This window comes from Streptomyces sp. NPDC004031 (genome assembly GCF_053604375.1).
Genome location: NZ_JBSGHL010000016.1, coordinates 1 through 57,671 on the forward strand (window position 1 = coordinate 1; position 57,671 = coordinate 57,671).

The 57,671-nt window shown below is 74.7% G+C and carries 44 protein-coding genes and 1 pseudogene (1 of these 45 running past the window's edge); 22 read left to right on the top strand and 23 right to left on the bottom strand.

Translation table 11 applies throughout. From position 1 onward, the window contains the following. From ACWERV_RS12840 to ACWERV_RS12850, 3 genes and pseudogenes are all read left to right on the top strand, one after another. Nucleotides 1-937 (top strand): annotated as a pseudogene (locus ACWERV_RS12840) (glycoside hydrolase family 92 protein); the annotation flags it as partial. Nucleotides 938-1,115: 178 nt separating this feature from the next. Beyond that, nucleotides 1,116-1,712 (top strand): thioredoxin family protein, encoded by a 597-nt coding sequence (locus ACWERV_RS12845; protein ID WP_452932122.1) that lies wholly within the window; start codon nt 1,116-1,118, stop codon nt 1,710-1,712. Then, entirely contained in the window at nt 1,709-2,248 is a 540-nt protein-coding gene (locus ACWERV_RS12850) for a hypothetical protein (protein ID WP_452932125.1), read from the top strand. Before ACWERV_RS12845 ends, ACWERV_RS12850 begins: the two co-directional genes overlap by 4 nt. Before the next feature lie 46 nt (nt 2,249-2,294). Here ACWERV_RS12850 and ACWERV_RS12855 read toward each other — a convergent pair whose 3' ends face one another. The 3 genes from ACWERV_RS12855 to ACWERV_RS12865 all read right to left on the bottom strand — a co-directional run bounded on the left by ACWERV_RS12855 (nt 2,295) and on the right by ACWERV_RS12865 (nt 4,066). After that, the gene (locus ACWERV_RS12855) at nt 2,295-2,705 is read right to left on the bottom strand and encodes a DUF6221 family protein (protein WP_452932127.1); all 411 of its coding nucleotides are present in this window, start codon (nt 2,703-2,705) and stop codon (nt 2,295-2,297) included. A gap of 135 nt (nt 2,706-2,840) precedes the next feature. Continuing rightward, a complete protein-coding gene (locus tag ACWERV_RS12860) occupies nt 2,841-3,557 on the bottom strand; it encodes a G1 family glutamic endopeptidase (protein ID WP_398191426.1) in 717 nt (238 codons plus the stop codon). 227 nt (nt 3,558-3,784) lie between these two features. Continuing rightward, nucleotides 3,785-4,066: a Smr/MutS family protein gene (locus ACWERV_RS12865; RefSeq protein WP_452932379.1), complete on the bottom strand. Its 282-nt coding sequence runs from the start codon at nt 4,064-4,066 to the stop codon at nt 3,785-3,787. A gap of 338 nt (nt 4,067-4,404) precedes the next feature. Between ACWERV_RS12865 and ACWERV_RS12870 the strand changes: the two genes are divergently transcribed. Then, nucleotides 4,405-6,942, top strand: a complete 2,538-nt coding sequence (locus tag ACWERV_RS12870; protein WP_452932130.1) for an MGH1-like glycoside hydrolase domain-containing protein — start codon at nt 4,405-4,407, stop codon at nt 6,940-6,942. Between the two features lie 360 nt (nt 6,943-7,302). Beyond that, a complete protein-coding gene (locus ACWERV_RS12875) occupies nt 7,303-9,927 on the top strand; it encodes a PA14 domain-containing protein (protein WP_452932133.1) in 2,625 nt (874 codons plus the stop codon). Between the two features lie 152 nt (nt 9,928-10,079). Here the strand turns inward: ACWERV_RS12875 and ACWERV_RS12880 are convergent, their stop codons facing one another. Further along, complete coding sequence (locus tag ACWERV_RS12880; protein ID WP_452932135.1) at nt 10,080-10,928, bottom strand: LysR family transcriptional regulator; 849 nt, start codon at nt 10,926-10,928, stop codon at nt 10,080-10,082. A gap of 103 nt (nt 10,929-11,031) precedes the next feature. Between ACWERV_RS12880 and ACWERV_RS12885 the strand changes: the two genes are divergently transcribed. Then, nucleotides 11,032-11,775, top strand: coding sequence for an SDR family oxidoreductase (locus ACWERV_RS12885; protein ID WP_452932137.1), 744 nt, complete (start codon nt 11,032-11,034; stop codon nt 11,773-11,775). A 95-nt stretch (nt 11,776-11,870) separates the two neighbouring features. After that, the gene (locus ACWERV_RS12890) at nt 11,871-13,727 is read left to right on the top strand and encodes a WD40 repeat domain-containing serine/threonine protein kinase (protein WP_452932140.1); all 1,857 of its coding nucleotides are present in this window, start codon (nt 11,871-11,873) and stop codon (nt 13,725-13,727) included. 22 nt (nt 13,728-13,749) lie between these two features. On the opposite strand, the gene ACWERV_RS12895 is transcribed toward ACWERV_RS12890, so the two are convergent. From ACWERV_RS12895 to ACWERV_RS12905, 3 genes are all read right to left on the bottom strand, one after another. Beyond that, complete coding sequence (locus ACWERV_RS12895; protein WP_452932142.1) at nt 13,750-14,316, bottom strand: TetR family transcriptional regulator; 567 nt, start codon at nt 14,314-14,316, stop codon at nt 13,750-13,752. Beyond that, the gene (locus ACWERV_RS12900; RefSeq protein ID WP_452932145.1) at nt 14,313-15,830 is read right to left on the bottom strand and encodes an MFS transporter; all 1,518 of its coding nucleotides are present in this window, start codon (nt 15,828-15,830) and stop codon (nt 14,313-14,315) included. The genes ACWERV_RS12895 and ACWERV_RS12900 overlap by 4 nt, the downstream gene beginning before the upstream one ends. Before the next feature lie 236 nt (nt 15,831-16,066). Next, nucleotides 16,067-17,698, bottom strand: coding sequence for a hypothetical protein (locus ACWERV_RS12905; protein ID WP_452932148.1), 1,632 nt, complete (start codon nt 17,696-17,698; stop codon nt 16,067-16,069). Between the two features lie 311 nt (nt 17,699-18,009). Between ACWERV_RS12905 and ACWERV_RS12910 the strand changes: the two genes are divergently transcribed. After that, nucleotides 18,010-18,471 (top strand): lamin tail domain-containing protein, encoded by a 462-nt coding sequence (locus ACWERV_RS12910; protein ID WP_452932151.1) that lies wholly within the window; start codon nt 18,010-18,012, stop codon nt 18,469-18,471. 72 nt (nt 18,472-18,543) lie between these two features. Here ACWERV_RS12910 and ACWERV_RS12915 read toward each other — a convergent pair whose 3' ends face one another. Further along, complete coding sequence (locus ACWERV_RS12915; RefSeq protein WP_452932154.1) at nt 18,544-19,425, bottom strand: PhzF family phenazine biosynthesis isomerase; 882 nt, start codon at nt 19,423-19,425, stop codon at nt 18,544-18,546. Nucleotides 19,426-19,520: 95 nt separating this feature from the next. On the opposite strand from ACWERV_RS12915, the gene ACWERV_RS12920 reads away from it, so the two are divergent. Then, a complete protein-coding gene (locus ACWERV_RS12920) occupies nt 19,521-20,456 on the top strand; it encodes a LysR family transcriptional regulator (protein WP_452932157.1) in 936 nt (311 codons plus the stop codon). A 52-nt stretch (nt 20,457-20,508) separates the two neighbouring features. Here the strand turns inward: ACWERV_RS12920 and ACWERV_RS12925 are convergent, their stop codons facing one another. From ACWERV_RS12925 to ACWERV_RS12945, 5 genes are all read right to left on the bottom strand, one after another. Then, nucleotides 20,509-21,357, bottom strand: coding sequence for a class II fructose-bisphosphate aldolase (locus ACWERV_RS12925; RefSeq protein WP_452932160.1), 849 nt, complete (start codon nt 21,355-21,357; stop codon nt 20,509-20,511). A gap of 154 nt (nt 21,358-21,511) precedes the next feature. Continuing rightward, on the bottom strand, nt 21,512-22,471 hold the full coding sequence (locus ACWERV_RS12930) for a DMT family transporter (RefSeq protein WP_452932163.1): 960 nt from the start codon (nt 22,469-22,471) through the stop codon (nt 21,512-21,514). Then, the gene (locus tag ACWERV_RS12935) at nt 22,468-23,460 is read right to left on the bottom strand and encodes an N-acetylglucosamine kinase (RefSeq protein ID WP_452932166.1); all 993 of its coding nucleotides are present in this window, start codon (nt 23,458-23,460) and stop codon (nt 22,468-22,470) included. Before ACWERV_RS12935 ends, ACWERV_RS12930 begins: the two co-directional genes overlap by 4 nt. Nucleotides 23,461-23,510: 50 nt before the next feature. Further along, nucleotides 23,511-24,674: an SIS domain-containing protein gene (locus ACWERV_RS12940; RefSeq protein ID WP_452932168.1), complete on the bottom strand. Its 1,164-nt coding sequence runs from the start codon at nt 24,672-24,674 to the stop codon at nt 23,511-23,513. Beyond that, nucleotides 24,671-25,966: a D-tagatose-bisphosphate aldolase, class II, non-catalytic subunit gene (locus ACWERV_RS12945; RefSeq protein ID WP_452932171.1), complete on the bottom strand. Its 1,296-nt coding sequence runs from the start codon at nt 25,964-25,966 to the stop codon at nt 24,671-24,673. Before ACWERV_RS12945 ends, ACWERV_RS12940 begins: the two co-directional genes overlap by 4 nt. A 119-nt stretch (nt 25,967-26,085) precedes the next feature. Here ACWERV_RS12945 and ACWERV_RS12950 point away from each other — a divergent pair, with 119 nt between their 5' ends. Continuing rightward, the gene (locus ACWERV_RS12950; RefSeq protein ID WP_452932174.1) at nt 26,086-26,898 is read left to right on the top strand and encodes a GntR family transcriptional regulator; all 813 of its coding nucleotides are present in this window, start codon (nt 26,086-26,088) and stop codon (nt 26,896-26,898) included. Between the two features lie 93 nt (nt 26,899-26,991). Here the strand turns inward: ACWERV_RS12950 and ACWERV_RS12955 are convergent, their stop codons facing one another. The 5 genes from ACWERV_RS12955 to ACWERV_RS12975 all read right to left on the bottom strand — a co-directional run bounded on the left by ACWERV_RS12955 (nt 26,992) and on the right by ACWERV_RS12975 (nt 32,538). Then, nucleotides 26,992-27,894: a hypothetical protein gene (locus tag ACWERV_RS12955; RefSeq protein WP_452932176.1), complete on the bottom strand. Its 903-nt coding sequence runs from the start codon at nt 27,892-27,894 to the stop codon at nt 26,992-26,994. 257 nt (nt 27,895-28,151) lie between these two features. After that, nucleotides 28,152-29,744, bottom strand: a complete 1,593-nt coding sequence (locus tag ACWERV_RS12960) for a hydroxysqualene dehydroxylase (protein WP_452932178.1) — start codon at nt 29,742-29,744, stop codon at nt 28,152-28,154. Further along, nucleotides 29,741-30,499 (bottom strand): class I SAM-dependent methyltransferase, encoded by a 759-nt coding sequence (locus ACWERV_RS12965; protein WP_452932181.1) that lies wholly within the window; start codon nt 30,497-30,499, stop codon nt 29,741-29,743. The genes ACWERV_RS12960 and ACWERV_RS12965 overlap by 4 nt, the downstream gene beginning before the upstream one ends. Continuing rightward, nucleotides 30,499-31,761, bottom strand: a complete 1,263-nt coding sequence (locus ACWERV_RS12970; RefSeq protein WP_452932184.1) for a lycopene cyclase family protein — start codon at nt 31,759-31,761, stop codon at nt 30,499-30,501. The genes ACWERV_RS12965 and ACWERV_RS12970 overlap by 1 nt, the downstream gene beginning before the upstream one ends. 156 nt (nt 31,762-31,917) lie before the next feature. Further along, nucleotides 31,918-32,538 (bottom strand): RNA polymerase sigma factor, encoded by a 621-nt coding sequence (locus ACWERV_RS12975; protein ID WP_452932186.1) that lies wholly within the window; start codon nt 32,536-32,538, stop codon nt 31,918-31,920. A 127-nt stretch (nt 32,539-32,665) separates the two neighbouring features. On the opposite strand from ACWERV_RS12975, the gene ACWERV_RS12980 reads away from it, so the two are divergent. From ACWERV_RS12980 to ACWERV_RS13000, 5 genes are all read left to right on the top strand, one after another. Further along, nucleotides 32,666-33,709 (top strand): MerR family transcriptional regulator, encoded by a 1,044-nt coding sequence (locus ACWERV_RS12980; RefSeq protein ID WP_452932189.1) that lies wholly within the window; start codon nt 32,666-32,668, stop codon nt 33,707-33,709. Between the two features lie 1,326 nt (nt 33,710-35,035). Next, a complete protein-coding gene (locus ACWERV_RS12985; RefSeq protein ID WP_452932192.1) occupies nt 35,036-36,232 on the top strand; it encodes a polyprenyl synthetase family protein in 1,197 nt (398 codons plus the stop codon). Further along, nucleotides 36,232-37,773, top strand: coding sequence for a phytoene desaturase family protein (crtI, locus tag ACWERV_RS12990; RefSeq protein WP_452932382.1), 1,542 nt, complete (start codon nt 36,232-36,234; stop codon nt 37,771-37,773). The genes ACWERV_RS12985 and crtI overlap by 1 nt, the downstream gene beginning before the upstream one ends. Next, nucleotides 37,770-38,792, top strand: a complete 1,023-nt coding sequence (locus tag ACWERV_RS12995; protein ID WP_452932195.1) for a phytoene/squalene synthase family protein — start codon at nt 37,770-37,772, stop codon at nt 38,790-38,792. Before crtI ends, ACWERV_RS12995 begins: the two co-directional genes overlap by 4 nt. Then, nucleotides 38,789-39,778, top strand: coding sequence for a DUF5914 domain-containing protein (locus tag ACWERV_RS13000; protein WP_452932198.1), 990 nt, complete (start codon nt 38,789-38,791; stop codon nt 39,776-39,778). The genes ACWERV_RS12995 and ACWERV_RS13000 overlap by 4 nt, the downstream gene beginning before the upstream one ends. 109 nt (nt 39,779-39,887) lie before the next feature. Here the strand turns inward: ACWERV_RS13000 and ACWERV_RS13005 are convergent, their stop codons facing one another. Next, nucleotides 39,888-40,217: a hypothetical protein gene (locus ACWERV_RS13005; protein WP_452932201.1), complete on the bottom strand. Its 330-nt coding sequence runs from the start codon at nt 40,215-40,217 to the stop codon at nt 39,888-39,890. A gap of 168 nt (nt 40,218-40,385) precedes the next feature. Here ACWERV_RS13005 and ACWERV_RS13010 point away from each other — a divergent pair, with 168 nt between their 5' ends. The 3 genes from ACWERV_RS13010 (at nt 40,386) to ACWERV_RS13020 (ending at nt 48,763) form a co-directional block, all read left to right on the top strand. After that, a complete protein-coding gene (locus ACWERV_RS13010; protein WP_452932202.1) occupies nt 40,386-42,356 on the top strand; it encodes a LamG-like jellyroll fold domain-containing protein in 1,971 nt (656 codons plus the stop codon). Between the two features lie 201 nt (nt 42,357-42,557). After that, nucleotides 42,558-45,905: an FtsX-like permease family protein gene (locus ACWERV_RS13015; protein ID WP_452932205.1), complete on the top strand. Its 3,348-nt coding sequence runs from the start codon at nt 42,558-42,560 to the stop codon at nt 45,903-45,905. A gap of 56 nt (nt 45,906-45,961) precedes the next feature. Further along, a complete protein-coding gene (locus tag ACWERV_RS13020; protein ID WP_452932208.1) occupies nt 45,962-48,763 on the top strand; it encodes a hypothetical protein in 2,802 nt (933 codons plus the stop codon). A 13-nt stretch (nt 48,764-48,776) separates the two neighbouring features. On the opposite strand, the gene ACWERV_RS13025 is transcribed toward ACWERV_RS13020, so the two are convergent. Then, nucleotides 48,777-49,817 carry an ABC transporter ATP-binding protein gene (locus ACWERV_RS13025; RefSeq protein WP_452932210.1) on the bottom strand — a complete coding sequence of 347 codons (1,041 nt, stop codon included), beginning with the start codon at nt 49,815-49,817 and terminating at the stop codon, nt 48,777-48,779. Between the two features lie 287 nt (nt 49,818-50,104). Here ACWERV_RS13025 and ACWERV_RS13030 point away from each other — a divergent pair, with 287 nt between their 5' ends. Continuing rightward, nucleotides 50,105-51,613 carry an FAD-binding protein gene (locus ACWERV_RS13030; RefSeq protein ID WP_452932213.1) on the top strand — a complete coding sequence of 503 codons (1,509 nt, stop codon included), beginning with the start codon at nt 50,105-50,107 and terminating at the stop codon, nt 51,611-51,613. 75 nt (nt 51,614-51,688) lie between these two features. Here ACWERV_RS13030 and ACWERV_RS13035 read toward each other — a convergent pair whose 3' ends face one another. From ACWERV_RS13035 to ACWERV_RS13045, 3 genes are all read right to left on the bottom strand, one after another. Continuing rightward, nucleotides 51,689-52,777 (bottom strand): 3-deoxy-7-phosphoheptulonate synthase, encoded by a 1,089-nt coding sequence (locus ACWERV_RS13035; protein ID WP_452932216.1) that lies wholly within the window; start codon nt 52,775-52,777, stop codon nt 51,689-51,691. 303 nt (nt 52,778-53,080) lie between these two features. Continuing rightward, entirely contained in the window at nt 53,081-53,365 is a 285-nt protein-coding gene (locus ACWERV_RS13040; RefSeq protein WP_452932219.1) for a hypothetical protein, read from the bottom strand. Nucleotides 53,366-53,428: 63 nt separating this feature from the next. Next, nucleotides 53,429-53,746, bottom strand: a complete 318-nt coding sequence (locus ACWERV_RS13045) for a hypothetical protein (protein WP_398191527.1) — start codon at nt 53,744-53,746, stop codon at nt 53,429-53,431. A gap of 311 nt (nt 53,747-54,057) precedes the next feature. Here ACWERV_RS13045 and ACWERV_RS13050 point away from each other — a divergent pair, with 311 nt between their 5' ends. The 3 genes from ACWERV_RS13050 to ACWERV_RS13060 all read left to right on the top strand — a co-directional run. Beyond that, nucleotides 54,058-54,210, top strand: coding sequence for an SflA family class IV lanthipeptide (locus ACWERV_RS13050; RefSeq protein WP_452932222.1), 153 nt, complete (start codon nt 54,058-54,060; stop codon nt 54,208-54,210). A 7-nt stretch (nt 54,211-54,217) separates the two neighbouring features. After that, on the top strand, nt 54,218-56,932 hold the full coding sequence (lanL, locus tag ACWERV_RS13055) for a class IV lanthionine synthetase LanL (protein ID WP_452932225.1): 2,715 nt from the start codon (nt 54,218-54,220) through the stop codon (nt 56,930-56,932). Nucleotides 56,933-57,272: 340 nt separating this feature from the next. Further along, nucleotides 57,273-57,671, top strand: the start of a protein-coding gene (locus tag ACWERV_RS13060) for a CHAT domain-containing protein (protein WP_452932227.1). It continues 3,894 nt past the right edge of the window; only the first 399 of its 4,293 coding nucleotides appear in the window; its start codon is at nt 57,273-57,275; its stop codon lies off the right edge, out of view.

Genomic DNA, 57,671 nt, shown 5'->3' on the forward strand with positions numbered 1-57,671 from the left:
CGCGAAGGACGCCCCGCCGTCCTTCCGCACCGGTGAGGCGCCCTTCTTCGCGGCCGCCTCGCCCACGTCCGTGAAGATCGAACCCGGCAGCTCCGCGCCCGCCTCGCTCGCGCTGTCCACGATCCAGGACAAGAAGACCAAGGTGTCCTGGAGCGCCACGGCCCCGGCGGGCATCACGGTCTCCCCCGCGCGCGGCACCGCGACCGTCTCGGCGAAGGCCGCCACCACCGCGAAGCTCACCGTCGACGCCGCCGCCGGTACCAAACCCGGCGTGTACGCGGTGCCGTTCACCCTCACCGCCCAGCACGGCGCCACCGCACCGACCGTGTGGCTCAGCGTCACCGTGGGCGTGCGCGGCTCCGTCACCTGGTACGTGAACAACAACGGCATATCCGCCGACGACAACGACCCGAAGGCCGACTTCGACGGCGGCGGCTGGAGCTACTCGGCGAAGGCCCTCGCCGGAGCCGGGGTCACGCCCGGCGGCACCGTCACGGCCGACGGCTTCGACTTCACCTGGCCCGACGTCGCGCCCGGCGCGCCCGACAACATCGTCGTGGGCGGCGGGGACCAGGTCCTCGACGTCTCGAAGAGCGCGGCCGGTGCCACGAAGCTCAGCCTGCTCGGCAGTGCCGCGTTCGGCGACACCTCCGGAACCGTCACGCTCACCTACGCCGACGGCTCCACCCAGCAGGCCGAGATCGGCTTCAGCGACTGGACGCTCGGCGGCGGCGGGGGCACCCCCTCCTTCGGCAACACCGTCGCCGTGCACACCGCCTACCGCGACGTCATGGGCGGCTCGACCGACCCGGTCGGCACGGACGTGTTCGCCACCGCCCCGATCGCCCTCCAGCCCGGCAAGCAGCTCGCGTCCGTGACACTGCCCGCCACCACGCAGGGCGGCGACATGCACGTCTTCGGCATCGCCACCGCCTGACGGCTCCGCCGGACTGGCCCACCCACGCCGCCCCGCCCCGGTCCGACCCCGGCCGGGGCGGCGTGCCGTCCGGGCACCGCGGAACCGCTCGGCCGACGCGGATCCGGCCGCCGAACCGCTGCTACAGTTCGCTGACCGATCATGGCCCGGGGGGGCCTCTGACAAGGTGGGGTGCCAGATGGGCAGAATGCGGCGGCTTCGGCTGCTCACGGTCGCGGGCGCGGCGACCATGGTGCTGGCGGGCTGCGGATCGGGCTCCGGCCCGGCGTCGGGGCAGCGGGAGGTCGCAGGCGGCGACGCTCCCGTCACGTCCGCCGCGCACCCGACGACGACCCCGGCCGCGCCCGCGCCCGATCCCACCACCGCGGCGCCGAGCCCGGCCCGTGCCGAACCCGAGGGCTACGACCCGGCCCGCGACGCCGCCGCCGACATCGCCGCGGCGAAGCGGGCCGCCGCCAAGGACGGCCGCCCCGTGCTCCTCGACTTCGGCGCCGACTGGTGCCCGGACTGCGTGGTGCTCGGCAAGGTCTTCACCCGCCCCGCGACGGCCGAGCTGCTGACCGGTTACCACGTCGTCCGGGTGGACGTAGGGGAGTTCGACCACAACCTGGACCTCGCGGCGCGCTACATCGACCTGCGGACCAGCGGCATCCCGGCCCTCACCGTCCTGAACCCCGCAGGACACATCCGGGTCGCCACCAACGCGGGCGAGTTCGCCGACGCGCGCAGCATGCCGGAGTCGCAGGTGGACGCCTTCCTCAAGAAGTGGGCGTGAGAGGGCGGCATCTCGGTGCGGCCGCGACCGCGCTCTGCTGCGCGCTGGGTGCGGTATCCGGCTGCGCCCGCGCCGAACCCACCCGCGCCGAAACCGCCCGCACCGGGGCGTCGTTCACCGACGGCGGAGTGACCGTCCACGTCACGCTGGAGCGTTCCGGGCCGACGACCGTCGAGGTGACCGCGACCCTGCGCCCGCAGCGGCCCGGATTCCACCTCTACAGCCTCTCCCTCCCCGACGGCGGTGTCGACGGACTCGGCATCCCCACCCGCCTCGCGGTCTCGCCCCCGCTCACCCCGTCCGCACCGGCCACCGCCTCGGCCCGTCCGTACGCCCTGCGCCTCCCCGAACTGGACGTGACCCTCCCCGTCTACCCCGACGGCCCCGTCGTCCTCCACCTCCCCGCCCGCCTGCCGTCCGCCTCCCCCGGCACGACGGCGCACCTCCGCCTCACCTACGGCGCCTGCTCGACCACCGAGGGCTGCCTCGTCCCGGTCCGCGACCACCCTCTGACGCTGGCCCTTCCGGGCGGCTGACCCGCCACGGGGGCCGTCACGGCGTCACGTCCGGCAGCGCCCTCGATCAGCCGCGTCGAGGCGCCTCGGCCTCGGGGACGGGCGGCCGCCGAAGGGGGTAGTCGGGGTGGCCGGCGTAAGGCGACGCGAAGTCGAGGAGGTCGTCGCACGGCCACGGATCGCCGTCGTACTGGCAGTCGTCGCGGTCGTCCCAGGGGAGTTCGGGATCGCCGACGGCCGGGCTGAGTCCGTGGCGGGCGAGTACCCGCCGCTTGGCCTCGACCTCCCGCAGGACGCGAGCCGGGTCGTGCAGCGCCACATGGGGGGCGACCGCGGGCGGGAGGCCCGCGCGCGCTTCCCGACCGAAGTCGACCGTGTACCCGTCCGCGGTCCACTCCCCGCCGCCTTCGCAGCGTCGGGCCAGATCGGCGTCCTCGTCCAGCCGTGCGTGAAGGAACGTCACCAGTTCTCGGCTCATGGGGTGATCCTGGACGACGCGCGGCGTCCGATCACCTGATTTCCCGGTACGGGCGCCTCCCCCTGGGGCGCGGGTCCCGGACGCACAGCCGGGCTTCGTGCGCTGGGGCGGGTGAGCGCCCCAGCGCGGGGACGGCTACTCCCGGAGGTACGTCTCGCTGAAGCTGGTGCCGCTGGAGCCGAGCGCGCCGGTCCGGGCCTCGTAGGCGCCGTTGGAGGGGTCGAGCGCGACCGGGCTGAAGGATCCGAGGGAGCTTCCGTTGACCGTGGCCGAGGTGAAGTTGAGGGTGCCGAAGTTCGGGTAGGCCCCGGTCGGCGACTCGATGATGACCTCGGCGCTGAGCCGCTGGGCGGACAGCGACTTGGTCGTGGTGTAGGTCCAGCCGCGGGTGGAGTCGGTGAGCTTCAGGGTGTACTTGTTGCTGGCGGCGTAGGTCACCGAGGCGGTGATGTGGTCGCCGGCCGACACCGGGTACGAACTGAGGCTCAGGTAGACCGGGTTGGCCGGGTACATCTCGTACCAGGCCTGGTGCACGGGCCTGCCGCTGGAGCAGTCGGTCGCCACGCCGGTCTGCTCCACGGTGGACGAGCCGTAGCCGTCGATGCCGACCCAGGGGGCGTAGAGGTCGTCGGTGGAGTTGCAGGTCGCGTTCGCCTCGGTCCAGGCCGCCGAGACCGAGGTGAAGCCGCTGCCCGTGGCGGCGTAACCGCCCCAGTTGTAGCCGTTGATGTTGTAGTGCAGGGGGCGGAAGGACAGGGCCGGTGCGGCAGCCGCGCCGATCGGCACGGCGGTAGCGGCGAGGGTGGCCGCCGCGACCGCGACGGTGGAGGCGCGGGTCAGGAATCTGCGCATGCTGGCTCCTTCGTGGGGGTTCAGAATGCTCAAGGCGCCGCCCCTGGGCCGCGTGGGGAACGCGAGGCGGCAGTACAGATTCACCGATCGTCATGCACCTGTCAATACGCCCTCGATGCGGAGCGTCGCCGAACCGCCACACCCGCGAACGGCCTTGGGCGCACGCCCGGACGCCGCAGGCGGGACCGCCACCAGGAGCGGGACGCGGCCCGGCCCCGGGAGCGCGCTCAGCGCATGTGCACCAGGATCCGCCCGGGGTTGTCCGGATCGACCTCCACCCGGGCGTAGAGCTTCCTCAAGTGCGCCTGCCCCAGGGTGGTCAGCACCCGCTGCCGGAGCGCGCCCGTCCCCTTGCCCGGGATGACCTGCAGCACGTCCTCCCCGGTGGCGGCGGCCCGGAACAGCGCCTGACGCAGCGCCACGTCGAGGGACCGGTTGTTCCGGAAGATCGGATGCAGATCGAGGGTGATCAGGGCGACCGCCTCCCACGGGTAGCCGTACGGCCGCAGCCTACGGCAGGCGCGGCGCGACCGCCCCCGCCCACGCCCCGCCGCCGTACCGGCCGCCCCGGGCGGCGTCCGGAGCCACCGCGCGGCAGGCGCGCCGTCGCCATGGCCGTCGCCGTCGCCGTCGCCGTCGACCCGGTCCGATCCCCCGGAGGGAGAAGCCCCTTTGCCGTGCTCACGGCCCGCGGATTCCTGCGCGAGGGGTGGACACGGTCAAAGGACCGTGCTCTCATACTCGCGATGTTTTCAACGTTGTAAGACCGCTGGTTCGACGGTCGCTAAACCCTCACATTGCCCGTTTGCACACGCATCCCGTATGCGCACCGCATCAGGAGGAAGCAATGTCGGAGCAGACCTCACCGGCCGGGGAAACCGCCTCCGCCCGGCCGGGGGGACTCAGCAGGCGTGCGATGCTGACGACCGCCGCCGGCGCGGGCGTGGCGGCCGGAGTCTCCGGAGCCCTCCCGGCCGCGAGCGCGTGGGCCTCCCCCGGGGCGCGGCCGCCCGCGCCCGGCGGCGCGCACCGGCCGCCGCTGGACGTGTCCGGGCTGGCCCGTGACCGCTACGGCAGCGACGCCGCCTGGTTCGCGCAGAACATCCCCTTCATCGACATCCCCGACCAGGTCGTCGCGGACACGTACTACTACCGGTGGGCGGCGTTCAAGAAGCACCTGCGCAGCACCACCAGCGGGCAGCTGATCACCGAGTTCATGCCGTCCGTGTCGTGGGAGGGCCCGAACGGCACGATCGACGCGGCCGTCGGGCACCACCTGCACGAGGCGCGCTGGCTGCACGACCGCACCTACGTCGAGGACTGCCTCGCCTGGTGGCTCGGCGGCGGGGGCAACCTCCACCAGTACAGCAACTGGCTCGGCGAGGCGCTCTGGGCCGACTACGAGGTGAGCGGCGACGCGCGGGTCCCCCTGGCGCACCTGGACGCGCTCACCGCCGATCTCGACGCCTGGAGCCCGCAGTTCGACGCGGACAAGGGCCTGTACTGGATCGTCCCGGTCAACGACGCGACGGAATTCACCACCAGCGGCCTGGACGTCGGGGACGGCTGGGGCGGGCAGGCGTTCCGCCCCACGTTCAACAGCTACCTGTACGCCCAGATGCGGACGATCGGCCGCGTCGCCGCGCTGGCCGGGGACCGCGCCACGGCGGCAGACTACGCGCGGCGCGCCGCCCACCTGGCCTCCCGGGTGCAGGACATGCTGTGGAACCCGGACTTCCAGCAGTTCACCGACCGGTTCGGCCCGCAGTACCAGGACCGCTACTTCGGCTTCGTCAGCGGACCGGAACTCGCCGGGTACGCGCCCTGGTACGTCGGACTCCCCGACGCCCGCTTCGACAGTTCGTGGCGGAACCTGACCGACCCCGGCCGGTTCGCCGGGGCGCACGGGCTGCGCACCGTCTACCCGGACTCGCCGTACTACCTCGTCCAGCACCGCACCCCCGGGCAGTCTCCCGGCGAGTGCGAATGGAACGGCCCCTCCTGGCCGTTCCAGACCAGCCAGGTCCTCACCGGCCTGGCCAACCTGCTGAACGACCACCCGCAGCACGCGATCGGCAGCGCCGACTACGTCGCCCTCCTGCACCAGTACGCGGCCCAGCAGCGCAAGGACGGCCGCCCGTACGTCGCGGAGAACCTCGACCCCGACACCGGGGCGTGGATCGCCGACTTCCCCGGCCGCAGCGAGCACTACAACCACTCCACGTTCGCGGACCTCGTCATCTCCGGGCTGCTGGGCCTGCGCCCCTCCTCGGACGACACCCTGCGGGTGCGGCCGCTGGTCCCCGCGAGCTGGGGGTATTTCGCGCTGCAGAACGTGAGCTACCACGGGCACCGCGTCAGCGTCGCCTACGACCGCGACGGCACCCACTACGGGTCGGGCCGCGCGGGCCTGTCGATCTGGGTCGACGGGGAGCTGCGCGCCTCCGGGCGGCCGCTGACGGGCGCGAGCGTCAGCATCTCCCGCGCGCGTACCGGCAGGCCCGCCCCGCTCGCCAACTACGCCTACAACGCGACGGGGCAGGGCTTCCCGCTGGTCACCGCCTCGTCCTCCGCCGACGGGACGCCCGCGCCGCTCGGCGACGACGGCCGGGTCTGGTTCGACGCGGCGCCGGTCGGCCGCTGGGTGTCGCTGCCCGAGGACGGCAGACCGGTGTCCTACGAGGTCGAGCTGGCCGGTGACGCCGTGGTGGGCGCCGCCCGCGTCCACTACTACGACGACGGCTCCGGGGTGCGCGCCCCGGTCCGCCACCACCTCCAGACCTGGCGGGACGGCGGATGGCACGACGTCCGGACGCTGCCCGGCGGCCCGGCCGAGCCGCTGCCGAACACCGCCACCGCGCTGTCCTTCCCGCCCGTCCGCGCGTCCCGTTTCCGGCTGCTGGCGGTGCCGAGGAGCGGCGCGGCGGTGGGCATCGCCGACCTCGAACTCCTCGGCGCACGCGGCCAGCTGCCCGGCGTCCCGGCCGGAGTGCACCGCTACGAGGCCGAGGACGCGGTGGTCACCGGCGCGGCGATATCGCGCGGGGGCGTCGGCGCCTCCGGCGGCGGGTATGTCGGCGGGATCGACGGCGCGGGCAGCTCGGTGAGCTTCCCGGCCGTCGCGGCCGCCGCCACCGGGACGTACCGGGTGGGGCTGCGCTACGCCAACGGGCTCGGCCCGGCCACCTACCGCGTGACCGTCAACGGGACCGGCGGATTCACCGTGGACCTCCCCCCGACCGGCGGCTGGGGCGCCAGCGGCATGTGGAATCTCGCCTTCGTCGAACTGCCGCTGACCGCCGGGCAGAACGTCGTCACGTTCGGCAAGGGCACCGACTACGCCGAACTGGACTTCGTGTTCGTCGAAGGCGGGCCGGTGTCCTGACGCCGGTCCGCCCCCCTCACGCCGCGGCGCCGCCCGGTCCGTCCGGAATTTCCGGCAGGCCAGAAAAATCGGGGCGCCGCGGAGCGATTCATGTCGCGTGTTTTCCACCCACCGTGACGGAATCTCATTCGATGCTGCACGGAGTCGCGCTCCGGCATGCTCCCGTGAGCGCCGCGCAGCCGATCCGTCCTCGACAATCACCGCGCGGGGGGTAGACGTCACCCCGGGGTCCTGCTTTCATCCTTCCCGGTCCAAGTTTCCAACGTTGGAAAACTGGTGGAGGCCCACACCTCCGCCAGTCCTGCACGCCGGTTCCTCCCACGGAGAGGTGTATCCGCAGTGAGATCAGGCATATCCCGCATGCCGAGAACACACCGATTGGCCGCCCTGGTGCCGCTGCTGCTGGGCGCGGCACTGATCACCCCGGCCACCGCCGGGGCCACGCAGACGTCGGCCGCCGGCACGTCCGCGGCCCCGGCCGCCGACGCCCCCCAGGGCCTGCGCGCCGACTACTACCTCAGCTCCGACGCCACGTCGCTGGACTTCGCCCAGTACAGCAGCACCGGTGTCGAGAAGTCCCTCAACGTGCCCGACCTGCTGCCGACGCTGCGCGACAACGCGGGCTCCACCCTCAACGTGGCCGCGCACTGGACGGGCCGGCTCGACGTCCCGGCCGACGGGACGTACACGTTCTACATCAAGGGCGACAACGGCTTCCGGATGTCGCTCGACGGGGCGAGCGTCATCGACCACTGGACGACCGACTGGGACGTGCAGACGCAGTCCGAGCCGGTCACGCTGACCGCCGGCCTGCACAGCCTGGCGTTCGACTACAACCAGGGCAACGGCGGCGCGTACATCACGACCGAGTGGTCGGGCCCCGGGATCAGCCGGCAGGCGATCCCCGACTCCGCGCTGCACCTGCCGGAGGGCTTCACCCCGCCCACCGTCGACGCCGCGGTCACCTCCTCGGGCAAGACCGCGACCGTGCAGCTGCCCGGCCCGGTCGCCGCCCTGCCGCCCGACCTCGGCAAGCACCTGGCCGTCATCGCGGGCAGCAGTCGGTGGACGCCTGACATCGATGTCAACCCCGCCGACCACTCGCAGCTGCTGCTGACCGCGGGCGCGTCCGACATACCCGCCGCGCTCAAGTCGAAGGTGCGGGTCAGCTACGATGGGCAGGGCGGCCTGACCACCTCCGCCGGACCCGTCCCGCTGTTCTCCGGCCTGGCGGTCAACAACTCCACCTGGTACTTCGCCACCAAGTGGGCCAAGGACGTCAGCCCGGCCAACGCGCTCCCGGACTACCCCCGGCCGCAGCTGACCCGCGACCGGTGGCAGAACCTCAACGGCACCTGGCAGTTCCAGGCCACCGACGAAAAAGCCCCGCTGCCCACGAGCACGCTGAGCGGCTCGATCCTGGTGCCCTACCCGATGGAGGCGCCGCTGTCCGGCGTCGCCGAGCACCACGACTGGTCGCTGTACCAGCGCACGTTCTCCGTCCCGCGGAACTGGAAGGTGGGCTCGGGCAGCCGGCTGCACCTGAACTTCGGCGCGGTGGACTACGAGGCCTGGGTCTACGTCAACGGCAAGCAGGTGGCCCACCACGTCGGCGGCTACGAGGCGTTCACCGCCGACGTCACCGACGCCCTGGCCGGACGCGGGCCGCAGACGCTCACGTTGAAGGTCAAGGACACCACCGATCCCAGCACGCCGACCGGCAAGCAGTCGCGTGACCCCAGCGGCATCTGGTACACCCCGTCCTCGGGCATCTGGCAGACCGTCTGGATGGAGCCGGTGGCGCAGGCGAGCATCGACTCGCTCGTCCTGACGCCGAACCTGTCCGACGACACGCTGGCCGTCACCGTCCGCCCGGCCGCGGGCACCCCGGCCCGGTCCCTGGTGAGCGCCACCGCGTACGCGGGGAACAAGCCCGTGGGCACGGTCGTCGGCACTGTGGGCAGGAAGCTCACGCTGCACGTCCCGCACCCGCAGCTGTGGAGCCCGGACCACCCGTACCTGTACGACCTCAAGGTCCGCCTCACCGACGGCCGTTCGTACGACGAGGTCGGCTCGTACTTCGGCATGCGGTCGGTCTCCGTCGCCCAGGTCGGCGGCGTGAACAAGATCGAGCTGAACGGCAAGCCCACCTTCCTGCTGGCCAACCTCGACCAGGGCTTCTGGCCGGACGGCATCTACACCGCGCCGACCGACGCGGCGCTCAAGTCCGACCTGGAGCTGGACAAGCAGCTCGGCTTCAACACGGTGCGCAAGCACATCAAGGTCGAACCCGCGCGCTGGTACTACTGGGCCGACAAGCTCGGTCTGATGGTGTGGCAGGACATGCCGAGCCGCAACGAGGGTCCGGGCGCGAGCGCGGCCGACGACAAGGCGTTCGACGACCAGGTCCACGCGATCGTCGACCAGCACATCAGCACGCCGTCCATCGTCGTCTGGACCATGATGAACGAGGGCTGGGGCGAGCAGTCCAAGGAAGCCACCGGCGCGCTGTCCGACGCGGTCGAGCAGCAGGACCCGAGCCGTCTGGTGGACTCCGCCTCCGGCGTCAACTGCTGCGCCTCGCAAGGGGACTCGGGTCGGGGCGACATGATCGACTACCACGTCTACCACGGCCCGGCGTTCCCGTCCCCGGACGCCACCCGGGCCGCCGTGGACGGTGAGCACGGCGGCTACTCCCTCAACGTCCCCGGCCACATCCTGGGTGTCTCCGGCGGCCAGAACTACGGCGGTGACGCCTCCACGGTCGCGGAGCTGACCCAGGACTACGTCGACAACACCAGCCAGCTCGTCCCGGCCGCCGCCGGCAACCTGTCCGGCTCGGTCTACACCCAGCTCAGCGATGTCGAGGGCGAACTCAACGGCCTGACCACGTACGACCGCGCGGTCGTCAAGGTCGAGCCCGGCCCCGTCCGCGCCGTCAACCAGCAGCTCATCGCGGCGGGCGCCGCAGCGGGCACGCAGTAACCCCCACCCCCCGCACCACCGGGCCCGGCGGCACACCCCATGTGCCGCCGGGCCGCCTCATGCCACCGCCGTACGACCGCATCCGCGGGCGCGGCTCGGGACGGGGCCCGCGTACCTGACGGCGCACGGCTGACCGCCGAAACGCCCTCGCGTCACAGGGCGGTGGCGGCGCGGACCAGTCCCGCGACCGCCGTCGAGCGGCTGTGCGGGGGCCAGGCGATGACCGTGGTGACGTGAGGGGCGTCGGGGACCGGTACGGCGGTGAGGTCCTCGCGCACGCCGGTGAGGCCCGACTCGGGGACGATCGCGCAGGCCCGGCCGAGGGCGATGAGCTGGGTGAGCTGGGTGTGGTCGCGCACCCGCGGTCCGGGGCCGTCCGGGAAGGTGCCGTCGGGGCGGGGCCAGCGGGGCAGCGGCAGACCGGGAAGGCCGGTGACCTCGGCGAGCCGCACATGGGGGCGGTCGCCGAGCGGGTGGCCCGCCGGGAGGACCGCCACCTGGCCCTCGTGGTGCAGGTCCTCGGTGTCGAAGCCGGACGTGTCGTCGAACGGCCGGTGCAGCAGCGCCACATCGGCCCGGCCGTCGTGCAGCAGCCGCGTCTGCTCGCCCGGCCCGCACAGCACGACGTCCACGGCGACGGCGCCGGGCTCGGCGGCGTACGCGTCGAGGAGTTTCGCCAGCAGTTCACCGCCGGCCCCCGCCTTCGCGGCCAGGACCACGGCGGGGCGGCCGGTCGCGGCGAGGGCGGCCCGGCGGGTGCGCCGCTCGGCGGCCTCGACGGCGTCCAGCACGGCCCGCGCCTCCCGCAGCAGCACCTCCCCCGCCGCGGTCAGGGTGACACCCCGGCTGCCGCGCTCCAGCAGGAGGGCGCCCAGGCGCCGTTCGAGCCCGCCGATCGCCCGCGACAGCGGGGGCTGGGCGATCCCGAGCCGCTGCGCGGCCCGCCCGAAGTGCAGTTCTTCGGCGACCGCGACGAAGTACCGCAGCTCACGTGTCTCCACCCCGCCAGCCTAACCGGGCGGGCCTGGGGCGATACCCGGGCGGTATCGCCGTCCACCGAGTCGGTCTTGGACGCCCTTCCCGGCACGGAGCAACATCGGTGCCATGAGTGAGACGAACACCGGGAACCACCCCAAGGTCGCGCTGGTGACCGGGGCCAACAAGGGCATCGGGTACGAGATCGCCGCCGGGCTCGGCGCCCTCGGCTGGTCCGTCGGCATCGGCGCGCGGAACGAGGAACGGCGCGCGGCCGCCGTGGACACGCTGCGCGCGGCCGGGGCCGACGTCTTCGGCGTACCGCTGGACGTGACGGACGACGCGAGCGTGACCGCGGCGGCCCGCCTGGTCGAGGAGCGGACCGGGCGCCTGGACACGCTCGTCAACAACGCGGGGATCACCGGGGGCGGGCCGCAGGAGCCCACCACGGTCGACGTGAACCGGGTACGGGCGGCCGTGGAGACCAACGTGATCGGCGTCATCCGCGTCACCAACGCCTTCCTGCCGCTGCTGCGCCGTTCGCCGTCACCGCGGATCGTGAACGTCTCCAGCAGCGTCGGCTCCCTCACCCTCCAGACCGCGCCGGGCGCCGAGGTGGGCCCCATCGCCGTCGCGTACTCCCCGTCGAAGACCTTCCTCAACGCCGTCACCGTGCAGTACGCCAGGGAACTGGCCGGGACGCCCGTCCTGATCAACGCCGTCTGCCCCGGCTACACGGCGACCGACCTCAACGGCTTCCAGGGCGTGCGCACCCCGCAGCAGGGCGCGGCCTGCGCGATCCGCCTGGCGACCGTGCCGGACGACGGACCGACGGGCCGCTTCTTCGACGACGAGGGGGAGGTGCCCTGGTGACACGTCCCCGGTCGGGGCCGCGCCGGGGTGAGCACACCGCGTGTCCGTGACGCAAAGCCTGTGCGCGGAGCGGCGCCGTACCGGAGAATCGCCGGGTGGAGAACGGGGACGTGCTGGCCGGGCGGTACCGGCTCGAACGCGTGCTGGGCCGGGGCGGAATGGGCGCGGTGTGGCTGGGGCGGGACGAGACGGTGCTCGACCGCGACGTGGCGGTCAAGGTGCTGCACGAGACGTCCGCCGACCCGACCGCGGCGCGCAGGTTCCGGAAGGAGGCGGCGACACTCGCGGGTCTGCAGCACCCCGGCATCACCGTCGTGCACGACGCCGGCAGCCACGAGGGGCACCTGTTCCTCGTGATGGAACTGCTGCACGGCGCCGACCTGGCCCGTCTGACGGCCCGTCATCCGCGGGGCCTGCCGTTCGACACGGTGTTCGGCCTGTCACGGCAGACCGCGCAGGCGCTGGCGGCCGCGCACGCCGGGGGCGTCATCCACCGGGACCTGAAACCGGCGAACCTCTTCCTCCAGGACGACGGCCGGGTCAAGATCTGCGACTTCGGCATCGCCCGCGGCACCGACACGGTCTCCACGTTGACCGAGAGCGGCCGGGTGGTCGGCACACCCGCGTACATGTCGCCCGAGCAGTGCCGGGATCTGCCGCTCGACACCCGCAGCGACATGTACGCGCTGGGCTGCGTGATGTACGAACTGCTGACCGGGGAGCCGCCGTTCACTGCGCGCCAGCCGCTGTACGCGCTGCTGCGGCAGCACGCGGAGGTGCCCGCGCCGCCCGTGGCCGGCCGGCGCCCCGACGTCCCAGGACCGCTCGCCGACCTGGTGGCGGCGCTGCTCGCCAAGGACCCCCGGGACCGGCCGGACGCCCGCGCCCTCGCCGCCGCGCTGACCACGTCCCCGGCCCCCGCGCCGCCCGCCCGCGGACCGCTGGCGACCACCCGCCGCGATGTGCCCACCGCCCTCCGCGAACCGCCCTCGTCCGCGCCCGCACGGCCGACCGGTTTCACCCTGCTCACGGCGCTGCCCGTCCCCGGCGGCGTACGGGCGCTGGCCGTCAGTCCGGACGGCCGCACCGTGGCGGGCGCCGGACAGGGCGTCCGCCTGTGGGACATCGCCACCGGCGAGCTGCGCCGCGAGGTGTCCGGCTGGCACGGCAAAAGGCTGACGAACATGAGCGCCGTGGCGTTCAGCCCGGACGGCGGGCTGCTGGCGGCGACCCGCGCGGACAAGCTGATCAGGCTGTGGAACACGCACACCGGGGAGCCGGAGCGCGACCTGAGGCACGGCGGACCGCTGACCACCCTGCGGGCCGTCGCCTTCAGCCCCGACGGCCGGCTGCTCGCTTCCGGCGGCTCCGGCCCGATCAGGCTGTGGGACCTGCGTGCCGGCGTGCTCCACCGAACCCTGCGCAACGGCTCCGACGACGTCAACGATCTGGTCTTCAGCCCCAACGGCAAGACCTTGGCGGGCGTTTCCGACGGGCACGTCTTCGCCTGGGACACCGTCACCGGCGAGCGGCTCTTCTCCCTGATGTCCCCGCGGTCCCCTTTCCGCGCCCTGGCGTTCAGCCCCGACGGGGGTTCGCTGGCCAGCGCGGGCGTGGAGCAGTTCCATCTGCGCGACGCCGTTTCCGGCGAGCGCCGGCGGACCTTCGCCGGTCTCACCGGCGCGCGGGGAGCGAAGTACCAGGACGCCCTGTCGGTCGTCGAGTGCGTCACCTTCAGCCCCGACGGCACCGTGCTGGCCGGTGGCGGCAACGACAGGGCGGTCCGCCTCTGGGACCCGGCCACCGGCGCGGAACTCGCCGCCCTGACCGCCGCTCACACGGCCACGGTCTCCGGCCTGGCCTTCACCCCCGACGGCCGCACCCTGGCCAGCGCGTCCGGCACCTGGCCGGAGTCCACGGGCGAACTGTGCCTGTGGAGGGCGACGCCCTGAACCCGTTCGGCCCACGGCCGGATCAGGAGTCCGCGCTGCCGTGGACCGGGTTGAGCATGTCCAGTACGAGGTGGACGACGTCGTCCGTGGAGGCCTCGGCGAGCGTCCGGAACGCGCCGCCGTGGCGTGTCAGGACAATGCCGACGAAGGCGGCCACCGTGAGTTCCGCCCGCAGTTGGGGCCGGTCCAGGCCCTCGCGGGTGAACCGCTCGCGCAGGGGGTCCACCAGTCGCCAGTGCAGCTGGTCCACGGCGGTGGCGTGGACGTCGGAGTCCTCCAGCGGGGTGACCGCGGCGCGGAAGACCGGGCCGGGGCCGCGCCGGTCGACGCGGTCGACCAGCATCCGGTTGCGTTCGGGTTCCAGCAGGTCGGCCGGGCGGGCGCTGGCCCGGTCCAGGTCGAGTACGGCGATGTACAGCTGCGCCTTGCCGCCGAAGTAGCGGGCGATCAGGGCCGGGTCGACGCCCGCGCGTTCGCCGATCTCCCTGGTCGTACTGCGATCGAACCCGCGCTCGGCGAAGAGGCCGGCCGCCGCCTCCAGCAGCAGTTGCCGGGTGCGGGCGGAGTCCCGCCGTTTGGCGGGACTCACCGGCCGGACCGGCCCGGTCTCGCGGTGACGCCGTCCTCGGCGCTCTCGGCGTCGGCGATGCTCTCGTCCATCAGCTCCTCGTCCACGGTCACGGGGGACACGGCGGTCACGGGGTGCTTCGCGGCGGCGGACCGCCTGGGCAGCACGACCGCGAGGACACCGGTGACCACCCAGATCGCACAGCCCAGCCAGGCGGCGGCCTGGTAGCCGCTGTTGTCCGGCAGCATCCGGCCCGGGGCGGTGTGCGCTTCCAGGACGACGGCGCTCAGCACGCTGCCGGTGGTGTAGCCGATGGTACGCAGCACCTGGTTGAAACTGATGGCACTGCCGGTCTCGTGTGCGGGCACGGCGCTGACGATCAGGCCCGGCATCACCGCGAAGGTGCAGCCGACGCCCAGTCCGGCGATGCCCATGACCACGAACAGCTCCCACAGGCTGCCGCGGGCGAACAGGAACATCACCATCGACAGCAGCGAGATCGCGCAGCCGATCGGCAGCACCATCGCGGTGGAGGTCCGCCGGGTCAGCAGCGGCACGAGCTTGCTGGAGGCGACGCTGGCGGCGGAGAACGGCAGCAGCACCAGCCCGGTCACCAGGACCGACGTGCCGAAGCCGTAGCCGGTGGCGCTCGGGGTCTGCACGAAGCGGGTGACCATCGACATCAGCATGTACATCGCCACACCGGCTATCAGCCCGGCGACGTTGGCGGTCAGCACCGAGCGGTTGCGCAGCGTGCGCAGGTCCACCAGCGGGTGGGCGGTCCGCAGCTCGTGGAAGCCCCAGCCGACCAGCAGCGCCAGCGCGAACAGGACCAGGCCCAGCACCCTGGCCGAGGTCCAGCCCCAGACCTCGCCCTCGCTCAGCGCGAGGAGCAGCGAGGCCAGTCCGACCGCGAGCAGCGCCGCTCCGGGGGCGTCCAGCGGCCGCTTCTCCCGGGGGCCGACCTGGGGGACGACGAGCACGGCGGCCAGCAGGGCGAGGCCGCTGATGATCGCGCCGAACCAGAAGCCCGCGTGGATGCCCATCGACTCGGTGATCAGCCCGGTGAGCGGGTAGCCGAGGCCGACACCGGCCACGGTGGTGATGGAGAGCAGCGCCACCGCCGGGCGCGACCGCTCGGGCGGCAGCACGTCGCGTGCGGTGGCGATGGCCAGGGGGATGAGCCCGAGGCCCACTCCCTGCAGTCCCCGCCCGGCGACGAGGTAGCCGAAGCTCAGCGGCAGCGCCGCCAGCACGCTGCCGGCCAGCACCATGGTGATCGCCCCCAGCACGACCCGGCGCCGGTGGGGTCCGTCTCCCAGGCGGCCCATCACGGGGGTGGCGACCGATCCGACCAGCAGCGTGATCGTGAGCGACCACTGCGCGTCGGTGAGTGACACATGGTCCACGTCGGCGATGGTCGGGACCAGCGGAGCCCCCAGGCTGCTGATCACCGCGACCACCGTGCCGAGGAAGACCAGCACCGGAACCAGCGCTCGCTGCCGCAGGTCGGACCCTGTATGTCGGCCAGTCATCGACGTTCTCCCCAGGTTTGTCATCACGTGATGTCTTCATACGATGACATAACTGCGGCGCGAGTCCCAAAAGGATCCTGGTCGCGGGGGGGGCGGCCCGCTCGTGCGGCGCGTCCCGCCGGTCGCCGTCGGCGAAACGCCGACCGCGCGGCAGGTCCGTTCCGCGCGCGCACGAGCGGTACGGCCCGCCGCGCGGTCGGCGCGGCGTCCGGGACGGTTCGCCCGTCCCCTATCCCCTAGGAGAGCACCTGCACCGTCTGCGAGACGGTGCTGCCCGCGTACGCGTCGTCACCGGAGTAGCTGACGGTGTACACGGCCGGGCCCGCGACCAGGGGGACGTCGGCGATCTGGAAGGTGCCGTCGGCGGCGACCGTACGCGTACCGACGAGCGCCGGGACCGGGCCGCTGCCGTCCTGGCGGGTGACGGTCACCGTCGCGCCCGCGGGGATCGACTCGGTGGCGCTGAGCCTGCCGTCCATCTTCAGCTTCTTGCCGACCTTCGCGCGGTTCTCGAACGCCAGGTACAGCGTGGTGTCCGCCTTCGCGTCGTCCGTGACGGCGAGCGACGCCGACGCCTGCGCCGGCTGGTGCTCCTGGTCCCCGTCATAGGTGACCTGGTAGGACACGGCGCCCTCGGCGGTGACCGCGTCGGTGAAGGAGAACCGTCCACCGGCGTCCACCGTCGCGTCCGGCAGCGCCGTACCGTCCGGATCCGCGGCGTCGGTACGTGTGACGTGCACGCTCTGCCCGGCGGCGAACGGGGCCGCCGACGTCAGCGAGCCCTGCACGGTGAAGGGCGTTCCCGAGGTGGCGGCGGACGGGGCCGTGAGGTCCATCGCGGTGTCGCCCCGCTCGGGGTCGTGGAAGACGTCGAGGACCGGGTCGGTCAGGCCCTGGCCCGTGGTGCCCCCCGAGACCGCGTACAGCCGGGTGCCGTCCGCGGACCACGCCAGCCCGCTCCTGTTGACCTGCGGGGCGTACGTCCGCCGCGGCCCGGACTCACCGGGCCTGATCACGGACACCCCGACCGAGGGCGCGGTCCAGTAGCTGAAGCTCCCGGCCGCGAGAGTGCCGTCGGCCGCGACCGCGACGGACGCCGCGGGGTCGCTCAGGGTCACGGGCTCGCCGTCGGGCTGCAGATCGGAGAGCCGGTAGTACTGAACCTCGTATCCCAGCGGCACCACCACGTCCTTGCCGTCGGCGGTGACGGCGGCGTCGTAGAGGATGGTGTTCAGTTCCGTGTTCTTCCGCTCCAGCACGGGGGTCGACGTGGTGACGTCGAAGACGCCGAGCCCGCCGTTGCCGCCGTCACCGGTGACGACGAGCTTGTCCGGGTCCGCGGGGTCGGCCAGGACGTTGGGCGCCCCGGACGTCCACTCCCCCAGCCCCTCCCGGCTCACCGTGGGCGTCTGCGCCCGTACGTCCACCGAACCGATGCCCGCGTCACCCGGACTGTAGATCTCCCAGTAGCTGAACCACAGCCGCCCGCCCGCGAACGCCAGGCGCACGGGTGCGACGTCCGTCCGGTACAGCGCGGTCTGCTGGAACGTCGTGGTGCTGACCGCGGAGATCGTGGCCTGCTCGGCATGGGCGATGTACAGGGTGCGGGCGTCGGGCGACAGGGCCATCCCGGTAGCGCTGGGCTGGTTGTCGATGGTGCCGACGAGGTCGCCGTCCAGGTCGAAGACCTCGACGTAGGGCTTCTGGCCCTCGGTGCTGAGGTAGACGTGCCCGTTCGCCTCGTCCAGCAGGATGCGCGGTGACGGCGTGGCCGTGTCCGCCGCCGCCGGTGTCGCCGGCAGCACGGTCAGCGCGGTGGCCGCCAGTGCTCCCGCGGCCACGGCAAGCGTGATCTTCTGCAATCGCATGGAACCCCCCATGAATGTGACGTGCGGACACGTCGACGGAGCCTCGATCGGTCCGTCGATCTCCGCACCCCCAGGCCGCGCTTCCCCAAGCACAGCCGCACGCACCTTAGTTGACTGTTCATCATCGATCAAGAGCGGACAGGACGCGACGACCGACCGCACACGAGGCCACCGTCCCGCACACGACGGCCCCCCGCCCCGGGGCCCTTTGACCGTCCCGATTCGGTAATGACGCCCCCGGTGATGGGACATGTCCCTACTCTGGGCGATCTGCCGGGCAAGGGGACCCGGTCACGAATCAGGGGAAACGCATGCAACACACCCGTACCACCGCCGCCGCTGCCGCGCTGGCCGTCTGCGGCGCCGCCGCTCTCGCGCTGGCCGCCGCGCCCGCGCAGGCCGCGTCCGGCTCGGTCCACCTGTACAAGATCTACTACAACAGCCCCGGCGCGGACACCCGGTCGGCCGCGAGCCTCAACGCCGAGTACGTGCAGATAAAGAACACCACCAGCAAGAGCGTCTCGCTCAAGGGCTGGAGCGTCACCGACGCCTCCGCCCACAGGTACACCTTCACCGCCTACACCCTCGGCGCGGGAAAGACCGTCACGATACACACCGGCAAGGGCACCAACACCGCCACCAACCGGTACTGGGGCAGCGGCAACTACATCTGGAACAACGACAAGGACACCGCCACCCTCAAGACCTCCACCGGGGCCAGGACCGGCACCTGCTCCTACAACAGCACGAGGACCAGCTACAAGATGTGCTGACCCGCCACGCCGCCGGCCCCGCCACCACCGGGGGCGGGGCCGGCGCGACCGCGTGCCGCCGCGAGCGTCCGTTCACCGCGGCACGCGCTCGGTATCCGTGATCACCACGGCTTGGCCGCTCACGCGGACGCGTGGGTCCGTGGCGGAGGCCTCGACCTGGAGCAGGCTGGGGCGGCCGAGGTCTTCGCCCTGGTGGATGGTGAAGGCGCCGGAGGGCGGGAGGGTGGCGAGGGTGCGCAGGTAGCCGCCGAAGGCGGCGGCCGCGGCGCCGGTGGCCGGGTCCTCGACGACGCCGCCGATCGGGAAGGGGTCGCGGGCGTGGAAGACCTCCGGCCTCTCGCGCCAGACCAGCTGGAGCGTGGTCCAGCCGTGGCGGTGCATGATCGCGGCCAGGGCGTCGAAGTCGTAGTCGAGGTCCGCGAGGCGCTCGCGGGTGGCCACGGCCAGGACCAGGTGCTCGTTGCCGCCGAAGGCGACGTGCGGCGGGAGCGCCGGGTCGAGGTCGCCGGGGGACCAGCGCAGAGCCGCCAGCGAGGTGCTCACCTCCTCGCCGGTCGCCGGCCGGGAGCGGGTGGGGACGCTGGTGAGCGTCGCCGTCACGGAGCCGGTGGGGTCCGCGGTGGTGTCCAGGGCGATCTCCCCGACCGGTGTGTCGAAGACGAGCGGGCCGGGGCCGTACCGTTCGGCCAGCGCGACCGCGGTGGCGACGGTCGCGTGCCCGCAGAAGGCGACCTCGGCCAGCGGGCTGAAGTACCGCAGCCGGAACCGGCGTGCCCCGTGGTCCGCGGCGGTGACGAACGCGGTCTCCGAGTAGCCGACTTCGGCAGCGGTCGCGAGCATGGCGGCGTCGTCCAGCGCGGCCGCGTCGAGGACGACACCGGCCGGGTTGCCACCGGCAGGATCAGCGGTGAAGGCGGTGTAGCGCAGGATGTCGGAGCGTGTCTGCAGGTTCATGCCCCTACCGTGACAGCACCCAGGCATCCCCACAAACGATCGTTGCTGATCGGAAGCATCGGCTCACCCGATGGCAAAAGGCTAGGGTGCAGGGCATGGACACCCGACTGCTGCGCACCTTCGCCACCGTCGCCCGGACGGAGAACCTGACCGCCGCGGCCGAGCACCTGCACCTCGTCCAGTCCACCGTCACCGCGCAGGTGCAGGCGCTGGAGAAGGAGTTCGGCCTGCGCCTGTTCGACCGGCTGCCGCGCGGGGTGGTGCTCACCGGCGCCGGACGCGAGGTGCTGGCGCAGGCCGAGGCGGTGCTGGAGGCCGAGTCCCGGCTGCGGGCGGTCGCCGCCTCGGCAGGCGGCGCGGGCGGCCAAGTGACCGGACGCGTCGTGCTCTCGGCCGGTGAGACGCTGGTGTCCGCGCGGCTGCCGGCAGTCATCGCCGCACTGCGGCGCAGCCACCCCGGGATCGAGGTGGACCTGCGCACGATGGGAACCGCCGCCGCCGTCACCGCACTCCGCGACGGCGAACTGGACCTCGCCCTGCTGCTGGAGGACGAGACCGCCTTCCGCGACATCGAGTGCACACCGCTGGCCCACGAACCGCTGGTACTCGTCTGCGCTCCCGACCACCCCGTCGCCACCCGCGACGCCGCCGGTTCGCCCGCCGGTTCACCTGCCGACGCGCCCGCGGACTGGGCGGAACTCGCCCGCGAGGACTACTTCCTGCACGAACAGGGCTGCTCGTACAGCGACCGCTTCATCGAACGGCTGCTCACCGCCGCCGAGGACGCGCAGCCCAGGATCACGCGCTTCGGCAGCCTGGAGGCCGCCAGGTCCTGCGTGGCCGCGGGCCTCGGCCTCAGCCTGCTGGCCCACGTCAACGTCTCGGACGCGCTCGCGTCGGGCCGCCTGACGCAGGTGCCCGGCACGCGCTTCCCCGACGTCACCGTGCAACTGGCCCGCCACCGGCGGCGCTGGCTCTCCCCCGCCGCGACCGCGCTCACCGCGGAGCTGCCGCGGCACTTCCCCCACTGAGCGCGACCGTACCGAGGTGCGCCGCGCCCGCCCGGTCGGCGACGGCCGCAGCTCAGCCGTTCACCACTCCGAGCAGCGCCCGCACCGTCTCCGCCATGGCGTCGCGGCCGCTGGTGACATAGGGGCGGGGGTCGGTCAGGTCCGGCCTCGCCGCCAGGGTCTCGCGGACCGCGCGGGTGTAGGCGATGTTGAGGGCGGTCCCGATGTTGACCTTCGCGATTCCGGCCCGGACGGCGCGGCGCAGCTCCTCGTCGCCGACGCCCGATGAGCCGTGCAGGACCAGCGGTACGGGGACGGCCCGGCGGAGCCGTCCGATCAGCTCGTGGTCCAGGGCGGCCGAACGCTCGGTCATCGCGTGGCTGCTGCCGACGGCGACGGCCAAGGCGTCCACGCCGGTCCGCGCGACATAGTCCGCCGCCTCCACCGGGTCGGTGCGGACGCCGGCCGCGTGGGCGCTCGCGGGGGCGTCGGGCTTGCCGCCGACGTAGCCCAGCTCGGCCTCCAGCCACACCCCGGCGCCCTGGGCCCACTGCGCCGCGGCGCGGGTGGCCGCGAGGTTCTCGGCGTACGGCTGCGCGCCGGCGTCGAACATCGCGGAGGAGAAGCCCGCGTCGGCCGCCGTGCGCAGCAGGTCCATGTCCGTGACGTGGTCCAGGTGCAGGGCCACGTCGATGTCGCACGTACGGGCGACCTCGGCCGCGGCGCGCGCGATCGGCGCGACCCGCCCGCCGTGGAACCGCACGGCGTTCTCGCTGATCTGGAGGATCACCGCGGCGCCCGCCGCGGACGCGCCCGCGGTGATCGCCTCGGCGTGCTCCAGCGTGATCACGTTGAACGCCGCGACGGCCCGGCCGGTGGCCGCGGCCTCCGAGACGAGGTCACGCGTCGGAACCAGGGACATGGGGCAATCCCCTCGCTTTCATGTCGCTTTGACGGCTGATGGGTGAGGGCTGATGGGTGAGGGCTGATGGATGGCGGGTGCGTGCGTGCGTGGGACGCGGTGCGGCCGGTGCGGACGAGTGTCACATCCGTACCGGCCGCCGCAGGGGTGGTGATCAGAGCTTCTGCGCGGCGGAGGCCGCGCCGACAGGGGTGTCGTCGTCCAGGGCGCCCGGGGCCACGGAGTCCGCGCCGTCGCCCTTCTCGTCGCTGTAGACCATGAGCGTGGAGCCGCCGAGGGCGAGCACGATGCCGATGGCGCCCCAGATGTTGGGCAGCGTCTGGTAGACGGCCAGGGACAGGATGATGGTCAGCACCGGCGCCAGCGCGTTGGTGACCGGGGCCACCACCGAGGCCTTGCCCCGGCTGAAGGCCATGACCAGGAACAGCGCGCCGACCGCGTTGAGGACCTGGGTGACGGCGGTGAGCGTCGGCGCCTGCCACGGGTAGTCGGTCGGGAATCCGCCCGCCATCGCGAGCGCCACCGGGACCAGCAGCAGACCGCTGATGGTCATCCAGCCGAAGGTCGTCGCGTCGTTCACCCCGACGAGTGCCGCCTTGCGCATGCAGAACGCCTGCACGCCCCAGGCGACGCAGATCCCGATCGCCATCAGCAGCCACGGACCGTGCGCGTGCGAGTCGCCGCCGCCACCGGGGATGCTGAGCAGCACGATCGCCACCAGCGCCAGCACCACGCCCACGACCGCGAGCCGGGTGATCCGCTCACGCAGCAGCGCCATCGCCATGAGGACGGTGATCACCGGGGAGAGCGACACCAGCGGGAAGATCAGGTACGCCGGGCCGTCGGCGAGCGCCCGGAACAGCAGCAGCTGTCCTCCGGCGCCGGTCAGTCCGGCGATCAGCCCGTACACCGCGGCGATCGGCCGCCGGTCGAAGGTGTTGCCGCGCATCGCGAAGTACGCGGGGATGAGCATGGTGAACGCCCAGATGACGTAGATCATCTCGTTGGGGTAGTCGTACCGGCTGTTCGGCTCGCTGGAGAAGGCACCCCACACGCCCCAGAACAGGACGAGCAACGACGCGTACAGGATCCAGCTCTTCTTGGCGTTCTTCATCGGTCGTCCTCTCCGGAGACGGGGGAACCGGGGCTCTCGCGCAGTGCGCCGAGCGCGGTCCGGGGCAGGGGGGTACCGGCGAGTTTCGCCGCGTACAGGGCTGCGCCTACGACCGGCTCGTAGAGAGGGCGACGCAGTTCATAGGTGGAGAAACGATTCTTCAGTCCGGCGGTGAAGGCCTCCAGGACCTGGCCGGCGCCGAACGTGCCGCCGGAGTAGGAGACCGGGACCGTCTCGTCCGGGCCGAACCCCAGCCGCTCCCGGGTGACATCGACGAGCCGGGCCAGTTCGTGGCCGGCCTCGCGGAGGATCGCGGCGGCGGCGGCGTCGCCGAGGTCGGCCGCCTCGGCGACCGGGCGGCTGAGCGCGGCGATCCGGCTCCGGTCCCCCTGCCACCGGTTGTGCACGACGTCGATCACGTCGAGGTCGGAGGCGAGCCCCAGGTGGCGCCGGAACACCCCGCCGAGGGGGCCCTCCGGCAGCCGCCCGTCGCTCATCCGGGAGAAGGCGTTGAGGCCGCGGACCGCGATCCAGTACCCCGAGCCCTCGTCGCCGAAGATCTCGCCCCAGCCGCCGACGCGGACGCCCTCGCCCTGCCGCTCACCGTACGTCATCGAACCGGTGCCGCTGATGACGTTGATGCCGTCGACCGCGCCCAGCGATCCCGCCCAGCCGCAGACCATGTCGTTGTCGCAGGCGTAGCGGTCGTGCCCGAGCACTCCTCGCGGTGTGGCGTCCAGCACGGGCAGGTCGCCCGCCGCCTCGCCGTAGCCGGGCAGCCCGAAGAAGGCGTACTCGATGTCGGCCGGGGCGATCCCGGCTGTGGCGCAGATCGCGTCCACGCCCTCCTTGAGCACCCGCTCGACGAGGCCGATGCCCTGCGAGAAGTAGTACGAGCTTGCCGCCTGTGCCCGCGCCACCACGCGTCCGGACCGGTCGACCAGGCAGAACGCGGTCTTCGTACCCCCGCCGTCGACGCCTAGGAACATCGTTGTACCTCCGTCCGGCGCACTCGTTCTGCGCCGTTTGATCTGTCCGGTCAGTCCTGCAGGGAGTGCAGGATCACGCCCTCCACGACGCGGTTCACCTCACCCGCGGGAAACGGGTTGTCGGGCCGCAGGCCCCGGGCCTGGGAGGCGCGCAGGGCGATGAGCTGGGCGTACACCACGGCGGAAAGCGCCAGGGCGGCGTCCTCGGTGCCGGCGAGACCCGGGAGCAGCCAGGCGTCGTCGCCGCTGCCCTCCGTGCCGTCGCCGAGGTCCGCCGAGACGGTGACGACGCTGTGCGGGGGGAGATTCCCGCGCAGCTCCGCGGCGATGTCCAGGTCGTACCGGCGGGTGTACGGGTCGTTCGACAGGTACACCACTGCCACCGTACGGTCGTTCAGCACCGCCTTGGGGCCGTGCCGGAAGCCCATCGAGGAGTCCGCGACGGTCACGAGCGTCCCGCCGGTGAGTTCGACCACCTTCAGCGCCGACTCCTCGGCGAGACCCTTCAGCGGTCCGCTGCCCAGGAAGACGATGCGCTCGGGGGCGCGGCCGACGAGGGCGCCCGCCGTGCGGGCCACGGCGTCCTCGGCGGTGATCGCCTCGGCCGCTGCCGCCAGGCGCTCGGCGACCCCGGTGTACGCCGTGCCGCCGAGCGCGAGCAGCGCCGCCAGCGTCATGCACGTGAAGCTCGACGTCATGGCGAAGCCGCGGTCGTTGGACGCGGGCGGCATCAGCAGCACGTAGGACGACGGGCGCCCGGCGTGGTCGTGTGCCAGCCGGCCCTGCTCGTTGCAGGTGATCACGAGGTGGTGCACCTCGGAGAGCACCTGGTCGGCGAGCGCGGTGGCGGCCACGGACTCCGGGCTGTCGCCCGACCTCGCGAACGACACCAGCAGCGTGGGCACATCCTCGGCGAGGCAGCCGCGCGGGTCGGACACCAGGTCGGTGGTGGCGACCGCGTCGACGCGCCGCCCCAGACGGCGGGCCAGCGCCGGCTGGAGCACCTGGCCGGCGAAGGCGGAGGTGCCGGCGCCGGTGAGCACCACACGCAGGTCGGCGCGGGCGGTCAGCGGACGCAGGAAGGCGTCCAGCGACTCGCGGGAGGCGGCGACGATCCGCTCGACCTCCCGCCACAGGGCGGGCTGCTGGGCGATCTCGCGGACGGTGTGGGCAGCGCCGTCGTCGACGGGAAGCGTGCCGGTGGGCGTGGTCACACGTACTCCTTCTGGTGCGGGCGGGTGGCTCGTGCGTAGTCGCGCAGGACGTCGCGGACGTGGTCGACGGCCAGGTCGCGCGGCCGGGGGGCCAGCTCGCCGCGGCGGACGCGGGCGTACTGGAGCGGGAGGTGGGCGCTGAGCAGCGGCAGCGGGATGTCCACGGCCGAGAGGTTGCGCAGCAGCCGCTCCTGCGCGGCCTCGATCTCGGGATCGGGCCAGTAGTAGCGCAGCCGGTCGCTGTAGCTGTAGCGGCGGGCCAGGCGCTGCGCGTCGGCGCCGCCCGGGTAGTAGCCCTCCCACTGGGCGGGCTCGGCGAGCATCCGGCGCTCGACGACCTCCGGAAGCCGCGACCGCTCGGCGGCCGGTACCAGCTCGTCCTCGATCGCGGCGAGCGCGAACAGCGCCTCGCGCAGGGCGAAGGTCAGCCCCGGGCCCACCTTGAGGACCGCCCAGTGGTCCCGGACCAGCGCGGTGAGCGCCTCGGGGGTCTGGTAGTCGGTGGAGTGCGCCTCGTAGACCATGGCGGGTTCGTCGTCGAGTACCCGGCGCAGGTCCTCGGTCAGCTCCGGCCGGTAGTCGACGACCCGCAGGTGGTCGAACTCCACGGCGGGCTGCACCACCAGCGCCGTCACGCGCGGCCAGACGCCCTCGACGCCGTGCTCGGCGAACGCCTTGCGGTGCTGCTCCAGGGTCGTGCGGGCGGCCTCGGCCCCGGTCGGGCGCAGGGCGCCGAGCGTCTCGTGCGCGCCTCCGGGGGTGGGGACCTCGGTGCCGATCACGTACCGCATCCGCTCCGCCCGCGCCGGGCCGACGGCGTCCTCGACCGCCCGGATCAGCCGCGCGGCGCGGTCGGCGACGATGTCGTCGGTCAGCGGCACGGGGTCGCCGGCGCAGGAGAAGCTGCAGTCCAGGTGGATCTTGGTGAAGCCCGCCTCGGCGTAGGCGGTGACAAGGCCGGCGGCCTGCTCCATCGCCTCGCCGGGCGGCAGGGACCGCCAGCGGTTCGGGCCGAGGTGGTCGCCGCCGAGGATGACCCGGTCCAGTGGCAGACCGGACGCGGCCGCGGTCCGGTGCACGAGGTCGCGGAAGTCCGCGGGCCGCATGCCCGTGTAGCCGCCGTACTGGTCGACCTGGTTGGAGGTGGCCTCCACCAGCAGGTCGTCACCGGTCTCGACGGCCTGCCGCACGGCCGCCTCGATGACCAGGGGGTGGGCGGAACACACCGAGGTGATGCCCCGCGGCTCCCCGGCCTTCTGCCGCCGGACCACCTCGTCCAACGCGCTCTGCATGGTCAACACCTGGCTTTCCTACCGTTCGCACCCATTTGCCTCATTGGTGCCGGGCTCGCTGGAACGGTAACTGGTCTGCCAGGTGGCCGTCAATAGTCATCAACTGGTATGCTTCTGGTATGCCTACTCCGGAAACGACGCCTTCCCGCCTCCCGCAGAGCCTGCTGTCCGACGACGCGCTGCCGCTCTACGCCCAGGTGGCGGCACGCCTGTGGGCCGACGTCTCCGCGGGCGGCGCCCACGCCGGGGACCGCCTGCCCTCCGAGCGGGCCCTGGCCACGCGGTACGAGGTCTCCCGGGTGACCATGCGCGCGGCGCTCACCGATCTGGCCGCCCGGGGCATGCTCGAATCGGCCGCGGCCCGCGGCTGGTTCGTGGCACGGACCGCGGCCTTCCCCGAGGAGGAGAAGGCCGGCGCCCCGGACTTCCGCGGCACCGGCACCAGCCCGCACACCGTCGAGGGCTTCGCGGACTACGCGGCCAAGCACGGACTCGTCACCCGCGCCCGGGTACTGCACTCCGTGGTCCGCCCGGCCACCGTCTCGGAGGCGGAAACGCTGCGCGTCGGCCCCGGCGCGGCCCTCTTCGAGATGCGCCGGCTGCGGTTCCTCGACGGCCAGGTCGTCGTCCTGGAACACAACCGGCTGCCACTCGCCCTGTGCCCGGTCCTGGCGGAGACCGACTTCACCGAGGCATCACTGTTCGCGACCCTGCGCGGCGCCGAGCCGCCGCAGAACCCCCAGGTCGCGGACTACTCCGTGGAGGCCCGCCAGCCGGACGCCACCGAACGCGAACTCCTGGAGATCACCGACGCCACCCCCGTCCTCGTCGCCTACCAGCTCGCCTACAACCAGAACGGCCGCCCCCTCGAACTGACCCTGGCCGCCTACCGCGGCGACCGCTACCACTTCCGCGCCTCGATCACGTCCTGACCCCGGCACGGAGAGGGGGCGTCGGCGGAGTGCCAGTGCGCCCCGGACGGGACGGGCGGTCGCCGGGCGGGGGCGGCCTTCCACCCCCGGGTGTCAGCCGCCGAGGTCGAAAACGCCCCAGGTGGTGAACGGCTCGGCCTGGACGTAGATCCTGCTGCCCCGGCCGACGACCCGCCGAAGGCCGGGGGCGGCGCCGTCCGGCAGGGTGAGCAGGCCGGCATCCTCCTGCCCGACCGACGTCTCGGCGATCACCGCGCGGACGAGCCGGTCCTGCTCCTCACCGTAGCCGCCGTAGAAAGCGACCCGCTCGCCGTGGACGGCGACCGCTTTGGCGCCCCGTACGCGGTTCGCCCACACCCTCACGGGCCGGTCGGTGCGGCCGGGACGTATCTCCACGAGCGGGAAGTCCGTGTACGGGCATGCCCAGGCGACGGTGCCCGACACGTTCAGGGCGTAGCAGTCGAAGAGGCCGGGGATGCGGGCGTCGTCCGATGTCCAGGTGAGTCGGCCCGTGGCACTCCAGCGGCGGATACCCGCCGGGTTCTCGTCGAAGTGCCCGACCCAGATGTGCCCGGCCTCGTCCACGAGCAGGTGCTCGACGGCGTCCCCGACGGAGAAGGACGAGGTCTCGCGGCCGAGCGCGTCGAAGACCTGCACCTGGTCCGCGGCTGCCGGCCGGCGGGTGCGGGACGCGGCGACGACGAACCCGCCGCCGGGCAGGCGGTCCAGGTGCGGCCAGCGGGCCCGCACGGTGCTCAGCTCGGTGAGTTCGACGCTGCCGCCCGGATCGACGGAGACGACCAGCGCGTCAAAGGGCCGGACATTCCCTCCGCGCTGCGCAGGAGCATGGTCGACGAGCAGCCAGTGGGCGGTGCCGTGAACGTCGACGGTGCTGGTCAGCACATGGCGGTCGTGGTGCGCTCGGGGAAGGTGCGCGTAGGGGACGAGGGCGGTCTTCTGCACGGGCGGGCTCTCCTGGATGAGTGGGGCGGTCACGGCCGTCGGACGCTGCGGTGGGACGGCGGCCGGCGGCGCGCGAGCGGCGGAGAGCCGGGCGGGATGCCTAGACGGCATGGCCCTTTCTGGTCGTCATGAGGCGATCGTGGTCGACATCCGGCCCGCGGGACAAGCCATTTCGGCGTGCCGCCCCGTCCCGCCGCCCGCCGCAGCGGGTCCGGGAGCGTCCGCTGTGTTCGCCGCAGTCTGCGGAGTTGCCGGCGAGCAGCCCTCGGGGGCCCGGTCCGGCCGGGACGTCAGGGTGCCGGTACGGGCCGGGCGGGGGCTCGGAGGGGGCGGGCCAGGGCGGCCGCGGCGCGCAGCGGCGCCGAGCGGCCGCGGTCCGGGACGGTGTACAGGGTGTGGCCGCGCACGCCCCAGCGGCGCAGGAGGGTGTTGGCCGCGAGGAAGCCGGTGGTGGCGGCCCGTTCCATGAGGGCGACGGGGAGGTCGGTGCGGACGAGGTCGCCCGCGAGGACGAGGCCAGGGTCGGGGGTGGTGACGGTGGGGCGGTCGTGGTGGGAGCCGACGGGGAAGAGGGGGCAGTCGGCCTGCCACTCGTGGCGGGCGTCCACGACGCGGGCGTCGCGGGTCTCGGGGTAGAGGCGGTGGAGCTGGCGCAGCAGGAGGTCCTGCTGCGCCTCCCGCGCGGTGTCGTCGCGCAGTGCGTAGGCGTGCAGTTCGACCACGGAGCCGCCGGTCCGCGCGGCCCAGTCGGCGGCCTGGCCCTCCCACCGTTCCAGGACGCTGGCGTTGTCGAGCGGGCCGTAGCCGCTGGTGCCGAGGAATCCGGGGCGGTCGCGGGCCACCGGGCGGTCGAGCCACAGCCGGGAGACCAGGAAGGGAGGGGCGGTGCGCAGCCGGGCGACGCGTTCGCGCCAGGGCCGGTCGCCGAGGCGCGGTGAGGCGCCCACCAGGGTGCGCAGTCCGGCGGCGTCCAGCGCGAGGACGACCGTGTCGTGGCGGTCCGCGGTGTCGTCGGTCTCGACGACGTATCCGCCGCCGGGGACGGGGGTGACACCGTGCACGGCGGCCCCGGTGCGCACGTCCGCGGCGTGCCCGCCCAGGTGACGGCGCAGCGGTTCCCAGAGGGCCTGCGGGTAGGGGGCGTCGGGGACGTCGAAGAGCAGACCCTCGCTGGAGCCGAGGAAGTAGATGTGGAACATCAGCGCCATCTCGGCCGCGGACAGTTCGGCCGGGTCGGCGAAGAAACTGCGCGAGAAGACGGAGAAGGCCAGGCTGTTCGCGGCTGCCGGGAACCCGATGGCGTCCAGGTACTCCGCGGCGCTGAGGTGGTCCAGGCGGCGGTAGACGTCCGGCACCCGCACGTCCAGCAGCGGCAGGGCGGCCACGGGGTGCATGCGCAGCAGGTCGCGGACGGTGAAGGCGGGGCTCAGGGCGACGAAGCCGAGGGCGCTCAGCGGCGGGGTGCGCGGAACGTGCCGGAAGCTGTCGCGCAGGCCGCTGCTGTGCTGGAGCGGGTAGTCGGGCAGGCCGGTCAGCCCGGCGAGTCGCGGGTCGGTACGGCGCAGCAGCGCGCGCAGGTTGTAGTACTGGCGGAAGAACGCGTGGAAGCCGCGGCTCATGGTGGCGTCGCTGCCGTCCGCGAGCCGCACGGGCCAGCCGCCCACCCGCCCGCCGAGGAAGGGCCGGCGCTCGTACACGGTGACCTCGACGCCGCGTTCGGCCAGCGCGGTGGCCGCGCTGAGTCCGGCGATGCCGCCGCCGACGACGGCCGCGGAGCGCGTCCGCCCGGCGGGCCGCGGTGCGCCGGGGTGCGCGGGCAGCACACGGATCCGCCTGTCGCGTCCGGCGCGGCCGCCGCCGGGCCGCAGGAGGGCGCCGGTCACCGTGCCTCCCCCGCACCGGCGAAGGGCCGCGCGGTGTCCTGGACACCGGCGGGCCTGCGGGCGAGCACGGTGTGCACGATGCCGGCCTGCCATCCGGCGACGGGCAGGACCCGCGGCGTACTGAAACCGGCCCGCGCCACGCGGGCGGCGAAGGCGGCGGCGGTGTCGAATCCGGTCACGCTGCGCCACAGGTGGCGGTAGAGCGCGCGGTTGCCGGTCAGGGCGCCGGCGGGCTGGACGATGCCCTTGCACACCGCCGTCCACACCGCGCGGTCCACCGGACGGCCGCTCAGCGTGTACTCGTGGACGGCGAGCCTGCCGCCGGGGACGAGGAGCGCGTGCACGCGGGTCAGGACGGCGTCGGGGTCGGTGAGGTTGCGGAAGAGGTAGGCGGCGAACACCGCGTCGAACGGGCGGCCCGACACCTCGTCGGGCAGCGCCTCGGCGGTGGCGTGCACGAAGCTGACCCGGTCCGGCCACCGTTTGGCCGCGGCGCGGCGCAGCATCCCCGCGGACGCGTCGACGGCCACGATGTCGGCGGCGGGAGCGGCGTGCAGCAGCGCGGCGGTGGACGCGCCGGTGCCGCAGCCGAGGTCGAGCACGCGCAGGCCCGCGCCGCCGTGCGGCAGGTCCAGCCGGCGGGCCGAGCGCCGCAGTTGACGGTGGTATCCGGGGTTGGCGGCGACGAGCGTGTCGTAGCTGCGGGCGCCGCGGTCGAAGGCGGCGGCCAGGTCGGTGTCGTGCAGGAGCGCCATCACGTCTCTCCTCGGATCCCGGGCCCGCCGGGAAGGGCTCCGGCGGGCGGCGGCGGTGGCGGGGGCGCCGGGGGTTCCACGAAGTGGCGGCGCGGAAGGGCGGGCAGCGCCGCGGCCGACCGGAGCATGCGCAGGACGGGCGTGTGCAGGCCGATCGCGAAATCCTCGTGCAGGCGCGTGGCCCCGTCGAGGAAGCGCAGCAGCCGTACGGCGGGCACCTCGCGGAAGAGCCGGGGGAAGAAGTCGGCGCCGTCGATGACACCGCTGTCCAGCCCGTGCAGCAGGACCGCGTCCATGGCCGCCGACCGGGAGCGGTGCGGACGCGGCGGCACGGGGTCGTGGCCCGCCCGGTAGGCCCGCGCGATGGCCCGGCTCTGCCGCTGGACGGTGGCGAAGGTGTAGCCGGTGGCGGGGCGGGTGGCGCCCCCGGCGGTGCCGATACGGAAGACCGCCGGGCCGCTGCTGCGGGCGAAGCGGCCGTCGGTCATGGGGATCGCGCCGGTCTCGGTGTCCGTCACGTCGAACTCCCCCAGCCGCAGCACCCGCCCGGTGTAGTCGAGCAGGGCGGCCCGGTAGGCGTCGGGGGTCAGCGACCGGGCGGAGAACTGCGTGTATTCCACCAGCGCCTCGTGGCGCCCGGTGGGGAGGACGTAGCCGAAGGCCATGCCGTGCCGTGGCTGCGGGACGCGGAAGTCCATCCAGTCGGCGACGCGCGGGTCGAAGACCGGGCGGCGGGTGCGGACGAACCAGCCCTGGAAGTGCTGGAGCAGCAGGGTGCGCGCGGCGGGCGGCCGGGGGCGGGGCCGGGAGTCGAACAGCCAGCGGGCGCGCACCGTCCGCCGGGTCCCCCCGGCGGTGGTGAGCAGCGCCTCGGCGCCCCCGGCGACCGCCCGTACCCGCTCCACCGTGCCGTCCGCGCGCCGCACTTCCGGCAGGCCGCCGAGGTGCGCGCCGACCAGCGCCTCGAAGTCGGACGAGCGGATCATCTTGTAGCGCAGCGGGGAGATGTCGCGGACGACCGCGCGGCCGCGCCGGTCGTGCACGCGCAGCCACCGCCACGACGCAGCCACCGCCCCCTCGTACGGCCCGCTCCCCGACTCCCAGAAGCACCAGGTGCGCGGCGGCGGACGCAGCCCGGACGACGAGGGCTCGACCACGACGAGCGACGGGACCCGGCCCGCGTCGGGGGGCGAGGTGAGCGCGTGGGCCAGCGACAGCCCTGCCGCGCCGGCTCCGACGATCGCCACGTCCGCGTCCTGCACGCCGTGCGCTCCTTCCCTCCGCAGCGGTGTCCCGTTCCCGCGCCAGCATTCCGTGACGGGGGGCGTATCGGATGCAGGCGCGGCACCGACTCACCCCGGGGGCCTCTTCCGGCCCCCCGCGGGAGCCTTCGGGGACGTCCCGAGGAGCCCGCACCGTCAGTGCGTCGGTTCCGGACGGCGCAGGCCGCCGAGCGCGGAACCGGCGGGCGCGGTCCGCAGGTGCAGCAGGCCGCGCCGGACATGGCTCTTGACCGTGCCCAGCGGCCAGCCGGTCCGCTCGGCGATCTGCGGCTGCGTCAGGTCCTCCCAGAACGCGAGGCGCAGGACGGTGGCCTGGGGCCCGCTGAGCGCCGCCATCGCCTGCGCGACGACGATGACGTCCAGCATCCGCTCGGGCTGCGCCTGCGGCTGCTCCGCCACGGCCGGTCCCGAACCGGCGGCGTTGATCAGCTCGGTCCTGCGGGTGCGCGCCGCGAGGGCGTCCGCCACCTTGCGGCGGGTGATGCCGACGAGCCACCCGGCGAGCGGTCCGCGGTCCGGGCGGAAGCGGCCGCGGCCGTGCCAGGCGGCCAGGAAGACCTGCTGCTGTACGTCCTCGGCCTCCCTGGGGTCGCCGAGCGAACGGCTCGCGAGCGTGTGGACCAGCGTGCCGAAGCGGCGGTAGGCGGCCACCACGCAGTCCTCGTCGCCCGCGGCGAAACCCACGCCGATCTGCTCGTCGCTCAGGCCGTCCGCCGGCCACGACGGATCCTCACAGGCCGGTGGCCCGACGGTCATGACGCGTCCCCTTCGACAGTGCCCGGACCTGGCCGCGCCGCTCGTGACTCCCGGCCGGTCGGGGCAGCGTCGGCGCAGCGCGCCCCGCGCGACAACTCGCATCGAAAGTGCGTCGTATCCTGAGGGGGTGTCACACGCCGCACCGCGCACGCCTCCCGACCCCCCGTCCGGCGAGGCCGGTGCCGGTATCACGACCGGCGCGCTGGCCCGGCGGCTCGGTGTGTCGCCCACCACGCTGCGGTCCTGGGACCGGCGCTACGGGCTCGGCCCGGCGGTACGGCCCGGCGGCCGCCACCGGCGGTGGGCCCCGCACGACGTGGCCGTGCTGGAGGAGATGTGCCGGCTGACGGCGACGGGTCTGCCGCCCGCCGAGGCGGCACGGCTGGCCCTGCGCGCACCCGCCCTCCCGCGGCCCCGGCGCGACGGGGCCTCCCCGACCGGCGAGCCCGCGCGCCCGGCCCCGCCCGCACCCGGCCTCCCGCGAAGGGAGCCGTCCGACGAGGAGGCACGCCTGGCGTGCCGAGGCCTGGTGCGGGCCGCGGTGCGGCTCGACGCCGCCGCCGTGCAGTCGGGGCTCACGGCGGCCGTGCGCCGGTACGGGCTGATCGGGGCGTGGCAGGAGGTGATGGTGCCCGCGCTGCGCGCGGCGGGCCGCCGGTGGGAGTCCTCCGGCGACCGGTACGTGGAGGTGGAGCACCTGCTGTCCTGGCACGTCTCCAGCGTTCTGCGCGCCGAGGCGCTCGCCGCCGCGCCGCCGGACGCGGCCGGGCACACCGCCGTCCTCGCGTGCGTCCCCGACGAGCAGCACACACTGCCGCTGGAGGCGCTCAACGCCGCCGCGGTCCAGGCGTCGGTGGCCACCCGCATGCTCGGCGGCGCCGTCCCCGTGGAAGCGCTCGTCCCCGCGGTACGCAGGACCGGCCCGCGGGTCCTGGTGCTGTGGTCGCAGTCCCGGTCGACGAGCAGTGTGCCCCTGGCACAGCACCTGGCCGCCGCGCGGTGGGGGGTCCGGGGCGCCCGCACCCGGCCGCTCGTCGTCGCCGCGGGGCCGGGCTGGCCGCCGGAGGTGGCGGGAACCGCGCGTCCCCGCACGCTGCCCGAGGCGCTCGGCCTGCTGCTGGACGCGTGCGGCGGAAGCTCCCGCTCCCTTCCGGAGGACCCTCGCGGGTGAGGCCCGCCCGCTCGCGAGCCGGGGCCTGATCCGCCCGCACCGCGTACGGGGCCGGGCGGATCAGGCGACGCGTCACCTGGCGGACGGCCGCCCGTACCGGGCGGTTCGCGGTCACGCGCCCGAGCGCCGAGCACCCTCCCCGTAGCGGCGCCCCACAGGTCGGGCGGGACGCGGCCGACCACCCGCCCGGCACGCGCATGGCCGCACGCACGGCGGCCGATCGGGCGACTGCCGGGGGTGGCGGTCGCCCGCGCGGGCGCGTCAGATGCTCCGCTGGCCAGGAAAGCCGTCGGGGCGCGACCGCTTCCGCCGCGCCCTCTGCCGGGCGACGGCCCCGCGGGTGCATCCGCCGGGCCGCTCGGCGGGGAAGTACCGGTGCCACGCACGAGGCCCGTCCGTGAGAGAGGAAGCGTGATGCCCCGGACGCAGGTCACCCCGCCCGCCCACCGCCCCACCACACCGGCGGGAAACGCCACCGCCGCGGCACCGGCCACGCTGCCCGCGGCGCCGAGCGCGGGCGCGAGCACGGGTACGGGTACGGGCGCGGGCACGGGTACGGGCGCGAACTCCGGCCTCGGCACAGGCGCAGGCACGAACTCGGGCGCGACCACGGGCGGGGACGCAGGCGCGAACGCGGGCCCGGCCGCGAACTCCGGTGCCAGGACAGGCACGAGCGCGAGCACGGGCACCGACCTGGGCACGAACACGAACAGCAGCACGGGCGCGGGCACGAGCCCCGGCCCGAGCGCAGGCGCTGGCCCTGGCGCGAGTGCGGACACCACCGCAGCGGCAGGCGCAGACGCGGGCCCAAACTCGGGCGCCAGCCCCCGCGCAGGCACAAGCCCCGGCGCCAGTGCCCGCAGGGACGCGAACACGGACACCAGCACGAGCGCAGGCACGGGCCCCAGCCCCAGCGTGGGCACAGACCCCGGCGCCAGCGCGCGCAGGGACACAAGCGCTGGCGCGAGTGCGGACACCAACGCAGCGGCAGACGCAGACGCGGACCCAAACTCAGGCCCCAGCCCCCGCGCAGGCACAGACCCCGGCGCCAGTGCCCGCAGGGACGCGAACAAGGACTCCGGCACAGGCGCAGGCACGAGCCCCGACCCAGGCGCAGGCGCGCACAAGGACGCGAGCGCAGGCGCAGGCACGGGCGCGGGCCCCGCCCCAGACCCCGCCGCAGGCGCGGGCCCCGCCCCAGGCGCAGGCGCGAACGCGGGCACCAGCGCAAGGACGGGCCCCGGCCTGCACCCTTCGGCGGATGCCGACACGCACCGGAACCGCACCAACGGCACCCACGTCGGCCCCGACGTCACCGCGATCGACGTGTCCGCCGTCGACGCGGACGTGCCCGCCGCCGTCGGTGCGGCGGCGGGAGTGCTGCTGCGGGCCCGCGTCGCGCAGGCCGCGGCCATCGACGCGGCGTTCGGCAGGGATGTGGCCGGGCCGGTCGCCCGGTTCGTCCTCGACGGCGGCAAGCGCATGCGCCCGCAGCTCGTGTGGTGGGCGATGCGCGCGTGCGCGCCCGACAGCGCGGCGGCGGGGGACGTGGCCGGGGCGGCCTTGCAGGTGGCGGTCGGCATGGAGCTGCTGCAGACGTGCGCCCTGCTGCACGACGACGTCATGGACGGGGGCCGGGTGCGGCGCGGCCGTCCGGCCTTTCACGCGGCCTGGGACGCGGCGCACGGCGGGACCCGCCGCAGGCCGCTGGGGCCGACCGGCGGTGAGTCGGCGGCCGTGCTCGCCGGGGATCTCGCGCTGACGTGGGCGGACGACGCGGTCGCCGCCGCGCCCGTCCCGCCGGACCGGGCGGGCGCGCTGCGCGCCCAGTGGCAGCTGCTGCGGACCGAACTGGCGGCCGGTCAGTACCTCGACGTCCACGGGCAGGCGACGGCCTGCCGGGTGCCGCGGACCGCGGTGCGTACCGCCCTGCTCAAGAGCGCGATGTACTCCGTGCAGCGGCCCCTCGTGCTGGGCGCCGTCCTCGCGGGCGCCCCCGCGGCGACCGTACGGGCCCTGTCCGCCGCGGGGCGCTGCGCCGGGCTGGCCTTCCAGTTGCGGGACGACCTCAACGACGTCTTCGGTGATCCGGCGCGGACGGGCAGGCCGCCGGGGGCGGACATCCGGGCGGGCAAGCCGACCTATCTGGTGGCGGTGGCGTTCCGGCGGGCGGGGCACGCGGGCGACCGGCAGGCCCTGCGGGTGCTGGACGCGTGCGTGGGCGACCCCGGGCTGTCGGACAGCGCGCAGGACGAGGTGCGGCGGGTGCTGGAGGCCACCGGGGCCCGCCGGGCGGTCGAGTCGGACATCGCCGGGCTGACCGTACGGGCCCTGCTCCATCTGCGCGGTCCGGGAGCCGGACTCGGCGCGGACGCCCGGCGCCGTGTCGAGGACCTGGTCACGGCCGTCGCGGGGGTGCCGTCGCCGGAGGGGGCGGCGGGCCGGGAGGCCGACGTGGACCCGGCGATCGCCGCGGAACTGGCCGCCGCCGAGGAGGCCGCGGACGAGGAGGGCACGTGGTGATGCGTACCGTGACGGGCCGTACCGACCACGTCGTCGTGGTGGGCGCCGGGCTCGCGGGCCTGTCGGCCGCGCTGCACCTGCTCGGTGCGGGACGGCGGGTCACGGTCGTCGAGCGGGACGCGCAGCCCGGCGGCCGGGCGGGGCGGCTGACGCTCGGCGGGTTCAGCCTCGACACCGGCCCCACCGTGCTGACCATGCCGGACATCGCCGACGAGGCCTTCGCCGCGGTCGGCGAGCGCCTGCACGACCGGGTCGGCCTGATCCCCCTCCACCCGGCCTACCGCGCGCGGTTCGCCGACGGCAGCGCGCTGGACGTCCACACCGACGCCGAGGCGATGGAGGCCGAGGTGCTCCGCTTCGCGGGGGCCCGTGAGGCGGCGGGCTACCGGAGCCTGCGCGGCTGGCTGGAGCGGCTGTACCGGGCGCAGATGCGGCGCTTCATCGACGCCAACATGGACTCCCCCTTCGGCCTGCTGAACGCGGACCTCGCGCGGCTGGCCGCGCTCGGCGGCTTCGGCCGCTGGCAGCCGCGTGTCGAGCGGCATCTGCGTGACGAGCGGCTGCGCCGGGTCTTCACCTTCCAGGCGCTGTACGCCGGGCTCCCCCCGGCCCGCGCGCTCGCCGCCTACGCCGTCATCGCCTACATGGACACGGTGGGCGGGGTGTACTTCCCCCGCGGCGGCATGCACGCCCTCCCCCGGGCCATGGCGGACGCGGCCTGCGATGCCGGGGCCGACATCCGCTACGCCCACGAGGTGGTGGCGCTGGAACGGCGCGGCGCGCGCGTGACCGCCGTCGTCACCGCGCACGGCCGGATCGCCTGCGATGCGGTCGTCCTGACCCCCGATCTGCCGGTCGCCTACCGGCTGCTGGGACGCGAGCCCCGCCGCCCGCTGGCGCTGCGGCACTCCCCGTCGGCGGTCGTGCTGCACGCCGGGACCGACCGCACCTGGCCCGAACTGGCCCACCACACGCTGTCGTTCGGGGCCGCCTGGCGCACCGTCTTCGACGACCTGACCCGCACCGGCCGGCTGATGAGCGACCCGTCGCTGCTCATCAGCCGGCCCACCACGCACGACCCGTCGCTCGCGCCGCCCGGCCGCCATCTGCACTACGTCCTGGCGCCGTGCCCCAACACGGTGACCGGCCCCGGCTCCGGTGACTGGGCGTCGCTGGCGCCCCGCTACCGCGACAGCATCCTGCGCGAACTCGACCGCCGGGGGCTCACCGGGATCGCCGATTCCGTCGAGTGCGAGCACCTGGTGACGCCCGCGGACTGGCAGGCGCTCGGCCACGGCGCGGGCACACCGTTCTCCGTGGCGCACACCTTCGCCCAGACCGGGCCGTTCCGCCCGCGCAACCTGCCGCGCGGCACCGAGAACGCCGTGCTCGCGGGCTGCGGCACCACCCCGGGGGTCGGCATCCCCACCGTCCTGATCTCCGGCAAGCTCGCCGCCGCCCGGGTCACGGGCCTGCCCTCCCCCGTCGGCGGACGGCCGCGGGCGCCGCGGTCCCCGGCGACCGGCGGGGTGCCGCGGTGACCGCCCGCGCGGTGCGGCGCTCGCTGGACCGCGCCGGTGTCACCGATCCGCGCCTGCGCGCCGCCTACCTGCGCTGCCACGACCTGCACGCCCGGCACGGCAGGACGTACTACCTGGCCACCGGTCTGCTGCCGCCCGCCAGGAGACCGGCCGTCCACGCCCTGTACGGCTTCGCCCGCTGGGCCGACGACATCGTCGACAGCCTCTCCCCCGGGACGTCCCCGCAGCAGCGGGCCGACGCCCTCGACCGGCTCGAACAGCGCCTGCACGCGGGCCTGCTGGCCGGCGTCAGCCCCGAGCCCGTCGTCCACGCCCTGGCCGACACGGCGGCCCGCTACCGCATCGACCACCGGCACTTCACCGACTTCCTGGCCTCCATGCGCGCCGACCTCGTCGTCACCGACTACGCCGCCTACGAGGACCTGTGCGCGTACATGCACGGCTCGGCCGCGGTGATCGGGCTGCAGATGCTGCCCGTCCTCGGCACCGTCGCCCCGCGCGAGCAGGCGGCCCCCTACGCCGCCGCGCTCGGGGTGGCCTTCCAGCTCACCAACTTCCTGCGGGACGTCGGCGAGGACCTCGACCGCGGCCGCGTCTACCTCCCGCAGGATCTGCTCGGCGCCCACGGTGTCGACCGCGAACTGCTGCTGTGGAGCCGCCGCACCGGCAGGTCCGAGCCCCGTGTCACCGCCGCCCTCCAGGCCGCCGAGCACCTGACCCGCGGTGTCTACCGCGAGGCCGAACCCGGCATCGCGCTGCTCGACCCGGTGTCGGAACCCTGCATCCGCACGGCCTTCACCCTCTACCGCGGCATCCTGGACGCCATCGCCCGCGACGGCTACACCGTGCTGCACCGCCGCTCCGTGGTGGGCCGGAGGCGCCGGGCGGCCGTCGCCGGGGCGGGCCTGGCGCGCATCGCCGCGGCGCGGCTGCGGGCCCGGTACGCCGACCGGCCGCCGTCCTCCCCCGGCGGCGCCCGGCGCACGCTGCCCGCGCCCGCCCCGGAGGACGCGCCGTGACGCGGCGGGCGGCCCGGAACCGCTACCCGCTGCGGCTGCGCCCCCGCCCCGTCCCGTGGGCGCGGCAGCCCCCCACCTGGCGTGACGCCCGCCCCTCGCTCATCGCGGACGCGCTGCGGGCCGCGCAGGCGCGCCCCACCGGCAACTGGTACGTCGTCGGGGCCTCCCGCGAGACCGCCGGCGACCGCCCGCTGGCCCGCACCGTCGCGGGCGAGGAGGTCGTCGTCTGGCGCGGCCGCGCCGGAACGCCGGTCGCCGGGCCGGGCATCTGCCCGCACCTGGGGGCGCCGCTGCGCGACAGCCCGGTGTGCGGCGGGGTCCTGCGCTGCCACTGGCACGGACTGGCCCTGGACGGCTCCCCGTACGCGGGCTGGCGGCCGTACCCGGTGCACGACGACGGAGTCCTGGTCTGGGTCCGCCTGGACCACGTCGGCGGCGAACCGCCGCTGCCCGCCCCGCTCGTACCCGGCCGCCCCGTCCTGGCCCGGTCGGTGGACGCGGTCTACACCGGTGTCGGCCGCTGCGAGCCCGAGGACGTCGTCGCCAACCGCCTCGACCCCTGGCACGGAGCCTGGCTCCACCCCTACTCCTTCGCCGACCTCACCGTGCTGCCCGACGCGGACGCGGGGATCGCCGTCGACGTGTCCTTCACGCTCACCTCACGCCTGGTGGTCCCCGTCCGCGCGGTCTTCACCGCTCCCGGTCCGCGGACCGTCGTCATGCGCATCACCGACGGCGAGGGCACCGGCTCGGTGGTCGAGACCCACGCCACGCCGCTGCGCCCGCCCGGCCACGACCAGCCGCGTACCGCCGTGGTCGAAGCGGTCCTCGCCACGAGCGACCGCCCCGGCTTCGCCGCCGCCCGCGCCGCCGCCGCCCTCCTGCGCCCACTGATGCGCGGCACCGCCCGCCGCCTCTGGCGCGACGACCTCGCCTACGCCGAACGGCGCTACCACCTCCGCAGCGTGTCCCGCTTCCCGGGCTGACGCCCCGCCAGCCTTACCCGCGGGTGTGGACGGCACCGGGCGAGCACACGGTCCGCGGCCCGTGCGGCTTCCGCCCGGCGGCGTCCGGCAAGCCGGGACAGGCACCGGATCAGCTGCCGGCCTCCCGGCCACCGTCCGCTATCCTCCGCAGCCGCCTGATCTCGGCGATCAGCCGAGGGACGTCCTCGCGGGCGTGCGCGATGAAGTCGATGTCCGCGTCGAGTCGCACGTCAGGGCTCTTCAGTTCGCGGGCGCCGACAAATCTGCGCAAGTAGATCTCGTTGTCCTCGTCCGAATCAGGGGTGACCTGGATGTAGCTCTCGCCACCGGTGGCGTCGCGGGTCTCCAGCCGTCCCTGCCAAGGCGCCGGGGCGGCCGCGGCGATGCGTCTCTCCATCGCCGCGAGTTCCGCTTCTGTCACCGGGTGTTCCGCATCCACTTGTCCGCCACCTTCCTCTCCCGTCCCGGCGTCCCCCCGCGGGGACGTCCGCGACCCACATATGGACAACTCCTCGAAGGCCCCCCGTCATCTCACGTCTGCCCAGCTCAGGCCGCCCCTGGCTAGCGTCGGCGGTGTTTGGGAACCGCCACACGTGAAAGGCCCCCTATGTGCACCCAGCATGACGCCGCGTCGCAAGGACCCGGCGGGCAGGATCGGCGAGGCTTCCTGCGCAGCGCGGCACTGGCCGGTGCCGGAGCGGCGGCCGTGGGCGTCGGCGCCTCCGCGCTGAGCGCGGCTCCCGCGGCCGCCGCCGAGGGCTCGGACGCCGCCAGGTCCGGCGGGCCGGGCAGGTCCGGTACGTGGAATCCCGACCCGGAGGCCCTGCAGTTCACCCTCGCGGTGATGCCGGACACCCAGTTCCTGTACTGGGGAAGCCAGGACAGCGTCAACCGGGAGCCGCAGGAGGAGTCGTTCCGCTACATCATCGAGAACAGCGGGACGCCCGACAGCAACATCGTCTTCATGGCGCACCTCGGCGACCTGACGGAGGACGGCGACCCGCTGTCGTTCGGCGAGGTCGACAAGGCGTTCGCGATGCTGGACGCGCACGGGGCCGCGTACAGCGTGCTGGCCGGCAACCACGACGTGAGCGGCGACGACAGCCGGGGGGACACCCCGTACCTGCAGACCATGGGTCCGCGGCGGTTCCGGCGCGCGAAGTCGTTCCTCGCGGCGGACCCGACCGGCTACAACACCGCGCACGTCTTCCAGGCCGCGGGCCGCTCGTGGCTGGTGCTGGCGCTGGACTGGCGGACCACCGACCAGGGGTACGCGTGGGCCGACGCGGTCATCAAGGCGCACCCGAGGATGCCGGTGATCCTCACCTCCCACGACATCGTCGCCTCGCCCTACGATGACAACGTTTTCCCCTACGAGTCCGGCGACCCCGAGAACAACGCCGTGATGGCCGGCAACGGGCAGACGATGTGGGACCGGCTGATCAACGAGAACGACCAGGTCTTCCTGACCCTCAACGGGCACTACTGGCCCCCCGGGCGCATGACGCAGAAGAACGCCGCCGGCAACGACGTGCACATGCACATCACGAACTACCAGAACCGGTACTTCGGCGGTGGCGCGATGATCCGCCTGTACCACTTCGACCTGGTCCGCAACACGATCGACGTCGAGACGATCAACCCGTGGATCCTCGCGCAGGACCCGGAGTCCCGCAGCGAACTGGCGGCCGAGCACGCCCGCATCACCGGGCCGGTCGACAACTTCTCGATGGCGGTCGACTTCGACGAGCGGTTCAGCGGCTTCGTCCCCGTCCCGGTCCGGCCGTCCCGCCCGGCCGCCCAGGAGCTGGTCAGGGGCACGCTCGCCTACTGGCGGTTCGACGGGCAGGGCGCGCCCGGCACGGCGCTCACCGCGGGCCGGACGATCCGCGACCTGTCGGGCAAGGGCAACGACCTGACGGTGGTGACCGTCCCCGGCAGCGCCGCCGACGCGCTGACGTGGTCCGCCGACCACCACCCCGACCAGCCCGGACACGCCAGCCTGAAGTTCGTCGGCGGCCGGAACCCGCTGCACGGCTCGTACCTGACCACCGGGGCGAACGCGCCGCTGAACACCGAGACGTTCCGGAGCGGGTACACGATCGAGACGTTCGTGATGATGCCGCTCGACTGGGACGCCGGGAACAACGGCTGGGCGGCGGTACTCAGCCGCCGGGGTTCCGCCGGGGCGGCGGGCAAGCACGGCAAGAACACGGACGTGAACGAGCCCGTGCTCCAGCTCGCCATCTCCAACAACGGCCGCGAGCCGCAGTTCAACCACTACCCGCTGAACACCACGTACCCGACGACCAACTGGGGCCACGGCCTGGTCGAGCTGCGGTGGTGGCACCTGGCGGTGGTCAACGACGGCCGCTGGACGAGGCTGTACGTCGACGGCGCCCCCGTCGTCGACAACCCGAACCGCGTGTCCCAGGGTCTCACCTCCCTCGGCCTGCCCTGGCTGCTGGGCGGCCACGAGTACGCGGGCGCCACCGACATCGTCTTCCACGGCAACATCGGCGACACCCGCATCGTGAACCGCCCGCTCCCGGCCCGCGAGTTCCTGACGGCCCGCTGACCGGCGGCTTCCGTCCCCGGCACCGCACGCGCCGGGGACGGGAGCCCCTTGCCGCGGGGTGGACGGCGCCCTCGACGGGCGGGGCACGGCCGGGCGGCCGGTGGCCGGAGACGACCGCCCTGCCTTGCCGGGCCGGGGCACCCGTGTGATAGATCTGGGGCGCGTCGCCACCCGTCACATGTTCGAGGCAGGGGAGTTCATGTGGTCGCCCCCGGCCTTGCCACGCCGCCGCCGCGGCACCAGGGCGCTCAGCGCCGAGCCCGGCGGATTCCCGCGAGCGCCCGGCGGGCCGCGCAGCACGGCCTGGTCCTGGCCGCCGTCGCCGTAACGGTTCTGCTCTGCGCGACGGCCCTCGCCGCGCTCACCGCCCAGGCCGGCAGCTCCGTGCAGGCCGGGGCGGTACGCCGGTTGGCCGCCGACCCGGGCGCGCAGGTGACCGTCAACGCGTCCTTCACCGCCGACGGGATGGCCGCCGCCGACCGGGGCGTACGCGCCGCCGCCGCGCGGGCCTTCGGCGACGTACCGCAGCACACGTACGTGGGACTGCTGGGCACCTCACCGGTCTCCGTGACCGGCGTCGAGGGCGCCGCGGGTCCGCGCGGGCCCGGCGGTACGAGCCTGCACCCGGTGGCCGTGCAGGGCGCGGGCGCCTTCGGGCAGTTGACCGCGGGGAAGTGGCCCGCGGGCACGGCCGACCCGCCGGCCGCCGCCTTCACCTCGCTGTCCACCGTACGGGTCGGCACCGGGTCCACCGCCCCCGTCGAGGTGGCGGTGACCGACACGCTGGCCCGGCTGCTGGACCTGCGGCCCGGCTCGGCCCTGCGGGTGCAGGACGCCTTCCAGCGGACCATGACGCTGCGCGTCACGGGCGTCTTCCGGCCGTCCGGCGCCGCCGGGTTCTGGCCCGCGATGGCGGGCGACCTGACGCAGCAGCAGACCGCCGTCCAGGACCTGCTGGTGGTGCCGCCCGCGGCGCTCAACGGCAGCGCGGCACTCAACGGGCACCTGACCGCGCACTGGAGCGTGCAGCCCGACTTCTCCCGGCTCGACGCGGACGCCCTGTCCGGGCTCCGCGACCGGGTGCGCGCCCTGTCCGGCAGCAGGACCGGGGTGTCCGTGTTCGGCGGACGGGAGCCGTCCCTCGACGACATGACGGTGGCCTCGGGTCTGCCGGGCGCCGTCGACACACTGTCGGTGCCCATGGTCGCCGCCCGCTCCTCGCTGTACCTGCCGAGCGTGATGCTCGCCGTCCTCGCGCTGGCCACCCTGGTGCTCGCCGCCCGGCAGCTGACCGTGCGCAGGCGCGGGGAGCTGGCCCTCCAGCGGGGCAGGGGCGCGAGCACCGCGCGGCTGCTGCGGGCCGCGGGCGGCGAGTGGGCGCTCACCGGGATCCCCGCCGCGGTGGCCGCGGTCTTCCTCGCCGGGCTGCTGCACCCCGGCGGCCGGGGCGCCGACTCCTGGGCCGCGGTGGGCCTGACGCTGCTGGTGCACGCCGCCGCGGTGCTGCTGCCCGTACTGCCGTCGCCGTCCGCGCGGCCGCCCCGCGGGGCGCGCGCGGCCGCCGTCCAGCGCATGGGCGCCGACCTGGCGCTGCTGGCCGTCGCCGTCGCGGGCTACCTGGAACTGCGCCGGCACCACTCGCTGCTCGGCGGCGCGGGCAGCGGCAGCGCGGCCGCCGACCCGGTGCTGGTGCTGGTGCCGTCGCTGGTGGCCGTGGCCGCCGCGCTCCTGCTGCTGCGGCTGCTGCCGCTGACCTCGCTGCTGCTGGACGCCGTGGGCCGCCGCAGCCGGGGCCTGGTCCTCACACTCGCGGGCTGGCACCTCGGGCGCAGGGCCGCGGGCAACGCCGGGCCCGTGGTGCTGATGTGCCTGGCCATGTCGGTGAGCGCCTTCGCCACCACCGCGCTGGCGTGCCTCGGCGGCCTGGCGTCGGAGCAGGCCGCGTTCGCCGTCGGCGCGGACGTACGGATCCAGCCCTCCGCGGCCGACGGCTACCCGTCCGCGGTGCTCGGGGCCGCCTACCGGGCGCTGCCCGCGGTCACCTCGGTGGCGCCGGTGACGCAGGCGACGGTGAACCTGCCCGGCGGCGTCACCGAGAACCTCGTCGGCACGATCGGCGGCCCGGCCCCCCGCACCCCGGCGCCCGCCGTCCACGGGACGCCCCTGCCGGGGCGGCCCACCGCGCTGCTGCTGGACGAACGGCTGGGCAGCGACGGCAGCCAGGCGGCGCCGAAACTGGTGCTGACCGTGCAGGACGGGTACGGCCTGGTCAGCACCGTGTCGGCCTTCCTGCCCGCCGCGGACGGCGCCCGGCACACCGTCGTCGTCCCCCTCGACGTGGCCGACGGCGGCGGGCGCCCGCGGACGTACCCGCTCACCGTGACCGCCGTCGGTGTGCTGCCGCAGGCCGGTCAACGCCCCGCGCGGCTCGACCTGCGCATCCTCAGGTTCGGCGGGCGGGCCCCCGGTACCGCGGACCGCTGGGCCGCGCCGGACGGTGGGCAGACCTGGGCCGACGGCACCGACCACGGGCCCGCGTCCGCCGCCGCGGCCTGCCGGGGGCAGGCGGACTACAGCTACCAGCCCGGCACCCCGGGGGTGTGCGCGATCACCCGTGGCGGCCCGGACGCGCTGCGGGCCACGATCAGCACCGGCCTCAAGGCGTCCGAGGCGCAGGGGGACTTCGCCACGGGCCTGTCCGCGAGCGACTTCGACACCCGGCCGGGCACCGAGGCACGGCTGGTCGCGGGCCCCGCCGGGAAACCGGCGCCGCTGCCCGTACGCGCCGACGCCGCGATGCTCCGCGACACCCGCCTGGGCGTGGGCGACACCACCTCGTTCGGCCTGGGCGACGGCGCGCGCGTCACCGTGCGGATCGTCGGCCGGGCGGAAGCGCTGCCCGGCCTCGGCCGCGGACAGGGGCACCTGGTCGCCGACCAGCGCGCGCTCGCCTCGGCCACCACGCTGGCCGGCGCCGACCAGGCGGACCCCGCCTTCTGGTGGCTCGGCAGCACCGACAGCGCGCGCACGGCCGCGGCCGCCGACGCGCGGCCCGCGCTCGGCCACGCCACCACGACACCGCGCACCGCGGCGGCCCTCCAGGACGACCCGTTCCGCAGCGGTCTTCGCCGCGTGCTGGAACTCGTCCGCTCCATGGCCCCCGGCTTCGCGGTCGTCGCCTTCACCGTGCACGCGGTGATCTCCGCCCGGCAGCGGCGCAGGGAGTTCGCCCTGCTGCGGGCGGTCGGCGTCCGCTCCCGGAGCCTTTCCGCGCTGCTCGGCGCCGAGCAGGTGGGCCTCGCGCTGTTCGCGGTGGTGCCGGGCGCGCTGATGGGTACCGCGCTCGCCTCGGCGGTGCTGCCGCTGGTCACCGTGGACGACAGCGGGCAGGCCCCGTACCCGCCGCTGCCGCTCGTCGTCCCCTGGGGCGTCGTCGCGCTGACCGCGGTGGCGACCGCGCTGGCGATCAGCGCGGTGGTGCTGGGCCTCGGACGGCTGCTGGCCCGGGTGGACCTGGTACGGGTACTGCGCGCGGGGGAGGACCGGTGATGCGGGCGGCGGAGAAGGAACGCGACGGGACGCGGCGGGCGGGGAAGGGGGCGGCGGTGACCCTGCGCCTCATCCGCCGGGAGACCCGCGGCGACCTGCCGCTGCTCGGGTGCCTCGCGGTCCTCGTCCTGGCGCTCACCGCGCTGTGCGCGTGGGCCCCGGCCCTCGCCGGACGCCAGGAGGACCGGGCGCTGCGGCAGCGGGTCGAGGCCGCGCAGGCGCAGACCCCGCTGGTCACCATGAGCACCACCCTCGCGGTCTTCAACAGCCCCCAGGTGGAGGTCGGCCGGCTGCTCGGCGCGGGCCGCACCCTCACCGCCCGGCTCGGCGCCCCCGCCGCCGCCCGCCTGACGCCCGAGGGCGACGCCGGGTACGACTACGGCCAGGCGGCCCTGACCTCGCCCCGCCCGCCGGACCGCACCGTCACCGGCACCCGGCTCGCGCTGAGCTATCTGCCGTCCGCGCAGGGCCACCTGCGCTACGTCAGCGGCCACGCGCCCGCCGACAGCACGCCGAAGGGCGGTGTGCCCCAGGTCGCCCTGTCGCAGGCCACCGCCGCCGCGCTCGGCGTCGGTCCCGGCAGCCGGCTGGCCGTCGACTTCGCCGCGACGCCCGACGTCCAGGACACACCGCCGCACGTGACGCTGCTGGTGAGCGGGATCTACCGCCCCACCGCCGGGAGCGGCGGCTACTGGACGGGACGCGAGAGCCTCGACCGGCCGACGACCGCCCCCGCCGAACGCACCGCCGGCACGGTCCTGTCCGCCCGCGGCCTCGTCGGCCGCGACACCGCCGACGTGCTGTCCGCCGCCGGGGTGCGCGGCCCCCTGGTGACCTGGCAGCTGCACGCCGACCTGCGCGGTGCGGCACTGGACGAGGCCCGCGCCCTGTCCGGGCCGCTGGCCGGTTTCGGCGCGACCCTGAACGCCGACCTGTGCCAGGGGCAGGGCACCGACTTCGTCACCGGCGACGTCATCTGCACCGTCGCGGGCCAGACCACCGGCTCCGTGCTGGTCGTCGACTCCCTGACGCCGCTGCTGGCCTCGTTCACCGCGCAGGACCACCAGGCGAGAGCCCTGGCGGCCTTCGCCGTGGACGCGCTCGCCGCCGTCGTCCTGGCCACCGTCGTCGTCGCGGTGCGGCTGCTGCTGCTCCGCAGGCGGGCGCACCTGCGGCTGCAGCGCGCCCGGGGCGCGTCCACGGCGCGGCTGGTGCTGGTGCGCTGCGCCGTGGCGTGGACGGTGGTCCCGGTCGCCGCGCTCGCCGGGTGGGCGGTGGGGCGGGCCTTCGCGCCGGGGGGTACGTCCGGGGCGCCGCAGCCGCTGGTCGCCGTCGCCGCCGCCGCGGTGGTCGCGGTGACGGTGCCGCTGATGACGTGGCTCGCGGTCCGTGAGCCCCGCAGGCCCGGCCCGGCGCGGACGGCGCGCCGCCGTACGGCCGTACTGCGGCGCGTGGTGCTGGAGCTGACGGTGCTGCTCGCGGCGGCGGCCGGGGTGGTCGCGCTGCGCTCGCAGGGTCCCGACGGGATACTCGGGGCGGTGCCGGTGCTGGTGGCGCTGGCCGTCGTGCTGGTGCTGCTGCGGTGCTACCCGCTGGCGCTGCGCCTGCTGCTGTGGCGGGCCCGGCGCGGCCGGGGGACGGTGGGCTTCGTCGGCGCGGCCCGCGCCGCGCACGACGCCCCGGCGACCGGTCTCGCGCTGTTCGTCCTGGTGCTGACGCTGGGCACGGCGGTGTTCGGCGGACTCGTGCAGCGCACGATCGGCGACGGCCTGGCCGGGGGCGCCGACTGGGCGGCCGGCGCCGACGCGAGCGCGACCGCGAGCGGGCACGTCACCCCCGCCGAATCCACCGCCGGGATACGGACGGCCGTCCAGCAGGTGCACACCGTCAGCCTGGTGGGGCAGGCCGACGGGGCGCTCACCACCCGGGCCGCCGTGATCACCGTGGACCCGGCCGGGCTCGTCGCCGTCGCCCCGCGGTCAGCGCTGGCCCGCGCCCTGCTGGCCGGACTGGGCCCGACGCCCGCGGGCCGCCCGGACGCGCACACCCCGCTGCCGTCCTTCCTCTCCGCCGACCTGCGGGCGAGCGAGCGCAGCGGCGGCTTCACCACCTCGCTCGGGGCCGAGGGGCAGCCCACGGTGGACCTGACCTTCACCCCCGTCGGCACCCTCACCGCCGCCGACCTGCGCGACCCCCTCCTCGGGCCGGTCACCGCGCGGATCCCCGCCGGGACACCGCTCCTGGTCACCACCGCCACCGCCGACCGGCTGATGCCGGCGCAGAACACCGACAGCACCGTCCTGCTCCTGCGCGCCGACACCCCGGCCACCGCCGCACCCGCCGCGCTGCGGTCGGCGGCGACCCGCGCGCTCGGACCGCTGGCCCGGATCCGGGTCCGCGCCGAGGAGCTGAACGCCCTGCACGACGACGGCCTCACCCGGGGCCTCGGCACCCTCTACACCGCGGCCTCGGCCCTGGCCGCGCTGTCCGGCCTGCTCGCCCTCGCCCTGGAGCTGGCCCTCACCGCCCACGAACGCGGCCGCACCACCGCCTTCCTGCGCACCCTGGGGCTCGGCGGCGGGGAAGCGGGGGCGCTGCACCTCCTGCAACTGCTGCCGCTCGCGGCGGCCTCCGCGGTAGGCGGCACGGTCCTCGGGCTGGTCGAACCCCGGCTGATGGCACGGGCGTTGGACCTGCGCCAGTTCACCGGCGGCCCCGCCGAACCCGCGCTGCGCACCGACTACGGGCTGCTCGTCGCGCTGGTCGCCGGTGTGACGGCGCTGGTGCTCGCCGCCGCGGCCACCGAGACCGTGCTCGCCCGCCGGCGCCGCCTGGGAGCCGTACTGCGGCTGAGCTGACGGGGGCCCCGGGCTACGGCACGTCCTGCGCGGGCCCGGTGTCCTCGGAGCTCTCGCCGTTCTCGGCGTTCTCGGCGTTCTCCGCCGCGGACCTGGCCCGCCGCGCCGCCTCGTCGGGCCATACGCCGATGTGGTCGGCTTCCAGGGCCAGCCGCACCCGCTTGCGCATGTGCAGGCGTTCGGTGAACTCGCCGGGCAACTGCAGCCGCCCGCTGCCGTCGAGGACCGCGTACTCCTCGGCGGTGAGCACCTCCACGCCGTCCTCGCCGGTGGCGACCCGTCGCAGCACCTCGGTGGAGGTGCGCCCGTTGCGGATCAGCACGGTGCGCTGCACCTGTTCGGACACCAGCGGGTCGTGCGTGACGACCACGACCGTGACCCCCAGCTCCTCGTTGGCCCGGCGCAGCGCCGCGAACACCTCGTCGCTGGTGGCCGTGTCGAGCTCGCCGGTGGGCTCGTCGGCCAGCAGCACGCGCGGCGCGTTGGCGTTGGCGACGGCGATCGCGACACGCTGCTGCTCACCGCCGGAGAGCATGTCGGGGGTGCGGTCCGCGCAGTGCGCGACGGACAGCATGCCGAGCAGCTCCTCGGCGCGCGCCCGGCACCGGGACCGCCGGACGCCGGTGTACGTCATCGGCAGCATCACGTTCTCCACGGCCGTGAGGTACGGCAGCAGGTTGTGCGACGTCTGCTGCCAGATGAAGCCCACCGTCCCGCGCCGGTAGCGCAGCCGGTCGCGGCCCTTCATCGCCAGCAGGTCGTGCCCGTCCACGGCGGCCGAACCGGCGGTGGGCACGTCCTGCCCGGACAGGATGCCCAGCAAGGTGGACTTCCCCGAGCCGGAGGCGCCGATCACCGCGACCATCTCGCCCTCGGCGACGGCCAGGTCGAGCCCCTGGAGCGCCTGCACCTCCACGCCCTCGGTCCGGTAGATCCGCACCAGGTTCTCGCAGACCACCACCCCGTCCTCACGCTGGGGGGCGGCTGCCTCGGCGGCCCGCCGCCGCAGTTCCGCCAGGTCCCGTGCCCCAGTGGGCTGTTCACGAACTGCCACGTGGTCTCCCCAGGGTGAAGTCGGTCCCGGCCATTGTCCCTTGTCCGTCCGGCGGCCGCAGGACCGGGGGCACACGCCCTCCCGGGGGGACCGCGGGGACCGGGACCGCGGGGACCACGGGGGTACGGCCGTTCGCCGACCGTACCGCGACACGGACACCCGTTCCCGTCGATGTGACCGCAGGTGAACACCGCCTCGGATAGCATCGCGCTGGTCGTCGGCCTGTGCCCGCACGGCGGCGCGCCGCACCGTACGAGAGACGTCGCGCCCTGCCGAGGAGGCGGAGAATGTCCCATCAGCCCACCCGACGGACCGTTCTGCACAGCATGGCCGCGGGCGTCGGGGTGATCGCCTTCGACCCGTCGGCCCGCTCCTGGGTCGCGGGCCCGGCCCGCCCGCACTCCGGGGACGCCCTGGGCGACGGCATGGCCGGTGTGCCGAAGCTGGACGGCACGCTGCTGACCGACCCCGCGTCGCTCGCCGCCGACGCGGACGACTTCGGCCACGTCGTCCACCGCCTCCCGGCCGCCGTCCTGCGGCCCGGCTCGGTCGACGACATCGTGGCGATGGTCCGGTTCTGCAACACCCATCACATCCAGGTCGCCGCCCGCGGCCAGGGCCACGGCACCAACGGCCAGGCGCAGGTGGCCGGCGGGCTGATCATCGAGACCGCGCCGCTGGACACGATCGGACCGGTACGCGACCGAGCGGCCGGTACCGGAACCGTGTCGGTCGGCGCCGGCGCGGTATGGAGCGCGGTCGTGCGGGCCACCCTCGCGCACGGCCTCACCCCGCCGGTCTTCACCGACTACCTGGAACTGTCGGTCGGCGGCACCCTGTCGGTCGGCGGACTCGGCGGCCAGTCGCACCGGTACGGCGCCCAGGTGGACAACGTCACCGCGCTCCAGGTCGTCACCGGAGCGGGGGAACTGGTCAGCTGCTCCCCGACCCGCCGCCCCGACCTCTTCCGCGCCGTGCTCGCCGGGCTCGGCCAGTGCGCCGTCATCGTCTCCGCGACGCTGCGACTGGTGACCGCGCCCACCTCCGTACGCCACTTCCTGCTGCCCTACACCGACCTGGCCACCTACCTCGACGACCAGCGGCGACTGGTGAACGACAAGCGGTTCACCTACGTGGAGGGCTCGATCGCCCCCGATGCAACGGGGGCGTTCACCGGCTACGTCATCGAGGCGACCGCCTACGGCCCGCCCGCGGGCCCCGCACCGGACGACACCGCGCTGCTCCGCGGCCTGCGCTACGACCGGTCCGGCGCGGTCACCGCCGAGACCCTGGACTACTTCGACTTCCTCAACCGGCTGGCCCCGGGCGTCGCAGCGCTGCAAGCGGCGGGCTTCTGGGCGTGGGCGCACCCCTGGCTCAACCTGCTGCTGCCCGGCGACCGCGCCGCCGAACTCGCCCGCACCCTGCTCGACCGGATGGCCGGTGAGGACACCGGCCCCGGCGGCGTCGTCCTGCTCTATCCGCTCTCCGCCGCCCGGCTGCACACCCCGTTGCTGCGGATGCCGGACGACCCGGTGCCGTACCTGTTCGCGGTCCTGTGGACGCTGGATCCGGCCGACCCCGCCGCGATCACCGCCCGCGCGGCCGCCAACCATGCGGCGTACGAAACGGTGCGCGCGGCCGGCGGCACGCAGTACCCGGTGGGCACCATTCCCATGAGCGCCGCGGACTGGCGCCACCAGTACGGCCGCGTCTGGGCGGAGTTCGCGGCCGCCAAGCACCGCTACGACCCGTGCGGGCTGCTGGCTCCCGGCCAGCACGTGTTCCCGGCCTGACGGACGTCCCCGTCCGGCCTGTCGCGCGCCCGGTGGCTGCGAGCCGCCGGGCGCGCGGCCGGGTGCGTGGACCGGTCAGCGGGCGGCGCCACGGCGGCGGCGAACGGCTTCGGCGAGTTCCTCCAGGAGAGGAGCCGTCTCCTGCCAGCCGATGCAGGCGTCGGTGACGCTCCGGCCGTAGGCGAGGGTGTCGAGCGGGCCGGGCTCCTGGCGGCCCGGCAGGAGGAAGCTCTCCATCATCAGACCGGCCACGCGCCGCTCGCCGTCGCCGATGCGTCCGGCCAGTTCGCGGACGACGGCCTCCTGACGGACGTGGTCCTTGCCGCTGTTGCCGTGGCTGGCGTCGACAACCACGTGTTCCGGCATTCCCGCCTTCGCCAGGAGCTTGCAGGCGTCGAAGACGCTGCGCTCGTCGTAGTTGGGGCCGCCGCGCCCGCCGCGCAGGATGACATGGCTGTCCGGGTTGCCGGTGGTGGACACGATCGCGCCCCGGCCGTCCCCGTCGATACCGAAGAACACGTGCTCACCGGCTGCCGCGCGGCAGCCGTCGATCGCGGCCTGCACATCGCCGTCGGTCGCGTTCTTGAAGCCCACCGGCATGGAGAGCCCCGACACGAGTTGGCGGTGCACCTGGCTCTCCGGGGTACGGGCCCCGATCGCCCCCCAGCTCACCAGGTCCGCGAGGTACTGCGGGCTGGTCGGCTCCAGGAACTCGCAGCCCACCGGCAGTCCGAGGTCCACGATGTCGAGCAGCACCTGCCGGGCCGTCCGCAGTCCGCGCTGGGTGTCGTACGTGCCGTCCATGTCGGGGTCGTTGATGAGGCCTTTCCACCCGAGGGTGGTGCGCGGCTTCTCGAAGTAGACCCGCATGACCACGCAGAGCGCGTCGCTCAGCGGGGCGACGGCCTCGGCGAGCCGGCGGCCGTAGTCCTGGGCGGCCGCCGGGTCGTGGACCGAGCACGGGCCGGTGACCAGCAGCAGCCGGTCGTCCTGACCGGTCAGGACCTTGCGTACGGCTTCCCGGCCTTCGAGGACCACCCGGGAACGGGCGGCCGTCATGGGAAGGCTCCTGCGGAGTTCCGCGGGCGACACAAGGGGCTGGAAACTGCGGACGCGCAGATCGTTGGTGGGCTGTGACCGCTCGTCCGGGATAGCGGAAGGCATGGAGACGCGATTCCTTCTGTACGAAGGTGGGTCCGCCTCGCACCGCGTCGTCACAGGTACCCGGAGTGGCCCACCTTACGGCGAAAGGGCAGGGACGGATGTCCCTACCCTTGTGGCTCCGGGTCGTCGTGGTCAGCGCAAGTGACCTGCGGCTCTTCCCGGAGCCGAGGTAAAGCGCCAATAGAGACGAACCGTGGTGGGCATGGCCGCAACGTAGCACACACCGCGCGGCCGGGTCCGGTGCATTGATCGCCGCGCGCCCGCCGACCCCCCCCGGCCCTGGAGCCGCGACGGAGTCGTCCCTCAGCAGAACCAGCCGTTCTGCACCCACCCGTGCCGGTTGATGTCGCCGTACGCGAAGCCGTACACCCATGAGCCGTTCACCTGCTCGACCAGGAAGGTCTGGCCCTGGAACAGTGTGCCCGTCCAGGCGCCGAGGGGCTCGGTCCTGACGTAGAGGTCCTGCGCGCAGACCGTCTCCCGCACGCCGACCGTCCCGTCGGCGGCACCGGCGGGGACGGCGGCGGTCAGCAGCGCGGCGGCGGCCAGGGCGGCGGCAGCGGCGCCCGTCGTCACGTTTCGCAGCACGGTGAACTCCTTCTGCTGGAAGGGGGTGTGAGGGGCGGGCGGCATCGGGGGCCGGATCCGGCCTCACCAGGAGTCGTAGCCGCCGATGCACTCGATCCGCAGATAGCCCCAGTCGTCGGGCCCGAAGTCGAAGCTGGCCGCCCAGCCGTTGTAGACGGGGTGCGAGCCCGGCGTGTGGCCGATCTTCTTGCCGTAGCCCAGCGTGCGCAGCAGCCCCGACGGGCCGTTCGCGCTGTCGTAGTTGGCGTAGAAGCTGGCGCTCTGGCAGACCACGACGGCGTGCTCGGGCGGCACGGCCGCCTCCGCGGAGGGCAGCAGGGCACTCGCGGCCGGAACGGCCAGCAGGCAGGCGGCGATGAGCGTACGACGGCGTCGCGTCATGTCACGTCCAGGTAGGAGGGGTGTGCCGGACGGTACGGAAGGGCCAGTGCTCCGCACCCACTCTAGATTCTTGACCGTGCTCAGACAATATCGAGGGATGGGCGAGCGGGCCGCCGCGGTGCGCGGACCCAGGGCGGTCACCACCCGGGGAGCGCCGGCCCTCCGGCGGCGCGGGGCGGGCGCATCCGGCGAACGGCCGATTCGCACTCCTTGCCCGCACGCACCGCCATGGCGAGACTGGCAGGGACATGACGACCCCGCACGGCGGGCTGTCCCGTCCCCCTCCCGACGAAAGGACCACCATGAGCCCTGTGGCACTGCCTGTCCGCGACGCCGGCCCACTGGACGTGGCCGTGGAGGAAGAAGAAGTGCCGTTCGAGGACCAGGCCGACCCCGGCCGCGGTATCGAGGCCTGTCTGCCCGAGCCCTTCCCGACCGCGACGACCCGCCTCGGCTGCGACTAGTCGCGGCATGGCGGCCGGGACGTCCCCGGAGGGCGCGGACGTTCCCGGGGCGCGCGCCCCGGGAACGTCGGCGTCCGGCGTGCGGGCGGACGCCGACCGTGGGTTCCGGGAGGACGGCGGCCCCGGCCTGCGCGAGCGGCTCGCGGCGCTGCTCGCGGGCAGCGGGCGGCGGCTGGTCGCCGACGGCCCGTGGCTCTGCCTGTTCGCGGGCGGCGACGGCCGACTCCCCCGCCACGGCTGGAAGCTGCACGTCTCCGCACGGGCGGCCGACCTGTGCCAGGTCGCGGACCTGGTCGTCCCGGTGCTGCTGCGGTACGCGTGCGACGCCAAGTTCGCCGCGGGCGCCGAGGAACTGCGGGCGATGAACAGCGGGGAGCGGGATCCCGCTCTGGTCGGGAAGGCAATCACCGTCTATCCGCGGCCGGCGGACGTGGCGGCGCTCGGCGGTGAGCTGGCCGAGCTGCTGGCCGGGCGGCCGGCCCCCCGGGTGCTCAGCGACCGGCGGATCCGCCCCGACTCCCCCGTCTCCTACCGCTACGGCCCCTTCCGTGCCACCGGCGGCGACGACGCCGCGCTCACCATGACCGGCCCCGGCGGGGTGACCTTCCCCGGCCGCGCGGGCACCCGCTACCGCAAACCGCCGTGGGCCGCGGACCCGTTCCGGGCGGAGCCGCCGCAACCACCCCGCCCGGCCCGGCTGATCGGCGGCCGCTACCGGCTCACCTCGGGCGTCGCCCGCTCCCCGCACGGTGACGTCTACCGCGCCGTGGACGCCGTCACGGGCGAGCGGGTGATCGTCAAACAGGCCAGGGCGTACGCGGGCGAGGACGCCGACGGTGTGGACGCCCGCGGCCGGCTGCGGCACGAGCACGCCGTCCTCGCGGCCCTGACCGGCCTCGACGGCGTCCCCGCGATCCGCGAGCACCTCAGGCACGGTGACGACGAGTACCTGGTCACCACCGACCTCGGCCCCCGCGACCTGCGCCGCGACGTGCTCGCCCACGGGCCGTACGAGCCCGCCGGCGCGTGGCCGGGCGAGGACGCCGGGACCGGCCGCGGAATCGCCGCCCTGGCGCGCCGCCTGCTCGCGGTGCTCGACGGTGTCCACGCCCGCGGTGTCGTCGTGGGCGACCTCAAGCCGTCCAACGTGGTGCTCGGCGCGGACGGTACCGCGTCCCTGGTGGACTTCGGCGTCAGCGCGCTGCACGGCGAACGACCGGCCGGGGCGACGCCCGGCTACTCGATGCCGGCCCACCGCGCCGGCGGGCCGCCCCGACCGGCCGACGACCTCTACGCGCTCGGCGCGACCCTGCACTTCGCGCTGACCGGCATGGACCCGGTGGTGATCGACCGGGACGACGCCGTCAACCGCGAGCGCACCCTGGCCTGCCTGGCCGGTGCGCTCCCGGGCGCCGCGCACCGGCCGACGCGTGAACTCGTCGCGGGGCTGATGGACCCCGATCCCGTGCGGCGCACCGCCTGGGCGCGGGGTCGGCGCGTACCGGAGCCGCCCGCGACCGCCGGGCGCCCGCTCCCGACGCCGCCGCGGATCACTCCCGGCCTGCTGGACGACCTGATCGCGCACACCGTCGCGGCCTGCGTGGCCGCCGCCGCGGACCTGCCCGCGGGAGCGCGGTCCCGGGACGGGCGGCAGGGCTCCGGGACGACGCTCTACGACGGCGCGGCCGGCCTGGGCCTCGAACTGCTGCACCACACGGACCAGCCGGGCGTGCCGGAGGCCGTGAGGGACCTGGCCCGTCGGACCGCCGACGACCCGGACCTGCCGAAGCTCGCCGCCGGGCTGTACGTCGGCCGTACCGGAATCGACCTCTTCCTCGACTCGGCCGCCGCGCTCACCGGCCTGCCCGCGGCCTTCGCCGACCCGCCCCCGTACGACGGCACCGGGGACCAGATCAGCGGCGCCGCGGGCGCCGGGACCGGGCTGCTGGCACTGGCCGGGCACGCGTACGCCGCAGGCCGGGTCGCGGAAGGCGACGCGCGGACGGCCGCGGCGAGCGAGTGCGTACGGGCGCTGCGGGCAGCCGGGGGCGGGCGCGAGCGCGTCGGGCCGCCCGCCTCGGCCGCGGCCTCCGAGGCGGCGTTCCCCTTCGGCTTCGCCCACGGCTCGGCGGGCGTCGTGCACTTCCTGTACGCCTACCACCGCGGTACCGGTGACCCGGCCGCGGGCGCCGCCGCCCGCCGCGGGCTGGCCGAACTGGTCGCGCACACCCCGCGGTTGCTCGCCCTGGCGGCCCGGCCCGAGGCCCACCGGCGCTACGGGTCCTGGTGCCGGGGGCTGGCCGGGATCGGGGCGGTGCTGATCGAGACGGGCAGGCACGACGCCGACCCGCTCACCACGGACCTGGGGCTGAAGTGCGCCTGGGCGTGCCACGCCCTCGCACCCCGGATGAGCCCGGTGTCCCAGTGCTGCGGCCTGTCCGGCGTCGGCGAACTCCTCATCGACGCGGCGGCCGCGACCGGCGACAGCCGTCTGCACCGCGCCGCCGAGGAGGTGGCGGGACTGATCCTGGCCCGCAGCGGCGGCACCCCTCGGCGGCCGCTCTTCCCCGACAACACGCTCGCCACGTCGGGACCGGGCTGGGCGACGGGCAGCGCGGGCGTGCTCTCCTTCCTGCGCAGGCTGCGCGACCACGGCGGCCCACGGCTGTGGGCGGCGCCGCCTGCGAGCCCTTGTCCGTCAGGCCCCGGACCTCGCACCTGACTGCGTTCCCGGTCAGGGACCGCTGCGGGGACACCTCCCCGGGCACGGCCCGGCGGTCCGGCGCGTCCGGACGGCGCTGACCGGCGCGGGTGTCGAGCACCTGCCGGAGCAGGCTCGGACGGGCCGTGGCCGTTGTCGAAACCGGCCTGGCCGCACGGGTACGTCCGGGGGGTGCACCGAGGCGGTGGCACCCGGTTCGCGGCCTCGGGCAGCCGTGTTCGGGGAGTGCGGGGCCCGTTCCTTTCCTCGCACCCGTGCCCGCCGTCCCGCAAGGTGCGCGTTTCGCCGGGGCGGCGGAAGTCCCCTCACTACGATGGGCAGGCCGACGGACGGGGGATTCGTGGATGACGTTCTGCGCGAACTGGCGGCGCGGGTGAGGGAGGCCAGGACCGGCCAGGACCCCCGTGCCGTGCTCGACGAGGACGCCCTCGCGCTCGCACGGTCGCTCCTCGTCGACATCCGGGACTCCCCGGCCGCGCCCGACCCCGACACGCTGCAGACCCTCGCCGCGTTCTTCTGGGCGCGATCCCTCGCCCTCGGACCCGGCGAGCGGGCCGATGCCGAACTGGCCACGGCGATAGAGGTGTTCAAGCTGCTCTACCTGGTCGACCATCGGCGGGTGCCGCGTGAGCTGTGGCCGCGCTTCGCCGAGGAGACCGGCCACGACCCGTGGCGCGACCCGCTGGAGCACGCGGCCGACCTGGTCGTCGAGGCCGAGAAGAGCGGTGACGGCGACGCG

Excerpts from the sequence above, each read along its gene's own strand:
- ACWERV_RS12950 (WP_452932174.1), top strand. The coding sequence starts at position 26,086 with ATGCCTACTCCGGAAACGACGCCTTCCCGCCTCCCGCAGAGCCTGCTG.
- ACWERV_RS12860 (WP_398191426.1), bottom strand. The coding sequence starts at position 3,557 with ATGCGCAGATTCCTGACCCGCGCCTCCACCGTCGCGGTCGCGGCGGCC.
- ACWERV_RS12945 (WP_452932171.1), bottom strand. The coding sequence starts at position 25,966 with ATGCAGAGCGCGTTGGACGAGGTGGTCCGGCGGCAGAAGGCCGGGGAG.
- ACWERV_RS13010 (WP_452932202.1), top strand. The coding sequence starts at position 40,386 with ATGTGCACCCAGCATGACGCCGCGTCGCAAGGACCCGGCGGGCAGGAT.
- ACWERV_RS12920 (WP_452932157.1), top strand. The coding sequence starts at position 19,521 with ATGGACACCCGACTGCTGCGCACCTTCGCCACCGTCGCCCGGACGGAG.
- ACWERV_RS12855 (WP_452932127.1), bottom strand. The coding sequence starts at position 2,705 with ATGAGCCGAGAACTGGTGACGTTCCTTCACGCACGGCTGGACGAGGAC.
- ACWERV_RS12915 (WP_452932154.1), bottom strand. The coding sequence starts at position 19,425 with ATGAACCTGCAGACACGCTCCGACATCCTGCGCTACACCGCCTTCACC.
- ACWERV_RS12975 (WP_452932186.1), bottom strand. The coding sequence starts at position 32,538 with ATGACCGTCGGGCCACCGGCCTGTGAGGATCCGTCGTGGCCGGCGGAC.
- ACWERV_RS13045 (WP_398191527.1), bottom strand. The coding sequence starts at position 53,746 with ATGACGCGACGCCGTCGTACGCTCATCGCCGCCTGCCTGCTGGCCGTT.
- ACWERV_RS12965 (WP_452932181.1), bottom strand. The coding sequence starts at position 30,499 with ATGGCGCTCCTGCACGACACCGACCTGGCCGCCGCCTTCGACCGCGGC.
- ACWERV_RS12900 (WP_452932145.1), bottom strand. The coding sequence starts at position 15,830 with ATGACTGGCCGACATACAGGGTCCGACCTGCGGCAGCGAGCGCTGGTT.
- lanL (WP_452932225.1), top strand. The coding sequence starts at position 54,218 with ATGGCGGCCGGGACGTCCCCGGAGGGCGCGGACGTTCCCGGGGCGCGC.
- ACWERV_RS12910 (WP_452932151.1), top strand. The coding sequence starts at position 18,010 with ATGCAACACACCCGTACCACCGCCGCCGCTGCCGCGCTGGCCGTCTGC.
- ACWERV_RS12885 (WP_452932137.1), top strand. The coding sequence starts at position 11,032 with ATGAGTGAGACGAACACCGGGAACCACCCCAAGGTCGCGCTGGTGACC.
- ACWERV_RS12935 (WP_452932166.1), bottom strand. The coding sequence starts at position 23,460 with ATGTTCCTAGGCGTCGACGGCGGGGGTACGAAGACCGCGTTCTGCCTG.
- ACWERV_RS12875 (WP_452932133.1), top strand. The coding sequence starts at position 7,303 with ATGCCGAGAACACACCGATTGGCCGCCCTGGTGCCGCTGCTGCTGGGC.
- ACWERV_RS12925 (WP_452932160.1), bottom strand. The coding sequence starts at position 21,357 with ATGTCCCTGGTTCCGACGCGTGACCTCGTCTCGGAGGCCGCGGCCACC.
- crtI (WP_452932382.1), top strand. The coding sequence starts at position 36,232 with ATGCGTACCGTGACGGGCCGTACCGACCACGTCGTCGTGGTGGGCGCC.
- ACWERV_RS12905 (WP_452932148.1), bottom strand. The coding sequence starts at position 17,698 with ATGCGATTGCAGAAGATCACGCTTGCCGTGGCCGCGGGAGCACTGGCG.
- ACWERV_RS13035 (WP_452932216.1), bottom strand. The coding sequence starts at position 52,777 with ATGCCTTCCGCTATCCCGGACGAGCGGTCACAGCCCACCAACGATCTG.
- ACWERV_RS12870 (WP_452932130.1), top strand. The coding sequence starts at position 4,405 with ATGTCGGAGCAGACCTCACCGGCCGGGGAAACCGCCTCCGCCCGGCCG.
- ACWERV_RS12930 (WP_452932163.1), bottom strand. The coding sequence starts at position 22,471 with ATGAAGAACGCCAAGAAGAGCTGGATCCTGTACGCGTCGTTGCTCGTC.
- ACWERV_RS12845 (WP_452932122.1), top strand. The coding sequence starts at position 1,116 with ATGGGCAGAATGCGGCGGCTTCGGCTGCTCACGGTCGCGGGCGCGGCG.
- ACWERV_RS13030 (WP_452932213.1), top strand. The coding sequence starts at position 50,105 with ATGTCCCATCAGCCCACCCGACGGACCGTTCTGCACAGCATGGCCGCG.